General features: G+C 66.9%; 50 protein-coding genes and 1 pseudogene. 47 read left to right on the forward strand and 4 right to left on the reverse strand.

What is annotated here, in order from left to right:
* The 45 genes and pseudogenes from TEP_RS09910 to TEP_RS10135 form a co-directional block, all read left to right on the forward strand.
* Positions 1-861, forward strand: an 861-nt coding sequence (locus TEP_RS09910) for a flagellin (RefSeq protein WP_240790681.1), incomplete at its 5' end; no start/stop codon positions are given.
* Positions 862-1,304: 443 nt separating this feature from the next.
* Positions 1,305-2,723 carry a flagellar filament capping protein FliD gene (gene fliD / locus TEP_RS09915; RefSeq protein WP_080148825.1) on the forward strand — a complete coding sequence of 473 codons (1,419 nt, stop codon included), beginning with the start codon at positions 1,305-1,307 and terminating at the stop codon, positions 2,721-2,723.
* A 129-nt stretch (positions 2,724-2,852) separates the two neighbouring features.
* Positions 2,853-3,269, forward strand: coding sequence for a flagellar export chaperone FliS (gene fliS / locus TEP_RS09920; RefSeq protein ID WP_089241027.1), 417 nt, complete (start codon positions 2,853-2,855; stop codon positions 3,267-3,269).
* Complete coding sequence (locus TEP_RS09925) at positions 3,266-3,559, forward strand: hypothetical protein (RefSeq protein WP_132825173.1); 294 nt, start codon at positions 3,266-3,268, stop codon at positions 3,557-3,559. The genes fliS and TEP_RS09925 overlap by 4 nt, the downstream gene beginning before the upstream one ends.
* Positions 3,556-4,134 (forward strand): PilZ domain-containing protein, encoded by a 579-nt coding sequence (locus tag TEP_RS09930; protein WP_132825174.1) that lies wholly within the window; start codon positions 3,556-3,558, stop codon positions 4,132-4,134. Before TEP_RS09925 ends, TEP_RS09930 begins: the two co-directional genes overlap by 4 nt.
* A gap of 91 nt (positions 4,135-4,225) precedes the next feature.
* Positions 4,226-4,858 (forward strand): response regulator transcription factor, encoded by a 633-nt coding sequence (locus TEP_RS09935; RefSeq protein WP_025879002.1) that lies wholly within the window; start codon positions 4,226-4,228, stop codon positions 4,856-4,858.
* Between the two features lie 300 nt (positions 4,859-5,158).
* Positions 5,159-6,568: an RNA polymerase factor sigma-54 gene (gene rpoN / locus TEP_RS09940; RefSeq protein WP_132825175.1), complete on the forward strand. Its 1,410-nt coding sequence runs from the start codon at positions 5,159-5,161 to the stop codon at positions 6,566-6,568.
* 14 nt (positions 6,569-6,582) lie between these two features.
* Entirely contained in the window at positions 6,583-6,960 is a 378-nt protein-coding gene (locus tag TEP_RS09945; protein WP_025879000.1) for a response regulator transcription factor, read from the forward strand.
* The gene (locus TEP_RS09950; protein WP_132825176.1) at positions 6,957-8,462 is read left to right on the forward strand and encodes a sigma-54 dependent transcriptional regulator; all 1,506 of its coding nucleotides are present in this window, start codon (positions 6,957-6,959) and stop codon (positions 8,460-8,462) included. The genes TEP_RS09945 and TEP_RS09950 overlap by 4 nt, the downstream gene beginning before the upstream one ends.
* A gap of 249 nt (positions 8,463-8,711) precedes the next feature.
* Complete coding sequence (locus TEP_RS09955; protein ID WP_132825177.1) at positions 8,712-9,128, forward strand: hypothetical protein; 417 nt, start codon at positions 8,712-8,714, stop codon at positions 9,126-9,128.
* 529 nt (positions 9,129-9,657) lie between these two features.
* Positions 9,658-10,023 (forward strand): flagellar hook-basal body complex protein FliE, encoded by a 366-nt coding sequence (fliE, locus tag TEP_RS09965; RefSeq protein ID WP_025878997.1) that lies wholly within the window; start codon positions 9,658-9,660, stop codon positions 10,021-10,023.
* A gap of 12 nt (positions 10,024-10,035) precedes the next feature.
* The gene (fliF, locus tag TEP_RS09970) at positions 10,036-11,682 is read left to right on the forward strand and encodes a flagellar basal-body MS-ring/collar protein FliF (protein ID WP_132825179.1); all 1,647 of its coding nucleotides are present in this window, start codon (positions 10,036-10,038) and stop codon (positions 11,680-11,682) included.
* A gap of 10 nt (positions 11,683-11,692) precedes the next feature.
* On the forward strand, positions 11,693-12,679 hold the full coding sequence (fliG, locus tag TEP_RS09975) for a flagellar motor switch protein FliG (protein ID WP_025878995.1): 987 nt from the start codon (positions 11,693-11,695) through the stop codon (positions 12,677-12,679).
* Entirely contained in the window at positions 12,676-13,317 is a 642-nt protein-coding gene (locus TEP_RS09980; RefSeq protein WP_132825180.1) for a FliH/SctL family protein, read from the forward strand. Before fliG ends, TEP_RS09980 begins: the two co-directional genes overlap by 4 nt.
* The gene (fliI, locus tag TEP_RS09985) at positions 13,314-14,714 is read left to right on the forward strand and encodes a flagellar protein export ATPase FliI (protein WP_132825181.1); all 1,401 of its coding nucleotides are present in this window, start codon (positions 13,314-13,316) and stop codon (positions 14,712-14,714) included. Before TEP_RS09980 ends, fliI begins: the two co-directional genes overlap by 4 nt.
* Positions 14,711-15,178 carry a flagellar export protein FliJ gene (gene fliJ, locus TEP_RS09990; RefSeq protein ID WP_025878992.1) on the forward strand — a complete coding sequence of 156 codons (468 nt, stop codon included), beginning with the start codon at positions 14,711-14,713 and terminating at the stop codon, positions 15,176-15,178. The genes fliI and fliJ overlap by 4 nt, the downstream gene beginning before the upstream one ends.
* Complete coding sequence (locus TEP_RS09995) at positions 15,178-16,341, forward strand: flagellar hook-length control protein FliK (RefSeq protein ID WP_132826501.1); 1,164 nt, start codon at positions 15,178-15,180, stop codon at positions 16,339-16,341. The genes fliJ and TEP_RS09995 overlap by 1 nt, the downstream gene beginning before the upstream one ends.
* A gap of 172 nt (positions 16,342-16,513) precedes the next feature.
* Entirely contained in the window at positions 16,514-17,029 is a 516-nt protein-coding gene (locus TEP_RS10000) for a flagellar basal body-associated FliL family protein (protein WP_099818393.1), read from the forward strand.
* 10 nt (positions 17,030-17,039) lie between these two features.
* The gene (fliM, locus tag TEP_RS10005) at positions 17,040-18,044 is read left to right on the forward strand and encodes a flagellar motor switch protein FliM (protein WP_025878989.1); all 1,005 of its coding nucleotides are present in this window, start codon (positions 17,040-17,042) and stop codon (positions 18,042-18,044) included.
* On the forward strand, positions 18,041-18,376 hold the full coding sequence (fliN, locus tag TEP_RS10010) for a flagellar motor switch protein FliN (RefSeq protein ID WP_025878988.1): 336 nt from the start codon (positions 18,041-18,043) through the stop codon (positions 18,374-18,376). The genes fliM and fliN overlap by 4 nt, the downstream gene beginning before the upstream one ends.
* Complete coding sequence (fliO, locus tag TEP_RS10015; RefSeq protein ID WP_033831039.1) at positions 18,373-18,777, forward strand: flagellar biosynthetic protein FliO; 405 nt, start codon at positions 18,373-18,375, stop codon at positions 18,775-18,777. Before fliN ends, fliO begins: the two co-directional genes overlap by 4 nt.
* A gap of 1 nt (position 18,778) precedes the next feature.
* A complete protein-coding gene (gene fliP, locus TEP_RS10020; RefSeq protein ID WP_025878986.1) occupies positions 18,779-19,558 on the forward strand; it encodes a flagellar type III secretion system pore protein FliP in 780 nt (259 codons plus the stop codon).
* Positions 19,559-19,667: 109 nt separating this feature from the next.
* Entirely contained in the window at positions 19,668-19,937 is a 270-nt protein-coding gene (locus TEP_RS10025; protein ID WP_005413254.1) for a flagellar biosynthetic protein FliQ, read from the forward strand.
* 16 nt (positions 19,938-19,953) lie between these two features.
* On the forward strand, positions 19,954-20,745 hold the full coding sequence (fliR, locus tag TEP_RS10030; RefSeq protein WP_105164005.1) for a flagellar biosynthetic protein FliR: 792 nt from the start codon (positions 19,954-19,956) through the stop codon (positions 20,743-20,745).
* 161 nt (positions 20,746-20,906) lie between these two features.
* A complete protein-coding gene (locus TEP_RS10035; protein ID WP_132825182.1) occupies positions 20,907-23,036 on the forward strand; it encodes a bifunctional diguanylate cyclase/phosphodiesterase in 2,130 nt (709 codons plus the stop codon).
* A gap of 166 nt (positions 23,037-23,202) precedes the next feature.
* Positions 23,203-24,333: a flagellar biosynthesis protein FlhB gene (flhB, locus tag TEP_RS10040; RefSeq protein WP_132825183.1), complete on the forward strand. Its 1,131-nt coding sequence runs from the start codon at positions 23,203-23,205 to the stop codon at positions 24,331-24,333.
* Positions 24,330-26,432, forward strand: coding sequence for a flagellar biosynthesis protein FlhA (flhA, locus tag TEP_RS10045; RefSeq protein ID WP_132825184.1), 2,103 nt, complete (start codon positions 24,330-24,332; stop codon positions 26,430-26,432). The genes flhB and flhA overlap by 4 nt, the downstream gene beginning before the upstream one ends.
* Before the next feature lie 145 nt (positions 26,433-26,577).
* Complete coding sequence (flhF, locus tag TEP_RS10050) at positions 26,578-28,197, forward strand: flagellar biosynthesis protein FlhF (protein ID WP_132825185.1); 1,620 nt, start codon at positions 26,578-26,580, stop codon at positions 28,195-28,197.
* Positions 28,184-29,071: a P-loop NTPase gene (locus tag TEP_RS10055; protein WP_132825186.1), complete on the forward strand. Its 888-nt coding sequence runs from the start codon at positions 28,184-28,186 to the stop codon at positions 29,069-29,071. The genes flhF and TEP_RS10055 overlap by 14 nt, the downstream gene beginning before the upstream one ends.
* On the forward strand, positions 29,068-29,811 hold the full coding sequence (locus TEP_RS10060; protein WP_025878979.1) for an RNA polymerase sigma factor FliA: 744 nt from the start codon (positions 29,068-29,070) through the stop codon (positions 29,809-29,811). The genes TEP_RS10055 and TEP_RS10060 overlap by 4 nt, the downstream gene beginning before the upstream one ends.
* A gap of 19 nt (positions 29,812-29,830) precedes the next feature.
* Positions 29,831-30,223 carry a chemotaxis response regulator CheY gene (gene cheY / locus TEP_RS10065; protein ID WP_005413247.1) on the forward strand — a complete coding sequence of 131 codons (393 nt, stop codon included), beginning with the start codon at positions 29,831-29,833 and terminating at the stop codon, positions 30,221-30,223.
* Complete coding sequence (locus tag TEP_RS10070) at positions 30,223-30,828, forward strand: protein phosphatase CheZ (RefSeq protein WP_025878978.1); 606 nt, start codon at positions 30,223-30,225, stop codon at positions 30,826-30,828. The genes cheY and TEP_RS10070 overlap by 1 nt, the downstream gene beginning before the upstream one ends.
* Before the next feature lie 2 nt (positions 30,829-30,830).
* Positions 30,831-32,657 carry a chemotaxis protein CheA gene (locus tag TEP_RS10075; protein WP_132825187.1) on the forward strand — a complete coding sequence of 609 codons (1,827 nt, stop codon included), beginning with the start codon at positions 30,831-30,833 and terminating at the stop codon, positions 32,655-32,657.
* Positions 32,658-32,804: 147 nt separating this feature from the next.
* On the forward strand, positions 32,805-33,545 hold the full coding sequence (locus TEP_RS10080; RefSeq protein WP_049469710.1) for a flagellar motor protein: 741 nt from the start codon (positions 32,805-32,807) through the stop codon (positions 33,543-33,545).
* 1 nt (position 33,546) lies between these two features.
* Positions 33,547-34,392: pseudogene (gene motD, locus TEP_RS10085) on the forward strand (flagellar motor protein MotD); the annotation flags it as partial.
* A 172-nt stretch (positions 34,393-34,564) separates the two neighbouring features.
* Positions 34,565-35,347, forward strand: coding sequence for a ParA family protein (locus tag TEP_RS10090; protein WP_132825188.1), 783 nt, complete (start codon positions 34,565-34,567; stop codon positions 35,345-35,347).
* Positions 35,344-36,573 (forward strand): chemotaxis protein CheW, encoded by a 1,230-nt coding sequence (locus TEP_RS10095; protein ID WP_132825189.1) that lies wholly within the window; start codon positions 35,344-35,346, stop codon positions 36,571-36,573. The genes TEP_RS10090 and TEP_RS10095 overlap by 4 nt, the downstream gene beginning before the upstream one ends.
* A gap of 94 nt (positions 36,574-36,667) precedes the next feature.
* Positions 36,668-36,976: an STAS domain-containing protein gene (locus TEP_RS10100; RefSeq protein WP_059064119.1), complete on the forward strand. Its 309-nt coding sequence runs from the start codon at positions 36,668-36,670 to the stop codon at positions 36,974-36,976.
* A complete protein-coding gene (locus TEP_RS10105; RefSeq protein ID WP_025878971.1) occupies positions 36,973-37,338 on the forward strand; it encodes a response regulator in 366 nt (121 codons plus the stop codon). The genes TEP_RS10100 and TEP_RS10105 overlap by 4 nt, the downstream gene beginning before the upstream one ends.
* Before the next feature lie 45 nt (positions 37,339-37,383).
* On the forward strand, positions 37,384-39,363 hold the full coding sequence (locus TEP_RS10110) for a chemotaxis protein CheA (protein WP_132825190.1): 1,980 nt from the start codon (positions 37,384-37,386) through the stop codon (positions 39,361-39,363).
* A gap of 385 nt (positions 39,364-39,748) precedes the next feature.
* On the forward strand, positions 39,749-41,992 hold the full coding sequence (locus TEP_RS10115) for a methyl-accepting chemotaxis protein (RefSeq protein WP_132825191.1): 2,244 nt from the start codon (positions 39,749-39,751) through the stop codon (positions 41,990-41,992).
* A 32-nt stretch (positions 41,993-42,024) separates the two neighbouring features.
* Positions 42,025-42,894, forward strand: a complete 870-nt coding sequence (locus TEP_RS10120; protein ID WP_132825192.1) for a CheR family methyltransferase — start codon at positions 42,025-42,027, stop codon at positions 42,892-42,894.
* Positions 42,891-43,487 carry a chemoreceptor glutamine deamidase CheD gene (gene cheD, locus TEP_RS10125; protein ID WP_025878962.1) on the forward strand — a complete coding sequence of 199 codons (597 nt, stop codon included), beginning with the start codon at positions 42,891-42,893 and terminating at the stop codon, positions 43,485-43,487. The genes TEP_RS10120 and cheD overlap by 4 nt, the downstream gene beginning before the upstream one ends.
* Entirely contained in the window at positions 43,484-44,557 is a 1,074-nt protein-coding gene (locus TEP_RS10130) for a chemotaxis response regulator protein-glutamate methylesterase (RefSeq protein ID WP_132825193.1), read from the forward strand. The genes cheD and TEP_RS10130 overlap by 4 nt, the downstream gene beginning before the upstream one ends.
* A gap of 238 nt (positions 44,558-44,795) precedes the next feature.
* Positions 44,796-45,167, forward strand: a complete 372-nt coding sequence (locus tag TEP_RS10135; RefSeq protein ID WP_132825194.1) for a hypothetical protein — start codon at positions 44,796-44,798, stop codon at positions 45,165-45,167.
* A gap of 95 nt (positions 45,168-45,262) precedes the next feature.
* Here the strand turns inward: TEP_RS10135 and TEP_RS10140 are convergent, their stop codons facing one another.
* The 4 genes from TEP_RS10140 to TEP_RS10155 form a co-directional block, all read right to left on the reverse strand.
* Positions 45,263-47,032, reverse strand: coding sequence for a WG repeat-containing protein (locus TEP_RS10140; protein WP_165933914.1), 1,770 nt, complete (start codon positions 47,030-47,032; stop codon positions 45,263-45,265).
* A 125-nt stretch (positions 47,033-47,157) separates the two neighbouring features.
* Positions 47,158-49,749 carry a bifunctional aconitate hydratase 2/2-methylisocitrate dehydratase gene (gene acnB / locus TEP_RS10145; protein WP_132825196.1) on the reverse strand — a complete coding sequence of 864 codons (2,592 nt, stop codon included), beginning with the start codon at positions 49,747-49,749 and terminating at the stop codon, positions 47,158-47,160.
* A gap of 41 nt (positions 49,750-49,790) precedes the next feature.
* Positions 49,791-50,192: a type II toxin-antitoxin system VapC family toxin gene (locus TEP_RS10150; RefSeq protein WP_049466025.1), complete on the reverse strand. Its 402-nt coding sequence runs from the start codon at positions 50,190-50,192 to the stop codon at positions 49,791-49,793.
* A 6-nt stretch (positions 50,193-50,198) separates the two neighbouring features.
* The gene (locus TEP_RS10155; RefSeq protein ID WP_025878955.1) at positions 50,199-50,423 is read right to left on the reverse strand and encodes an AbrB/MazE/SpoVT family DNA-binding domain-containing protein; all 225 of its coding nucleotides are present in this window, start codon (positions 50,421-50,423) and stop codon (positions 50,199-50,201) included.
* 191 nt (positions 50,424-50,614) lie between these two features.
* Between TEP_RS10155 and bamE the strand changes: the two genes are divergently transcribed.
* The gene (gene bamE, locus TEP_RS10160) at positions 50,615-50,986 is read left to right on the forward strand and encodes an outer membrane protein assembly factor BamE (RefSeq protein WP_132825197.1); all 372 of its coding nucleotides are present in this window, start codon (positions 50,615-50,617) and stop codon (positions 50,984-50,986) included.
* 257 nt (positions 50,987-51,243) lie between these two features.
* The gene (gene acnA / locus TEP_RS10165) at positions 51,244-53,997 is read left to right on the forward strand and encodes an aconitate hydratase AcnA (RefSeq protein ID WP_132825198.1); all 2,754 of its coding nucleotides are present in this window, start codon (positions 51,244-51,246) and stop codon (positions 53,995-53,997) included.
* Positions 53,998-54,062: the final 65 nt, after the last annotated feature.

Raw genomic sequence — 54,062 nt, forward strand, 5'->3', positions numbered from 1 at the left:
AGCGACCGCAAGGCACTGCAGGCCGAAGTGACCCAGCTGGTTTCGGAAATCGACCGCGTCGCCAAGCAGTCGGACTTCAACGGCACCAAGCTGCTGGACGGTTCGTTCTCCAGCCAGCTGTTCCAGGTCGGCGCCAACGCCGGCCAGGCCATCGCCATCGACAAGACCATCGACGCCAAGGCTGGCTCGCTGGGCACCTCGACCTTCGCCACCGGCGCGACCGCTGCCCTGGCCGCCAGCACCGACGGTGCACGCTTCTCCGGCACGGTGATGGGCGTGGACATCGGCACGGTTGAAGTCAAGGCCGGTGCCACCACCGCTGACGCGTCCAAGGCCGTGGCGACCGCCATCAACGCCAAGCTCGGCGAAGCCGGCATCTACGCCGAAGCCAATGCCGACGGCACGCTGAAGCTGAGCTCGGTGAAGGAAGGCAAGGCCGTTGCCGCTGCCGATATCGCCCTGATGCGCAGCGACTACGATGCCACCGGCAAGACCTGGGGCACCGCGGCTGCCGCTGGCGCCTACACCGCCGGTACCGATACCTCGGCCAACGTGCAGAAGCTGGACGTGAGCACCGTGCTCGGCGCCCAGCAGTCGCTGGAAGTGGTCGACAAGGCCCTGGGTGCGATCAACAGCACCCGCGCCGACCTCGGTGCGATCCAGAACCGCTTCACCTCGGTGGTGGCCAACCTGCAGACCTCGTCGGAAAACCTGTCGGCGTCGCGCAGCCGCATCAAGGACACCGACTTCGCCAAGGAAACCGCTGAGCTGACCCGCACCCAGATCCTGCAGCAGGCCGGTACGGCCATGCTGGCCCAGGCCAACCAGGTGCCGCAGGGCGTACTCAGCCTGCTGCGCTGATCCACGGCAAGAAGGCGCCGCTACCGTCGGGTTGAACCGACGGTAGCGGCAACCCGACAGCCACGGCGTACTCAGGTGCCGGCCATGCCCGGCCCGGGAAGCTTCCCGAACCGGCTTGGCATCGCCCGCCCCTGCGGACCTCTCTTTCAGCGTTGTGCATGTTGACTGTACGTACCGGGCGGCTTCGTCTCCCCCCGATTGTCAGTAGCCTGATCCCTCCCCTGCATTGGGGGAGGGTTTTTTACAGACCCCCGGCAGCCCGCGGTGAACCCACCCGCACCCTGCCCCAGACCTCCTGCAACCAGCGTGCCAGAACCGCCCCAGCGACCGGTGGCACGGCGCATGCATCAACGAAGTCCTCAAGACCCAGCGGCACAGGCCGCTATTTTCGTTGACGACGGGCCGCCGCATGACGGCCAGGCCCGTATACCAGGAGAAACGACGTGGCAGACTTTGGATACGGCGGCATTGGCTCAGGGCTGGACATCTCCAGCATCGTCAACCAGCTGGTCGCAGCGGACCGCAAGCCGGCCGACAATGCGCTGAACCTGCAGCAGTCCAAGACCAAGATGCAGCTGTCGTCGCTCGGCACGGTCACCTCGGCCTTCGACAAGCTGAAGACCGCCCTGACCGCGTTGAAGGCCACCACCGCCTTCGACACCCGTACCGTCAGCGCAACCGGCAAGGCCGGCCCCAACAACGCCGACGATGTGTTGACCGCATCGGTGGCGCTGTATGACCTCGGCACCAGCAAGGCGGCCGCAGCCAACGGTACCCACAAGGTCGAGGTGAAGAACCTGGCGTCGGCGCACAAGCTGATCGCCGACACGTCGGTGCCCAAGACCGATACCTTCGGTGCCGGAACCTTGACGCTGACCGTCGGCGTGGGCGACAAGGCCAAGACGATGAACGTGCAGGTGGAGGAAGGCGACACGCTTACCACCGTCCGCAACAAGATCGACGCCGCCGGCCGCAAGGAAGGCGTGCAGGCCACGCTGATCAGCTCCGGCGACAACCAGTACCTGTCCATCGCGCAGGAGAAAACCGGCGCGGCCAGCGCGATCAAGCTGGAATACGCCGGCAGCGACCCGAAGCTGGGCGCACTGGTCGGCAGCCTGAAGGAAAACAGCCCCGCCAAGGATGCGCTGCTGACCATTGACGGCGTGGAAGTGGTGAGTGCCAGCAACACCGTGACCGACGCGGTGCCAGGCCTGACCCTGAACCTGAAGGTGCCGGGCCTGAGCACGGTCGTCATCAGCACCGACACCACCGCCGCAACCAAGGTGATGCAGGAGTTCGTCACCGCCTACAACGCGGCCGTCGCGGCGATCAACACCGAAACCAAGTACGACCCGAAGACCAAGGAAGCCGCCGCACTGACCGGCGATGCGCAGATGCGGGGTGCGATCGCCCAGCTGCGCTCGACGATGTCCGGCGTGCTCAAGGACCTGGCAGGCGACCAGCTGGACGCCAAGGCACTGGGCCTGCAGACCCGCGGCTACCCCAACGCCGACGGCACCCTGGTGCTGGACAGCACCAAATTCGCCGCAGCCCTCGCCGCCCAACCGGAGAAGATCCGCCAGGCAGTTACCGGCGATACCGGTGGTGCCGGCCGGCTGTACTCGCTGGTGGACGGCTACGTCAGCACCACGGTTGGCAAGGAAGGCGCCTTCGTCGCCCGCACCAAGGGGCTGAACACCACGCTGGACAACATCGACAAGCGCCGCAAGGACCTGGACGCGCGCATGGTCGGCGTCGAGGCCCGTTACAAGAAGCAGTTCGTGGCATTGGACAGCCTGATGGGCAAGCTGCAGCAGAGCAACACCGCCCTGCAGCAGCAGCTGGCCCAGTTGAACCGCTGAGGAAACACGCACGGCGCTCAAGTTTGGCGTCGTACGCACCGATAACGGACGCAACAGCAATCATCGCAGTGCCGGCGTCAACGGTCCCTTCGACCGCACCCCGGCACCCCGCGCAAGGGAGAATCACGAATGTACGGTTCCAGCCGTCAGTACGCCGAGCAGTACCGCCAGGTGGGTGTGACCAGTGCGGTCGCCGATGCCGATCCGCACAAACTGGTGGCGCTGCTGCTGTCTGGCGCACTGGAGCGCGTGCGCCGTGCACAGGCCACCCTCGAGCAAGGCGACCAGGCCGGCAAGGGCAAGGCGATCGGCGAAGCATGCGCCATCGTCGCCCACCTCAACGGCTCGCTGGACCATGAAGCCGGTGGTGAGATCGCCGGCAATCTGTCGGCGCTGTACGACTACCTGCTGCAGCGCCTGACCGAGGCCAACCTGCACAACGACCGCGCTGCACTGGACGAATCGCTGCAGCTGCTGGGCGAGATCGACGGTGCCTGGAATGCCATCCCGCACGAACAGCGCCGTCCCGCGGCGGTGGCGCCATGAGCCTGTTTGAACTCAACGCGCAGTTGGATGCCTTCGAGAAGGCCCTCGACGAAGAGGCCTTCGAACAGGCCGACAGCCTGCTCGATGGCCATGACAGCACCCTGCACGCACTGCTGAGCCAGCCGCTGGGCAGCGCCGACCACGCGCCGCTGTCGGCCCTGCTGGAGCGCCAGCAGAGCCTGCTTGGCCTGCTGCGCCAGCGTCGCGATGCAGTATCCGTGCAGATGCAGGACGGCCGCCGCTCCCTTCGCGCCGCGCATGCTTACCTGCAGGCAGAATCGCTGGCATGACCTTCCTGCCGACCACGTCGCTGCACCACCCGGCCGAAAGCGAGCTGTTCGACGAAACGCTCAGCTGCGAACTGGCGTTGCCCGCCGAGTTCCAGGCCGGCAGTGCAACAGGGCGCACCAGCAGTGCCGAAGGCCTGCTGCGCAGCCTGGCGCTGGTCGAAGACAGTCGCATCGACGAACACGAAGAGCGCAGCGAAGCCAGCCTGCAGCTGCAGCGCCTGGAAGCCAAGGTGGACCTGACCATGGTCCTGCTCGGGCGCCTGATCCGCCAGCAGGGGCATGAGCCAACGCTGCGCCCGGTGCGCTGGTCGCGCCGCGGCATCCGCCTGCAGCTGGGCCCACGCAGCGGCAGCACGCCCGGCCAGGCCGGCGTTGTCCGCCTGCAACCCAGCGACTGGCTGCCCGACCATATCGACCTGCCGGTGGAAGTCATCGCCGAAGCGGCCGATGGCGGTGGTGGTCACTATCTGTGGCTGCGCTTCCATCGCCTCGGCGATGGCCTGGAAATGGCGATGGAACGGCATCTGTTCCGGCTGCACCGCCGGCAGGTGGCCGAGGCCCGCCGCGCACGCTGAAATCTGCCACCATGCAGGCGGACGGACAGCCCTTGGCGTGCCCGTTCAGCTAAGTTAAGGTGGACCCCCCTCCCCAACCTCCAGCGTGCCTGTGCGAGTTCTCATCGTCGACGATCACACCCTGGTTCGCGCCGGCCTGGCGCGGCTGCTGCAGGGGTTTGCCGACGTGCAGCTCGTCGCCGAGGCCAGCAATGCCGAACAGGCACTGCAGATGGCCCTGCAGCACGCACCGGATGTGGTGTTGATGGACCTGTCGCTGCCCGGCCGCACCGGCCTGGAAGCGCTGAGCGACATCCGCCTGCGCGCACCCGGCACGCGCATCGTGATGATGACCATGCACGACGACGCCGCCCACGTGCGTGATGCCCTGGATCGGGGCGCCGTCGGTTTCGTGGTCAAGGATGCCGCACCGCAGGAACTGGAACTGGCGCTGCGTGCCGCGCATGCCGGCCAGGTGTTCCTGAGCCCGCAGATCTCGGCCAAGATGCTGGCACCGATGCTCGGTCGCGAAAAACCGACCGGCATTGCCGCACTGTCGCCGCGCCAGCGCGAGATCCTTCGCCGCATCGGCAAGGGCGAGAGCAACAAGGAAATCGCCGCCGATCTTGGCATCAGCGTCAAGACGGTGGAGACCCATCGCGCACGCATGATGGAATCGCTGGGCTGCCGTCGCGCCAATGATCTGCTGCTGCTGGCCGCGCGCCACCAGCACGAACTGGAATGACGTCCCCGCGTCGGCGCTAGCGCCGCAGCGCCACCGGCAGGGCTGGCGCCGAAATACCGTCACCCGCACGCATCCCGACGGGATTCCGTACAGCACGCATGACCTGCCGCCATGGCCGCTGGCCACGAATCAATGACTTGGCGCGCATGATCGTCAAAATCCCGCGCTTGTGTAAGGATTTTCCCTACGCGGTGTCGGGAACACCACCAACACCCTCAGGAACCCCCCGATTCCGCTCTTGCCGGATCAAAAGCAAGATGTGTTCCACAAGGCGTCGGGGAGCGGCGCCGGGGAACCACGATGAAGGCTGCACTCTCGACCCAGCTGGGCCAACAACTTCACCTCACCCCGCAGTTGCTGCAGTCGATCCGGCTGCTGCAGCTCGACGGCCTGCACCTGGAACAGGAAATCCAGCGCCTGCTGGACTCCAATCCGCTGCTGGAAATCGAAGACGCCGAAGCGCCCGCCGCCGAAGCCACCGATCCGGCCACCACCACGCTGGATACGGCCGCGTTCGACGAACTGCCCGAATCCTCGATGTGGGAGGTGTCCGGCGCCAACTGGCAGGACGGCGACGACGGTCGCATGGCGCGCATCGCCGCGGGCGAGTCGAGCGACCCGCAGCTGCGCGTGCTGCAGCGCCTGGCGCTGGACCTGGACGAGCACGAACTGGCCGTGGCCGCCTTCTGGCTGGAACACTGCGACGATGCCGGTTACCTGCAGGCACCGCTGGCGCAGCTGCAGCTGCTGGCCAGCGCGCAGTTCGACATCGATGCCGACGGCGTTGAAGCCGTCCGCCAGCACCTGCTGCAGGGCGAGCCGGCCGGCATGGCCGCGCAGGACCTGCGCGAATCGCTGCTGGCCCAGCTGTGCAGCCTGCACGGCGTGGTGCCGGCCCGGCATCTGGCCGCACGCATCCTGCAGGGCGCGCTCGACGCCTTGGCTGCGCACGACTACCCCGCCCTCGCCCGCCAGCACGATGCCGAGATCGAGGACGTGCGCGAAGCCGTCCGCCTGATCCTGTCGCTGCAGCCGCGCCCGGGCGACAGCCTGCTGCCCGAGCGCAATGCAGTGGTGGTGCCGGACGTGGTCGCCTGGCACGCCGACGAACAATGGAAGGTGGCGCTGAACCCGGCCACCAGCCGCCGGGTATCGATCAACAGCCAGTACGAGCAGGCCCTGGCCGATAGCGGCGAGGCAGCCCCGGCCCTGCGCGAGATGCTGCAGGAGGCGCGCTGGTTCAGCCGCGGCCTGTCGATGCGTTACGACACCCTGCTGCGCACGGCGCGGGTGATCGTCGAGCGCCAGGCAGCCTTTCTGGTGCGTGGCGAGGAAGCCATGGCACCGCTGACCCTGAAGGAAGTGGCCGAAGAAATCGGCATGCACGAATCCACCGTTTCGCGCATCACCACCGGCAAGTACCTGCAGACCCCGCGCGGCACCTTCGAACTCAAGCACTTCTTCGCCGTGCGCCTGGAAGGGGCCAGTGTGTCCGGCCAGGCGGTCAAGGCCATGGTTCGTCGCCTGATAGACGCCGAGCCGGCCGGGCGCCCGCTGGCGGACGAGGCCATCGCTGGCCTGCTGTCCCGCCAAGGGGTGAACATTGCCCGTCGAACCGTCGCAAAATACCGCGAACAACTGGATATCGCCCCGGCCCGCGAACGGCGCCGGGTCAACGCCAGGCAACCGCAGCTGGCCCGGGTGGGCTGAAAAGGATGTTGGACATGAACAAGCTCACAGTTCTGCTGGTCGATGACCACGAGGGCTTCATCAACGCGGCCATGCGCCACTTCCGCAAGATCGACTGGCTGCAGATCGTCGGCAGCGCCGGCAACGGCCTGGAAGCGATCGAACGCTCGGAAAGCCTGCGCCCGCAGGTGGTATTGATGGATCTGGCGATGCCGGAAATGGGCGGCCTGCAGGCCACCCGCCTGATCAAGTCGCAGGATGATGCCCCGTACATCGTGATTGCCAGCCACTTCGATGACGTCGAGCATCGCGAGCACGCGCTGCGCGCCGGCGCCGACAACTTCGTCAGCAAGCTGTCCTACATCCAGGAAGTCATGCCGATCCTGGAAGGCCTCAGGGAGGAACGGTCGTGAGCGAATCGCGCATCCTGGTACTGGACAACGACGCGGTGCGTGCCGAGCGCACCGTCGCCCTGCTGGAATTCATGGACTTCAACCCGCGCTGGGTTTCCGACGCGGCCGATTTCGACCTGGCGCGCCAGCGCCAGAACGACTGGATGGCGGTGATCGTCGGCAGCCTGGACGACAGTGCCGCCAGCACCGCCCTGTACGCCTGGCTGGGGGGCAGCAGCCTGCCGCCGCCGGTGCTGCTGGCCGACGGTGACGCAACCACGTTCGCGCAGCGGCATGGCCTGCACGAAGCCAACATCTGGCCGCTGGAAGCGCCGCTGCGTCACGCACAGATGGAAGCCCTGCTGCGCCGCGCCAGCCTCAAGCGCCTGGATGCCGAACACCTGGCCGGAGCCGTGCAGGACCAGGGCCCGACCGGCAACGGTCCGGCGGTCAGTGCACTGCGCACGATGATCGAACAGGTCGCCGCGTTCGACACCACCGTGCTGGTGCTGGGCGAATCGGGCACGGGCAAGGAAGTGGTATCGCGCAGCATCCACCAGCGCTCGCCGCGCCGCGATGGCCCGTTCGTGGCGATCAACTGCGGCGCGATTCCGGCCGAACTGCTGGAAAGCGAGCTGTTCGGCCACGAAAAAGGCGCCTTCACCGGCGCGCTGACCGCACGCAAGGGCCGTTTCGAAATGGCCGAGGGCGGCACCCTGCTGCTCGATGAGATCGGCGACATGAGCCTGCCGATGCAGGTCAAGCTGCTGCGCGTGCTGCAGGAGCGCAGCTTCGAGCGCGTCGGCGGCAACCAGACCATCCGCTGCAACGTGCGGGTGATCGCCGCAACCCATCGTGACCTGGAAAGCCGCATTGCCGATGGCAAGTTCCGCGAGGACCTGTTCTATCGCCTCAACGTGTTCCCGATCGATGTGCCGGCCCTGCGCGAGCGTCGCGAAGACCTGCCGGCGCTGGTAGAAACCATCGCCACCCAGCTGGCGCGCACCGGTCGCGGCGAAGTGCGCTTCACCCCGGAAGCGCTGCAGGCGCTGGCCGGCTACGAATGGCCGGGCAACGTGCGCGAACTGACCAATCTGGTCGAGCGCCTGGCCGTGCTGCACCCCGGTGGTTCGGTACGCGTGCAGGACCTGCCGGCACGCTACCGCGGCGACGCCGCGCTGGCCGTACCCGCTGTGGTCGCGGCAGTTCCGGTGGTCGCCAGCGAAGAACGCCTGGACCTGCGCAGCTTCTCGTTCCACACCCCGGGCAGCGGCAACCAGCCGTCGCTCGAGCATGGCATCGCCGTCAACCGCGCCGCAGCGCCAGCCGCGTTGCCGGACGACGGCCTGGACCTGCGCAACCACATGGCCAACATCGAACTGGGCCTGATCAACGAAGCACTGGAACGCACCCAGGGCGTGGTTGCCCACGCCGCCCAGCTGCTCGGCCTGCGCCGCACCACCCTGGTGGAAAAGCTGCGCAAGTACGGCATCGAACGCGAAGCGGCCGAACTGGCCAGCTGACACGCGTTGCCAGCATGAAGGGGGCACGAACGCCTGGGCTTGCCCGGGCGTTGGTGTTTGTGCGGGTCCGCCTGATGCGCGGGCGCGTCCGGCGGTTCCATGGCAGCGGCCGGATTGCTCAGTAGATCCACGCCATGCGTGGATGGCGGGCGACGGTACCGAGAACATTTCGCTGCATTTGCACGTTTTCCTACAGACAACGCAACCGCACCGCGGAGCATGGCAAGGACATCCCAACGAGGTTCCGCCATGCACCGCCTGACTCTGCTTGCCGCCCTGCTCTGTCCGGCCTTGGCCGCAGCATCCAACTGCACACTGCCCACCACCCTCGACCAGCGCCAGTTCACCAACCTCAGCGATCCGCTGTACCAGCCAGATAATCCGAATGCCGGACGCATGGTGCAGGTCAGCTTCGGCAGCAATCAGTACGTGCTGCACATCCTCGGCACCGACCTCCGCATCGGCGGCAGCTACCGTTACCAGCAACTGGCTCCGCACATTGCGGAAATCCAGATGACAGAAGCCCACCCCGCCGGCCCTGCCCGCTACACCCTGCTGCTGACCTGCCTGACCGACCGCCAGGGTCGCTTCATCTACACCCAGCACGACGGCCCCATCGCCCCACGCCAGCGCCAGAATTCCGGCCGCTGGACGCTGCAGCCATAGGCCAAAAAACCGACGCCGGTGAAATGACGCGTCACGCGCCTCGAGAGCAGCATCCACGCATGGCGTGGATCAAGCGTGTCGACCAAGGTCGACACCCACCAACAGCAGCGTGCCGACCAACGGTCAGCACCCACCAACAGCAGCGTGTCGACCAACGGTCAGCACCCACCAACAGCAGCGGGAACCTGTCGAAGGCGGGGTGGGTCCGGTTGCGGGGGCGTGAGCCGCATGGATGCGGCGACCGAGCTTACATGGACGTACTTGCAGCGGATGCGGCGACCGAGCTTACATGGACGTACTTGCAGCGGCCCCCGCAACCGGACCCACCCTGCCATCCCACAGGAACCCCGCTTTTGCTTCGGCTGTTGCTGTTGAGGTTGCCGGCCAGTGGCCGGCACTACCGCGGAGCGCGGGGTGCAACCCCGCAAAGCAATACCCCCTCACTTCACTGAACCGATCAGCCATTTCGGCACGGCACTTGCACTAGCTCCAGCAGACACCCCCATCCCTGTTTCTGGAACCGTTGCAGATGTCCCACTCCGTCACTTCGATCCTTTCCCAGATCCGCTCCTACCAGACCCAGGTGGGACAGCCCGCGCTCAACCCGCTGGCCGAAGCGCCGCGTAGCAATGCCCTGCCGGGCACGGTGCTGGATGCGCCGCAGGTCCAGCCTGCCAGCTTCACTGAAACCCTGCGCGGCGCCATCGCCGGCGTCAACGATGCGCAACAGAAATCCGGCGCGCTGGCCAAGGCCTTCGAGCTGGGTGAACCCGGCGCCGACCTGGCCAAGGTGATGGTCGCCTCGCAGCAGTCCCAGATCGCCTTCCGCGCCACCGTGGAAGTCCGCAACCGTCTCGTCCAGGCCTACCAGGACGTGATGAACATGCCGCTGTAAGGATAGAACCGCATGGCCCTGTCGCTCTCCAAGGAATCCCTGAACGCCGAAAAGGCGGGCCAGTGGTTCGATCGGCTGCAAAGCCTGCAGATCACCCGTCGGCTCGGACTGATGGCGATGATCGCCGTGGCCGTCGCGGCCGGGCTGTTCGTGTTCTTCTGGTCACAGAAGCCGGGCATGGTGCCGCTGTACACCGGCCTGGACCAGAAGGCCACCGCTGAAGCGACCGATCTGCTGCGTGCCGCACAGATTCCGTTCCAGCTGGACCCGGCCACCGGTGGCATCACCGTGCCGGAGAAGAACCTGCATGATGCCCGCCTGAAACTGGCGGGCTCGGGCCTGACCGACAGCGGCAAGCTCGGCTTCGAGCTGATGGAGCGCGACCCCGGTTTTGGTGTCAGCCAGTTCGTGGAAAGTGCGCGCTACCAGCACGCGCTGGAAACCGAGCTGTCGCGCACCATCAACACGCTGCGCCCGGTGCGCGATTCGCGCGTGCACCTGGCCATTCCCAAACCCAGTGCGTTCACCCGCCAGCGTGATGTGGCCAGTGCCTCGGTCACCCTTGAGCTGCGTGGCGGCCAGCAGCTGGAACGCAGCCAGGTTGATGCGATCGTGCACATGGTTGCTGCAGCCATTCCCGATCTCGCGCCGGAACGCGTCACCGTGGTCGACCAGAGCGGTCGCATGCTCAGCGTCAGCGACCCCAACAGCGAAGCGGCCGTCAACGCTGCCCAGTTCGAACAGGTGCGCCGCCAGGAAACCTCGTTCAACCAGCGTATCCGCGAGCTGCTGGAACCGATGACCGGCCCCGGCCGGGTCAACCCCGAAGTCAGTGTCGACATGGACTTCTCGGTGACCGAGGAAGCGCGCGAGCTGTACAACGGCGAGCCGCAGAAGCTGCGCAGCGAGCAGATGAGCGAGAACACCAGCAGCACGCCGGGCCCGCAGGGCGTACCGGGTGCCACCAGCAACAGCCCGCCGGGCCAGGCCGCCGCACCGGCCACCGCGCAGGCACCGACCGAAAGCAGCAAGAACGCGACCCGCAACTACGAGCTGGACCGTACCCTGCAGCACACCCGCCAGCCGGCCGGCCGCATCAAGCGCGTGTCGGTGGCGGTGCTGGTGGACAACGTGCCGCGCGCCGGCGCCAACGGCAAGGTTGCGCCGCAGCCGCTGTCGGCGGCCGAACTGACCCGGGTCGAGGCGCTGGTCAAGCAGGCCGTCGGTTTCAGTGCCGAGCGCGGCGACACCGTGTCGGTGATGAATGCCCCGTTCGTGCGTGACACCACGCCGGTGGAAGGCCCGGCCTGGTGGGAACTGCCGTGGGTGCACGATGCCGGCCGCATGCTGCTGGGTGCGCTGGTGGTGATGGCGTTGCTGTTCGGGGTGCTGCGCCCGGCACTGCGCGGCATCACCGGGCAGAACCGCAAGAACGAAGAACTGGCGCTGGAACCGCACACCGCGGACGTGCAGCTGGTCGATGACGATGGCGCCCCGCTGCCGGCGCTGGGCGCCGACCGGGTCAGCCTGGGCGGGCCGGAAGCGCTGGCCCTGCCGGTGGATTCTTATGAGGAACGATTGCGGATGGCCCGTGAAGCCGTGAAGACCGACTCCAAGCGCGTGGCCCAGGTGGTCAAGGGCTGGGTGGCCAATGACTGAGGTCGCGCCCCTGACCGGCGTGCAGCGCGCCGCCGTCCTGCTGCTGTCGCTGGGTGAACTGGACGCGGCCGAAGTGCTGCGCCACATGGAGCCGAAGGAGGTGCAGAAGATCGGCATCGCCATGGCCACCATGTCCGACATCACCCGCGAACAGGTGGAACGGGTGATGGACCAGTTCAGCCAGGAACTGGGCTCGAAGACCTCGCTGGGCGTGGGCTCGGACGACTACATCCGCAACATGCTGGTGCAGGCGCTGGGCAGCGAGAAGGCCGGCAACCTGATCGACCGCATCCTGCTGGGCCGCAACACCACCGGCCTGGACGCACTGAAGTGGATGGACCCGCGTGCGGTGGCCGACCTGGTGCGCAACGAGCACCCGCAGATCATCGCCATCGTGATGGCGCACCTGGAAACCGACCAGGCTGCCGACGCGCTGAAGCTGCTGCCCGAACGCACCCGCGTGGACGTGCTGCTGCGTATCGCCACCCTCGACGGCATTCCGCCCAATGCGCTGAACGAACTCAACGAGATCATGGAACGCCAGTTTGCCGGCAACCAGAACCTGAAGTCGTCCAACATCGGCGGCGTGCAGTGCGCGGCCAACATCCTCAACTTCATGGACAGCGGCCAGGACCAGGCGATCCTGGGCGAGATCGCGCGCATCGACGCACCGCTGAGTGGCCGCATCCAGGACCTGATGTTCGTGTTCGACGACCTGGTGGACCTGGACGACCGCGAGATGCAGCTGGTGCTGCGCGAAGTCAGCGGCGAGCGACTGGGCCTGGCCCTGCGCGGTGCCGACATCAAGGTGCGCGACAAGATCACCCGCAACATGTCCCAGCGTGCAGCCGAGATCCTGCTGGAAGACATGGAAGCGCGCGGCCCGGTCCGCCTGTCCGACGTGGAAGTGGCGCAGCGCGAGATCCTGGCCATCGTCAAGCGCATGGCCGATGAGGGCACTGTCACCATCGGCGGCAGCGCGGAGGCGATGCTGTGAGCAACGTCGTGCGCTGGCTTGCCCCGGACCTGCTGGCCCAGCCCGAACCGGTGCTGGACCACGACGAGGCCTTCGAACTCACCGAGCCGGACCCGGAGCATGAGCCCGAGCCGCCGTTGCAGCTGCCGACCCTGGAGGAAATCCAGGCGATCCAGGACAGCGCCGAGAAGGAAGGTTTCGACCAGGGCCATGCCGATGGCTTCAGCCAGGGCCAGGCCGAGGTGCGCCGCTTGGTCGCGCAGATCGAGGGCATCCTCGACAACTTCGGCCGGCCGCTGGCACGCCTGGAAAATGAAGTGGTCGGCGCCCTCGGCGAACTGGCGGTACGCATCGCCGGTGCGCTGGTAGGCCGTGCCTACGAGGCCGATCCGGCGCTGCTGGGGCAGCTGGTCGGCGAGGCGATTGACGCCGTCGGCGGCAGCAACCGCGAGGTGGAAGTACGCCTGCACCCCGATGACATCACCGCCCTCGCCCCGTTGCTGACCCTGTCGCCGCAGCAGCGCCTGGTGCCTGACACCAGCCTGGGCCGTGGCGACCTGCGCGTGCATGCCGAAGCGGTACGCATCGACGGCACCCTGGAAGCCCGCCTGCGCGGCGCGCTGGACGCCGTGATCCGCCAGACCGGAGCCATCGCATGAGCACCAATACCGCATCGCAGCCGTCGCCGCCGGCCGACTGGGCCGTTGCCCGCAACCTGCGCCTGGCCAACCGCCTCGACGGCCTGAAAGTCGACACCGCGCACGGTCGCGGGCTGATCCGCGAAGGCGTGCTGCGGCGGGCGGTCGGCCTGACCCTGGAAGCGGTCGGCTGCGAAGCGCCGCTCGGCGCCAGCTGCAAGGTGGAAGTGGTTGACGGCGGCTGGGTCGATGCCGAAGTGGTCGGCTTCGCCGGCGAACGCACCTACCTGATGCCCAGTGCCGAACTGCACGGGCTGCTGCCGAATGCGCGGGTGGTGCCCTCGGCACGTCGTGGCGGCGTGGAAGTGGGCGAAGGCCTGCTCGGCCGTGTCATCGACAGTGATGGCGTACCGCTGGATGGCAAGGGCCCGATCCGCGCCGAAGGCCACGTCGGCATGGCCGGCGTGTCGATCAATCCGCTGGCGCGCGAACCGATCACCCAGCCGCTGGACGTGGGCGTGCGCGCGATCAACGCGCTGCTGCCGATCGGCCGCGGCCAGCGTGTGGGCCTGTTCGCCGGCTCCGGCGTCGGCAAGTCGACGCTGCTGGGCATGATGACCCGCTACACCGCCGCCGACGTGATCGTGGTCGGCCTGATCGGCGAGCGTGGCCGCGAAGTACGCGATTTCGTTGAAAGCACGCTGGGCGAGGAAGGCCTGCGCCGCGCGGTGGTGGTGGCCAGCCCGGCCGACCGGCCGCCGCTGGCCCGCCTGCATGGCGCCTACCGCGCCACGGCCATCGCCGAGTGGTTCCGCGACCAGGGCCTGAACGTCCTGCTGCTGATGGATTCGCTGACCCGCTTCGCGCAGGCGCAGCGCGAGATCGGCCTGTCGGTGGGCGAGCCGCCCACCACGCGCGGCTATCCGCCATCGGTGTTCGCCAAGCTGCCGGCACTGGTGGAACGTGCAGGCAACGGCGCCAAGGGGCGCGGTTCAATCACCGCCTTCTACACCGTGCTGACCGAAGGCGACGATCCGCAGGATCCGATCGCCGATGCAGCGCGCGCGATTCTTGACGGCCACATCCTGCTCTCGCGCCGCGTGGCCGACAGCGGCCTGTACCCGGCCATCGACGTGGAATCGTCGGTCAGCCGCGTGGTCACGGAAATCGCCGACGAAGCGTGGCGCCTGCGCATCCGCAAGTTGAAACGGCTGGTCTCGGCCTACTCGGCCAACCGCGACCTGATCGCCATCGGCGCCTATCAGCGCGGCAACGACGCGGCGACCGATGAAGCCCTTGAGCGCTGGCCGGAAATCATGGAATTCCTCGGCCAGGATGTGGCCAAGGCCGCAGATCTACCGCACAGCCAGGCGGCGTTGCAGCGCCTGGTGGAACAAGAGAACGAGAGGCTGACATGATCCAGTCCAAGCGCATCGACCCCCTGCTGAAGCGGGCCCAGGAACACGAGGACGCGGTCGCCCGCGACCTGGCCGAACGCCAGAACGTGCTCGACACCCATCTGTCGCGCCTGGACGAACTGCGACGCTACGCCGAGGAGTACGCCAACGCGCAGATGGCCGCGACCAGCCCGGCGCAGTTGTTGAACCGGCGCGCATTCCTGGACCGGCTGGACAGCGCGGTGGAACAGCAGCAGCAGACCGTCAACGGCAACCTCGAAAAAGTGGAGGCCGAACGCGCGCGCCTGATCCTGGCCAGCCGTGACAAGGCCGTGCTGGAGCAGCTGGCCGCCAGCTACCGCGCGCAGGAAAAAGTGGTGACCGACCGCCGCGACCAGCGCGAGATGGATGACATCGGCGCACGCCGCGCGCGCCTGGCGCAGACCGAAGACCAGGACGATGGCGAGCAGGGAGGCCGGTCGTGATGCCCTCCCCGTTGAGCAGCAACGCCAGCGCGCCGACGCCCGGCGGCAGTGGCAATGCCGGCAGCGCACGCGCCTCGCGCAGCGATTCCGGCAAGGATTTCGGCCAGATGCTGCAGGGCGGCGGGGCCTCGACCGGCACTCCCGGTACCGCGACAACCGCCAGCAATCCGGCAACACCGGCCAACGCTGCAACACCAGCCGAGGGCAACCCGGGCAAGGCGACGCCGCGGCCGACCGACGGCGAAGCAGCCGCCACCGACGCCAGCACATCGACACCTGCTGTACCGGCGACGTCGGCAGCCAGCGACGACAAGGACACCCCGGCCAACGCGGACGACGCGCCCTGGCCGCCACTCGGATTGGCCGGCCTGATGCTGGCCGTGCCCACCGGCGTCGATCCGGCGCCCGTGCTGCCGCCGCCAGCGGCCAGCGATGCCGAAGGCGGCGCGCTGCCCTCCGCTGCACTGGCACCCGCGGCCGCCGCAGTGGCGACCAACGCGAGCCAGGGCGCGACAGCGCCGACCGCCAGCGCCCCGGCATCCGCTGCCGGCGATGATGAGGCCAGTGGCCTGCCGTTGCCGGAGCTGGTGATGGGGGGCAAGGCATTGGATCGTGCCGACGACGGTGACAGCCTGCAGATCGGCGACCGCGCACCTCCGGCGCCGCTGCAGCTCCCTCTGCCCGCCGCCCTGCAGGACCTGAAGGCCGCACTGGCCAGCAATGCCGTCTTCAATGGCGAACCGACTCCGAAGCCGGTGCTGGGCGATGATGGTTTCGACCAGGCCATCGGCGCGCGCATCGGCTGGCTGGCCGACCAGAAGATCGGCCATGCCCACATCCGCCTCAACCCGGAAGACCTGGGGCCGGTGGACGTGCGCCTGCAGATGAACGGTGACAAGGTCCATGCCAGCTTCAGCAGCCCGCATGTGGATGTACGCCAGGCGCTGGAAAGCAGCCTGCCGCGCCTGCGTGAACTGCTCGGCGAGCAGGGCTTCCAGCTGGCCCATGCCGATGTCGGCCAGCAGCACAGTGGCGACGGCACTCCGGGCAGCCCGGCGGGCGGCGGCGGTCGTGGTGGTGACGGAGAACCGTCACTGGGCGACACCACGGTGTCGGCGTCGCAGCTGATCCGCCAGCGCGGGTTGTTTGACGCGTACGCCTGACAGGCGTGCCAACCTACCAAGAGAGGGAGGGTTGGTAGATCCACGCCATGCGTGGATGCGGCCCACCGCCACGGAAAACCGCCAATGACGGAATTCCGTCACCGTCCTCCCCGACCGCTCCGGCACACCCCTTGCATATCCCGGTGAAGCAACCCCTCAGGAGCTTCACCCCGTGGCCGCAGCCGCTGACAAAACCAAGAAGACCGCCGACAAGGACAAGACCGCCAAGCCGCGCAGTCCGATCCTGATCACCGCCCTGGTCGCCGTGCTCGCTGCCGGTGCCGCCGGTGGCGGCGTCTGGTTCTTCACCCAGTCCAAGCACGAAGACAAGACCGCGCAGGCGCCGAAGAAGACCGCCACTCCGGCCCCGGCCCAGTACTTCGCGCTGGAACCGGCATTCGTGGTCAACCTCAACGGCTCGATCGACGGCCCGCGCTACCTGCAGGTGGAAGTGCAGCTGATGACCCGCGATCCGGCCGCGCTGGAAGCGATCAAGACCCATGCCCCGGCCATCCGCGCGCGCCTGCTGATGCTGTTCTCGCAGGTCAGCCCGCAGCAGATCGCCGACATCGCCGGCAAGCAGAAGCTGCAGGCCGATTCGTTGGCCGAAGTGCAGAAAGTGCTGAAGGCCGAGACCGGCAGCAACGGTGCCGATGACCTGCTGTTCACCAGCTTCGTGACCCAGTAAGGGCTCCCTGATGAATGACCTGCTGTCCCAGGATGAGATCGATGCCCTGTTGCATGGCGTGGACAGTGGCGCGGTCGAAACCGAGCCGGACGCCCCCAGTGGCGAAGCACGCTCCTACGATTTCGCCAGCCAGGACCGCATCATCCGCGGTCGCATGCCGACCCTGGAAATGGTCCACGAGCGCTTTGCGCGCCTGTGGCGGATCGGCCTGTTCAACCTGATCCGGCGTTCGGCCGAACTGTCCGTGCGCGGCATCGAGCTGATCAAGTTCAACGACTACATGCACTCGCTGTATGTGCCGACCAACCTGAACCTGATCCGCTTCAAGCCACTGCGCGGTACCGGCCTGATCGTGTTCGAACCGACCCTGGTGTTTGCCATCGTCGACAACTTCTTCGGCGGCGACGGGCGCTACCCGACGCGCATCGAAGGCCGCGAGTTCACCGCCACCGAAATGCGGGTGATCCACCTGCTGCTGAAGCAGACCTTCGCCGACCTGCGTGAAGCGTGGGCACCGGTGATGGACGTGGAATTCGAGTACATCAACTCGGAGATCAACCCGCACTTCGCCAACATCGTGACGCCGCGCGAATACGTAGTGGTGTGCCGCCTGCATGTCGAACTCGACGGCGGTGGCGGTGACATCCACGTGACCCTGCCCTACTCGATGCTGGAGCCGATCCGCGAACTGCTCGACGCCGGCATCCAGAGCGACCGCAACGACCGCGACGAGAGCTGGGGCCGCACCCTGCGCGAGCAGCTCAACGTGGCCGAAGTGACCCTGTCCAGCGTATTGGCCAGCAAGCGCATGACCCTGCGCGACCTGACCCGGCTGAAGGTCGGCGACATCCTGCCGATTGACCTGAGCCCGCAGGTGCCGCTGTGCGTGGAGAACATCCCGGTGTTCACCGGTGAGTTCGGCGTCGCCAACGGCATGAACGCCGTAAAGATCACCGCTACCCATCCGCCGGGCACCCGTCCGCGCGTACCCGTCATCCAGGAAGACCCGCAATGAACGATATCGACGCCCTCGAACCGACCCCGGCCCAGTTCAGCAACCTGCAGGCCGATGAAGCGACCGGCCCGGATTTGAACCTGGACGTGATCCTCGATGTGCCGGTGACGCTGTCGCTGGAAGTCGGCCGCGCCCGCCTGCCGATCCGCAACCTGCTGCAGCTCAACCAGGGTTCGGTGGTCGAGCTGGAACGGGGTGCCGGCGAATCGCTGGACGTGTTCGTCAACGGCACGCTGATCGCCCATGGCGAAGTGGTGGTGATCAACGACCGCTTCGGCGTGCGCCTGACCGATGTGGTCAGCCCCAGCGAGCGGATCCGGAGACTGCGTTGAGCCTGCTCGCCACCACCCTGGCCGTCGCCAAGACGGCCCCGCAGATCGGCCAGCATGCGCCGGCCGCACCGAGCCTGTTCGGTGCGGTACTGGCCCTGCTGGCAGTGCTGGCCCTGGTCATCGGCCTGGGCTGGCTGCTCAAGCGCCTGCCCGGCAGCGGCTTCCGCCCGGCCGAGGGCATGAAGCTGGTGGCGAGCCTGAATGTCGGCGCCAAGGAACGCGTGGTGGTGGTCGAGGTCAATGGCCAGCAACTGCTGCTGGGCGTCACCGCCGGTGGCATCAACGCTCTGCACACCCTGCCCGAACCGCTGCCACCGCCTGCGCCGGTACGCGTACCGGACCTGAAGAACCTGCCGAATTTCGCCCAGCTGCTGCAACAGCGGCTGCGCAAGGACCCCTGACATGCGTGTGACCCGTTCCCGTCTTGCCACCCTGCTGCCGTGGCTGAGCCTGATCGCCCTGTGCCTGCTGCCTGCGTTGGCGTTCGCCGCCCCGGGCGCGCCGACCACGCCGCTGCCGGACATCAACGTCGGCAAGATCGGCGGTGCGCCGGTCAGCCTGCCGTTGCAGACACTGCTGTTGATGACGGCGATCACCCTGATCCCGTCGATGCTGCTGGTACTGACCTCCTTCACCCGCATCATCATCGTGCTGGGCCTGCTGCGGCAGGCGCTGGGCACCGGCCAGACGCCGTCCAACCAGGTCCTGCTGGGCCTGGCCCTGTTCCTCACCGCAATGATCATGCTGCCGACCTGGGACAAGGCCTGGAGCACCGGCATGGCGCCGTACCTCAATGGCGAGATCGACTTCCAGACTGCCTGGACGCTGACCACCACGCCGCTGCGCGCCTTCATGCTGGCGCAGATCCGCGAGACCGACCTGATGACCTTCGCCGGCATCGCCGGTCACGGCACCTACGCCAGCCCTGATGCGATTCCGTTCCCGGTGCTGGTCGCGTCGTTCGTCACCAGCGAACTGAAGACCGCCTTCGAGATCGGCTTCCTGATCTTCATCCCGTTCGTGATCATCGACCTGGTCGTGGCCAGCGTGCTGATGTCGATGGGCATGATGATGCTGTCGCCGATGCTGGTCTCTGCGCCGTTCAAGATCCTGCTGTTCGTGCTGGTCGATGGTTGGGTGCTGACCGTCGGCACGCTGGCGGCCAGCTTCAATCCGGCCTGATCCGAAGGTCAGCCGAGCATGGCTCGGCTCTACAGAGGCGACGCCGGGCAGTGCCGGCCGCCGCATTGACCACCGCCGGGCATGGCCCGGCGCTACCGATGGAACCATGATGTCTCCCGAACTTGCCTTGACCGAACTGCGTGGCGGCCTGATCACCGTGCTCTGGGTGGCCGGCCCGCTGCTGCTGACCGTACTGGTGGTGGGCGTGGTGGTGGGTGTGGTGCAGGCGGCGACCCAGCTCAACGAGCCGACCATCGCCTTCGTTGCCAAGGCCGCCGCCCTCACCGCCGTGCTGTTCGCACTGGGCAGCCTGCTGATCGGCCATCTGGTCGAATTCACCACGCTGCTGTTCCAGCGCATCCCGCACCTGATCGGCTAGACGGACGCGCACGCAGATGGACGCCGCCACCCAGATGGCTGCCGACGGCCTGAACGCCTTCGGCATGATCGGCACCGTGCTGTGGACCATGCTGCGCATCGGCGCAGTGGCCATGGCAATGCCGATGATCGGTACCCGCGCGGTCCCCGGCCGGGTGCGGGTGATGCTGGCCGGCACCCTGGCCATCGCGTTGGCGCCGCTGCTGCCGCCGGTACCGGACTGGACCGGTTTCGACGCCGCTACCGTGCTGACCATCGCCCGCGAGCTGGCGATCGGCGTGGCCATCGGTTTCATGCTGCGGCTGGTGTTCGAGGCTGGCGCCATGGCCGGCGAACTGGTCGCCCAGGGCACCGGTCTTGCATTTGCGCAGATGAGCGACCCGCTGCGCGGCGGCACCTCCGGTGTCATCGGCCAGTGGTTCTACCTGCTGTTCGGCCTGCTGTTCTTCACCGCCAACGGCCACCTGGCACTGATCTCGCTGGTGGTGGACAGCTATCGCGCCCTGCCCATCGGCGCGCCCCTGCCGGACCCGCATGCCTTCTTCAGCATCGCCCCGACCTTCCTGCTGACCGTGCTGCGTGGCGCGCTGACCCTGGCCATCCCGCTGACCGTGGCGATGCTGGCGGTCAACCTGGCCTTCGGCGTGCTGGCCCGCGCCGCGCCGGCGCTGAATCCGATCCAGCTGGGCCTGCCGGTCTCGCTGCTGCTGGGCTTGTTCCTGCTGACCCTGCTGGTCGGCGAAATGGGTCCACCGGTGCAGCGCCTGTTCGACGCCGCCTTCCAGGCCGCCGATGCAGTGACCCGCTGACGCGGTCGTCACGTTCTGCTGCTTGCCGTCCCCCCCGGTGCCCGCGTTAGAGTGAATGCGCAGCGACCGGGGGGACGCTGCAACCGGCGACTCTGGTCGCCCGCCTTGCGCATGCCCCACCGTAGTTTTTCCGTTGACAGGCAGGTCCGGGAGACTGACGAATGCTGGTAGGCACGTACAACCCATGGCTGGTGGCGACCTCATTGCTGGTTGCAGTGATGGCGTCCTACACCGCACTGGCGATGGCCGGGCGCACCGTCACCGCGCCCGGCAAGGGCGCGACCTGGTGGTGGCGCCTGGGCGGCGGTTTTGCGATGGGGCTGGGCATCTGGTCGATGCACTTCATCGGCATGCTCGCCTTCGACCTGCCCATTCCCTTGGGCTACGACCTGCCCATCACCCTGCTGTCGCTGGCACTGGCAATCGGCTCGTCGGTGTTCGCGCTCTGGCTGGTATCGCTGCGCACCCTGCCCCATCCCCGCCTGGCCGGCGGTGCGCTGCTGATGGGCAGCGGCATCGCCAGCATGCACTACGTGGGCATGGCCGCGATGCGCATGCAACCGGGCATCGACTACCAGCCGGTGTGGCTGCTGCTGTCGCTGCTGGTCGCGGTGGCCGCGTCGTGGACTGCCTTGTACGTGGCCTTCCGCCTGCGCGCGCAGCACACCCGCATCGGCGACCGCCTGGCCGCCGCCGGCCTGCTTGGCCTGGCCATCGTCGGCATGCACTACACCGGCATGGCTGCCGCCCGTTTCCCCGAGGGCAGCGTCTGCGGCGCAGCGGTGGGCGATGGCCTGCAGAACAACTGGCTGGCGATGCTGGTGGTGGTGCTGACCGTGGCGATCCTGGCGGTGGTGCTGGTGGTGTCCTGGCTGGACCAGCGGGTGGAGGCGCAGCTGTTGCGCCTGCGCAATTCGCTGCTCAGCACCTCGTTGACCGACGCCCAGCAGGAACTGACCCAGGCCGCGCTGCACGACCCGCTCACCCGCCTGCCGAACCGGCTGCTGCTGCAGCGGCGCATCCTGCAGGCGCTGGCCGAGGCCGAACAGGGCGGCAGCCGCTTCGCGGTGATGTTCATGGACCTGGATGGCTTCAAGCAGGTCAACGATGCCTATGGCCACCAGGCCGGCGATGCGCTGCTGGTGGCCGTGGCAGAACGTACCCGCCAGCTGCTGCGGCCGCACGACATGCTGGCACGGCTGGGCGGCGACGAATTCGTGCTGGTGGTGCGCGTCGAGCAGGACGAGGACCTGCCGACCCTGGCCCGGCGCATCCTGCAGGCGGTGGGCAGCGGCCCGCTGCTGCCGGACCACGAACTGCAGGTGAGCGCCAGCATCGGCATCGCGATCTGCCCCGATCATGCCGCCAGCGAACGCCAGTTGATGGCCTTCGCCGATGCCGCGATGTACCAGGCCAAGGAGTCGGGCCGCAATGCGTTCGTGCTGTTCGCCGACTGGATGAACGACAGCGCCGAGCAGCAGTTCCGCCTGCTGGCCGACCTGCGCCGCGCGATCGGCAGCGAGCAGCTGTTCCTGCATTACCAGCCGAAGATCCGCGTGGCTACGCAGAAGGTGGCTGGCGCCGAAGCACTCATCCGCTGGCGTCACCCGGAACAGGGCCTGATTCCGCCGGACCGCTTCATCCGCCTGGCAGAGCGCAGTGGCGCGATCAACGAGATCGGCCGCTGGGCACTGGACCAGGCCTGCCGGCAGCTGCGACGGTGGCACGATGCCGGCCACGAAAGCTGGACGATGTCGGTGAACCTGTCACCGGTGCAGTTCAGTTCGCCGCACCTGCTGCAGGACGTGTGCGAGGTGATCGAACGCTACGCGATCGCCCCGCGCAACCTGGTGCTGGAGATCACCGAAAGCACGGTGATGCGCGATACCGATACCAGCCTGCGCCTGCTGCAGAGCTTCTCCGCCCTGGGCGTGGGCATCTCGATCGATGATTTCGGCACCGGCTACTCCAGCCTGCTGTACCTCAAGCGCCTGCCGGCCACCGAAATCAAGATCGACCACGCGTTCGTGCGCGACCTGGAACACAGCGCCGAAGACGTGGTGATCGTGTCGGCCATCGTTGCGCTGGGCCATGCGCTGGACATGGACATCGTGGCCGAGGGCGTGGAGACCGCCGCGCAGCGCGCCTACCTGGAGCGGCTGGGCTGCGACTACCTGCAGGGCTTCCTGCTGGGCCGGCCAGTGGATGCGGCCCGCTTCATGCAGCTGCACGACCTGCCGCGGCCACGGGTGGAATTGGCGCAGAGCCCGCAGGACCGGCCCCCGGGGTAGCGACGGGCCATGCCCGGCGGATGCAATGATCCAGGCTGCCCGCTCGCCGGGCATGGCCCGGCGCTACCGGTACCTGCTCCGGCAGGCGCCAACTTCGGTTGTCACATGCACCCGTAACGGAACGATTCTTGCACGCACCCCGGCATCCCCTGCTGCAGTGCCTGTGATGTCCGAGAACGAATCCGCCGGCGAAAAAACCGAACAACCGACAGAAAAACGCCTGCGCGACGCCCGCGAACAGGGCAACCTGCCGCGCTCGCGTGAACTGGGCACGGCCGCCGTGTTCGGCGCCGGGGTAATCGCGGTGATGGCCATGAGCGGCTCGATGGCCGCCGGCGCCAGCGCCTGGATGCGCCATGCGCTCAGCCCCGAACAGAGCTTGCGCCAGCACCCGAAGGCGCTGTTCGGCCACTTCGGCGACCTGCTGCTGCAGCTGATGTGGGTGATCGCCCCGCTGGTGCTGGTCTGCCTGCTGGCCAGTTTCCTGGCGCCGGTGGTGATGGGCGGCCTGCGCTGGTCGGCCAAGGCGATGATGCCCGACATCAACCGCATGAACCCGATGAGCGGGCTCAAGCGCCTGTACGGCCCCGAAGCCATCGCCGAGTTCATCAAGTCGCTGCTGCGGGTGGCCTTCGTCGGCGTCGCCGCCGGCATGGTCGTATGGACCAGCTTCAACACCCTGCGCGGGCTGATCCACCAGCCGCTGGAAACGGCCATCGGCGACGGACTGGGCTTCACCCTTCGCCTGTTGCTGGCCACCGCCGGGGCGATGATGGTGCTGGCCGCCATCGACGCGCCGTACCAGCGCTGGAACTGGATGCGCAAGCTGAAGATGACACGCGAGGAGCTGCGCCGGGAGATGAAGGAAAGCGAAGGCAGCCCGGAGGTGAAGGGCCGCATCCGCCAGCTGCAGCAGCAGATGGCCAACCGCCGGATGATGGAGGCGGTCCCCACCGCCGACGTGGTGGTGGTCAACCCCACCCACTACGCGGTGGCCCTGAAGTACGAAGGCGGGGCCATGAACGCCCCCACCGTGGTCGCCCTGGGCGTGGATGAAACCGCCCTGCGCATCCGTGAAGTGGCCGACGGCAACAAGGTCGCCATCGTCTCTGCCCCGCCTTTGGCACGCGCCTTGTATCGGGAAGGCCAACTCGGCAAGGAAATCCCCGTGAGACTGTATTCAGCCGTCGCCCAGGTCCTCTCTTACGTCTACCAGCTGCGCAGCTGGCGGACCGGCCCGATGCCGTCCACGCCGCACATCCAGGTTGATGAGTTCGGCAACGGGGGCCGTCCATGAGCGCTCAGGCATCCAGCTTCAATACCCGCCGTGCGCTTGAAATGATCCGCCAGGGCCTTGGCGCGCCGCTGATCGTGCTGGCCCTGCTGGCCATGGTCGTGGTGCCGCTGGCCGCGCCGGTGCTCGATGCGCTGTTCACCTTCAACATCGCCATCTCGCTGATGGTGCTGCTGGCGGTGGTGTACGTGAAGCGCCCGCTGGATTTCACCATCTTCCCGATCGTGCTGCTGATCACCACCATGCTGCGGCTGGCGCTGAACGTGGCCTCCACCCGCGTGATCCTGCTCAACGGCCAGAACGGCCACGAAGCGGCCGGCAAGGTGATCGCCGCATTCGGTGAGTTCGTGATCGGCGGCAACTACGCCGTCGGCATCGTGGTGTTCGCGATCCTGACCATCATCAATTTCGTGGTCATCACCAAAGGCGCCGGCCGCGTTTCGGAAGTGACCGCGCGCTTCATCCTTGACGCCATGCCCGGCAAGCAGATGGCGATCGACGCCGACCTCAACGCCGGTTTGCTGACGCGCGAGGAAGCCAAGCTGCGCCGCGAGGAAGTACGCGAGGAAGCCGACTTCTACGGTGCGATGGACGGTGCCAGCAAGTTCATCCGCGGCGACGCGATCGCCGGCATCCTGATCCTGTTCATCAACATGCTGGGCGGCCTGGCCGTGGGCGTGCTGCAGCATGGCATGCCGTTCGGCGATGCCGCGGCCACCTATACCCTGCTGTCGATCGGTGACGGCCTGGTGGCGCAGCTGCCGGCGCTGCTGGTCTCCAGCGCGGTAGCGATGCTGGTTACCCGTGCCTCGCGCTCGCAGGACATGGCGCAGGCGATGACCGGCCAGGTGTTCGGCCAGTACCGTGCGCTGGCCATCACCGCCGGCATCCTCGGCGTGGTCGGCCTGGTGCCGGGCATGCCCAACGTCGCTTTCCTGACGCTGGCGGCGATCCTCGGCTTCATCGCCTGGAAGGTCTACCGCAAGGGCCTGGTGCCGGCGCAGGCCGACACCGCTGCAGGCGAAGCCAACGCATTGAACGCGCTGGGCCGCCCGGCTGCCCCCGCACCCACCGCGGAACTGAGCTGGGACGAGCTGCGCCCGGTCGATCCGCTGGGCCTGGAAGTGGGCTATCGATTGATTTCGCTGGTGGACAGCAACCAGGGCGGCGAGCTGATGCCGCGCATCAAGGGCGTGCGCCGCAAGCTGACCCAGGACGTCGGCTTCCTGATTCCCTCGGTGCACATCCGCGACAACCTGGAACTGCCTGCCAACGGCTACCGGGTACTGGTGCATGGCGTGCCGGTGGCCACTGCCGAGATCCATCCCGACCGCGAACTGGCGCTGGACCCGGGCAGTGCCCTCGGTCCGCTGGAAGGCATCGCCGGCAAGGACCCGGCCTTCGGCCTGGACGCGACCTGGATCCAGCCACACCAGCGCGCCCAGGCCGAAACCCTGGGCTATACCGTGGTCGACCCGGCCACGGTGGTGGCCACCCACCTTTCGCACCTGATCCGCGAGCACGCACCGGAACTGCTCGGCCACGAGGAAGTTCAGCACCTGCTGGCCAACCTGGCCAAGAGCGCGCCCAAGCTCGTCGAAGATCTGACGCCGAAGGCGCTGCCGCTGTCGGCGGTGGTGCGCGTGCTGCAGAACCTGCTGGTCGAGCGCATTCCGATCCGCCAGCTGCGCAAGATTGCCGAAGCACTGGTCGAACACGCCCCGCACAGCCAGGACCCGGCCACGCTGACCGCCGCCGTGCGCACCGCACTGGGCCGCTTCATCGTGCAGGAGATCGCCGGAATGTCGGCGGAGCTGCCGGTGTTCACCCTCAACCCGCAATTGGAACGTGTCTTGCAGGAGTCCACGCAGGGCAACGGCGCCGCGCTGGAACCCGGACTCGCTGAGCGACTGCACCAGAGCCTGGCCGAATGTGTCAGCAAGCAGGAAGCCCGCAACGAGCCCGCGGTGGTGCTGGTACCTGGCCCGGTGCGAGCCGCGCTGGCCCGCCTGGTCCGCCACAGCGTTCCGTCGCTGTCGGTCCTGGCCTACAGCGAGGTGCCGGAGGACAAGCGCCTGAAGCTGGTCGGAACGATCAGCTGACGCCGCCCTGCAACGCGCCAGAAAACAGACACCACTTTCAAACACCCGCAACAGACAGATTCCAAGGGGAACCCGAACCGTGCAGACCACCGACCATCCGCGTTCTCCGACCGCCACTCCGCCGACTTCGTCCCGTGACCACAGCATGAAAATCAAACGATTCGTCGCCGCCGACATGCGCTCGGCCATGAACCTGGTGCGCAAGGAACATGGTCCTGATGCCGTGATCCTGTCCAACCGCCGGATCGAGGAAGGCATCGAGATCGTGGCCGCCGCCAACTACGATGAGAGCGCCGTGCAGCGCGCCCTGGAAGCGTCGCGCCGCGACGTGGCACCGCCGCCCGCGCCGAAGCCGCGCAGCGCCGCCGACGCAGTGATCGCCGCGGTCACCCGCCGTCGCAGCGGCACCCCGGCACCGGAGCCGGTGGCCGCCACCACCTCGGCCGTCGCCGCCCTCGCCCGCGCCGCCGTCGGCGCTACCGGCCGCACCCTCGACAGCGCCGACGAGATCGTGCCGACGCGTGGCAGCACCGGCTTCGCCGCCACCCTGGCGCGTGCCGCCGTCAATGAATCGACGCTGCCGGAACAGATCTTCGCCCCGTTCGCCGACGCCATCGTGGCGCCCTCGCCTGCGGCAGCCGCGCCGGTGAACCGCGCCCGCTTCCAGATCGACCCGCCGCTGGAAGACAGCGCGCAGCTGCCGGCAGTGACGCCGCCGCCGTTGCCGGTTGCCCTCCAGGCCACCACGTCAGCCGAAGACCAAGCCTCGCACGCGCCGGTTGCCGTGCAGCCGACCGGGGCTGCACCGGCACCGATGCCGGCGCTGGCGCCCGCACCCACGCTGACCCTGGTCGCCGATGACGCCGAGATCCGCCACCTGCGCCAAGAAGTGGCCGGCATGCGCCAGGTGATCGAGCGCGAGATGAACCGCTTCACCGACGAGCGCCTGCGCGGCAGCCCGGTACGTGCCACCGCGCTGGACCTGATGGACGAGTACGGCTTCGACGCCGGCATCGCCCGCGACGTGGCCATGCAGATCCCGCTGGAAACCGAAGCGCATCGCGGCCGCGGCCTGATGCTGGGGCTGATCTCGCGCAAGCTGCCGATCGCCCCGGTCGATCCGATGGAAGAAGGCGGTGTGATCGCCCTGGTCGGCCCGACCGGCGCCGGCAAGACCACCACCATCGCCAAGCTGGCGTCGCGCTTCGCCGAAGCCCATGCCGCCCGCGACGTCGCCCTGGTCACCACCGATACGATGCGCATCGGTGCCCGCGAACAGCTGTACGGCTACGGCCGCCAGCTCGGCATCGCCGTGCACGAGGCCAACAGCGGCACCGACCTGGACCAGCTGCTGGAACGCCTGAAGGACTACAAGCTGGTGCTGATCGACACCGCCGGCCTGGGCCCGCGCGACCGTGCGCTGGCCGCCCAGCTGCAGTGGCTGCGCGCCGCCCGCCAGGTCCGCACCCTGCTGGTACTGCCGGCCAACACCAGCTTCGGCGACATGGACGAGGTGGTCCGCCGCTTCGGCGCGGCCAACCTGCAGGGCCTGGTGCTGAGCAAGCTGGACGAGACCGGCCGCTTCGGCAACGCCCTGTCGGTGGCGGTGGACCACAAGCTGCCGATCACCTGGGTGACCGATGGCCAGGACGTCCCGGACGACCTGCACCGGGCCAGTGCAGCCAATCTTGTACTTCGCCTTGAAGATTTGCGCCGCGCGGCCGATATGCCCTGCAACCCGGAGTTGAACCATGCCGTCGCGTGAGTACGCCAAGCTGACCACCACCTTCCCGCTGACGGCGACCCGCAGCGCGCCGCTCGGCCCTGTGCGCACGATTGCCGTGACCGGCGGCAAGGGCGGCGTCGGCAAGACCAACGTATCGGCCAACCTGGCCGTGGCGCTTGCGGGAATGGGCAAACGCACCCTGTTGCTGGACGCCGACCTGGGCCTGGCCAACATCGACGTGATCCTGGGCCTGAGCCCCACCAACACCCTGGCCGACCTGGTCGCCGGCCGCTGCAGCCTGGATGACGTGATCATCGAAGGCCCGAACGGCGTGCTGGTGGTACCGGCCGCGTCCGGCCGACGGCACATGGCCGAGCTGGCCCCGGCCGAGCATGTCGGCCTGGTCAACGTGTTTTCCGAACTGGAGCGCGAGCTGGACATCATGGTGGTGGACACCGCCGCCGGCATCACCGATGGCGTGCTGACCTTCTGCCAGGCCGCGCAGGACACCGTGGTGGTGGTCTGTGATGAACCGGCCTCGATCACCGACGCCTATGCGCTGATCAAGGTGCTGTCGCGCGAACGTGGCGTGGACCGCATCCAGGTGGTGGCCAACATGGTGCGCGACCCCAACGAAGGCCGCGTGCTGTACGAGAAGCTGACCCGCGTCTGCGAGAAATTCCTCGCCGATGTCTCGTTGAACTACCTCGGCTGCGTGCCGCAGGACGACTGGCTGCGCCTGTCGGTGCAGCGCCAGCAGCCGGTGGTGAAGGCCTATCCGTCCAGCCCGTCGGCACTGGCGATCACCGAGATCGCCCGCCGCACCGCCCGCTGGCAGGCACCGACCGAGCCGCGCGGCGGCGTCGAGTTCTTCCTCGAACGCATCATCAAGCAGCGTGGGGTGGCCGCATGAAAGGCGCCGCCCAGTACAGAGAGGTCCAGCGCACGGCGGCCAACGAGGTCATCGCCCAGCACTCGGACCTGGTGCGGCGCATCGCCCACCATCTGGCCGCACGCCTGCCGGCCAGCGTTGAGGTGGACGACCTGATCCAGGCCGGCATGATGGGCCTGATCGAAGCCTCGCGCAGCTACGACGCCGACCAGGGCGCCTCGTTCGAGACCTACGCTTCGATCCGCATACGCGGTTCGATGATCGATGAGATCCGTCGTGGCGACTGGGTACCGCGTTCGGTGCACCGGCGTGCACGTGACGCTGCGGCCACCATCCGCCGCCTGGAGCAGAGCACCGGCCGCGCCGCCAGTGCCACCGAAGTGGCCGCCGCGATGGAGATGCCGCTGCCCGAGTACCTGCGCCTGATGGAGGACGCCTCGCGCGGGCAGGTGCTGAGCCTGGAGTCGCGCATTGAAGACCAGGGCGAGCTGGACACCGTCGCCCAGGGCGGACCGACCCCGCAGCAGGTGCTGGAGCGCGGTGAATTCGGCCGCGAGCTGGGCAATGCCATCGGCCACCTGCCCGAGCGCGAACAGCTGGTGCTGTCGCTCTACTACGAGCAGGAACTGAACCTGAAAGAGATCGGCGCAGTGCTCGGCGTGAGCGAGTCGCGGGTCTGCCAGATCCACGGCCAGGCGGTGCTGCGCCTGCGTGGCCGACTGAAGATTTTCGAGGCGGCCGACGCCGGCCTCGAGAGCTGATCAACAAAGGAACTCTGCTTTGAACAAGAACATGCGCATCCTGATCGTTGACGATTTCTCGACCATGCGTCGTATCGTCAAGAACCTGCTGGGCGATCTGGGCTTCACCAATACCGCCGAAGCCGAGGACGGGCATGCCGCGCTGTCGCTGCTGCAGAGCCAGCCGTTTGACTTCGTGGTCACCGACTGGAACATGCCGGTCATGACCGGCATCGAACTGCTCAAGGCCATCCGTGCCGATGCCAAGCTGAAGACCCTGCCGGTGCTGATGGTGACGGCCGAAGCCAAGCGCGAGCAGATCATCGAAGCGGCGCAGAACGGCGTGAACGGTTACATCATCAAGCCGTTCACCGCACAGACGCTGGAAGAGAAGCTCGGCAAGATCTTCGAACGCCTGGCGGCCAGCGCTTGATGGATACCACGGTCGACAAGAGCGCCCTCGCCCTGCGCCTGCAGGAAGCCCTGGATGCACTGGAATCCGGCGACGAGGCGGCGTGGCGCCAGCGCATCGACGGCCTGGTCGCGCTGCGCACCCAGCCGATGATGAGCGGCCTTTCGCGGCTGGCCCGCGAGCTGGGGCAGGCGCTGGGCGAACTGCCGACCGTGCCCGATGAAGCCGGCGAGCTGGACGATGCCTGCGCGCGCCTGGACCACGTGGTGGCGATGACCGAACAGGCCACCCACCGCACCCTGGACCTGGCCGAAGAGTGCCGGAGCCTGACCGAACAGCTGCGCGCCGACGGCCTGCAGCCGGGCCAGGACGTGCAGCTCGACCGCATCCGCCACAACCTCACCGAGATCGCCCTGACCCAGAGCTACCAGGACCTGACCGGGCAGATCATCCGTCGCGTGGTGGGCATCGTCCGCCGCGTGCACGAAGGCTTCGGCGCGCTCGGCCTGCCACCTGAACAGCATCGCACCGATCCGGAACTGGCCGGGCCGGCACTGAAGGGGCTGGACCGCCATGCGGTCTCGCAGAACGACGCCGACGACCTGTTGTCGGATCTGGGGCTGTAACCATGGGCGCAGTAACCGACGACATCACTGCCGATTTCATCATCGAGGCCCAGGAGATCCTGGATCGCCTCGGCGAACAGCTGGTGTCGCTGGAACAGGCACCGCAGGACAATGAACAGCTCAACGCGGTGTTCCGCGGCTACCATACGCTGAAGGGCGGCGCAGGTTTCCTCGGCATCACCGCGATGGTCGAGCTGTGCCACGCCGCCGAGGAAGCATTGGGCGCTGCGCGTGCCGGCCAGGCCGTCCTGCAGGCGCATCACTTCGATGCCGCCCAGCAGTCACTGGACTACCTGCAGTCGATGCTTGACGCGGTGTCTTCCGGAACCGAGCCGGGCTTTGCCCCACCCGAACTGGTCGCCCAGTTCGACGTGCATGGCGGTGGCGCTGCCGCACCTGCGGCCGCGACGCCGGGTACGGGCGGTGGCGAACTGATCACCGACGACGAATTCGAGGCCCTGCTCGACCAGCTGCATGGCGGCAAGGCGCCGACAACCGTGGCGGCGGCGAAGAAGGCCGACGACATGATCAGCGAGGACGAGTTCGAGGCATTGCTCGACCAGCTGCATGGCGGCGCCGCCCCGGGCAGCAACACCATCGCAGCGCCCGTTGCCGCACCAGCACCGCGACCGGCGCCCTCGCCGGCACCGCCCGCTGCCAAGCCCGCACCCAACAAGCCTGTCGCCGAAGCCGAACACACCGTGCGTGTGGACACCAAGCGCCTGGACGCCATCGTCAACCTGATCGGCGAACTGGTGCTGTCACGAAACCGGTTGAAGACGCTGCGCACACGCCTGCGCGATGAAGAGCTGGACCGCGCCGTGTCCACGCTGGATATCGCCACCGCGCGCCTGCAGTCGGCGGTGATGCGCACCCGCATGCAGCCGGTCGGCAAGGTGTTCTCGCGCTTCCCGAAGGTGGCGCGCGACGTTGCGCGTTCGCTGAAGAAAGAAGTGGACCTGGAACTGATCGGCGCCGAAACCGAGCTCGACCGCAACCTGGTAGAAGCGTTGGCCGACCCGCTGGTGCACCTGGTCCGCAACGCCATCGACCATGGCGTGGAAATGCCTGACCTGCGCGAAGCACAGGGCAAGCCACGGATGGGCCACGTGCGCCTGTCGGCACAGCAGGAAGGCGACTACGTCAGCATTGAAGTGCAGGACGATGGCGCCGGCATCGATCCGGAAAAGCTGCGTGCCAAGGCGCGCGAGAAGGGCCTGATCGATCCGGAAGCCGCCGCCCGCCTGAGCAGCGAGGAATGCCTGCACCTGGTGTTCCTGCCGGGGTTCTCGACCAAGCAGCAGGTCACCGATATTTCCGGCCGCGGCGTCGGCATGGACGTGGTGCAGTCGCGCATCCGCGAGCTGAGCGGGCAGATCCAGATCCAGTCGGAACTGGGCCGCGGCAGCCGCTTCATGATCCGCGTACCGCTGACCCTGGCGATCCTGCCGACCCTGCTGGTGCAGGCCGGCGAAGACGTCTATGCACTGCCGCTGGCCCGTGTGATGGAAGTGCTGCATGCGCCGCGCACCTCGCTGGGCTGGTTCGACGGCCGCGCCGTGCTTGACCGTCGCTCGCACACGCTGCCGCTGGTGGACCTGCGGCAATGGCTGGATGTGACGCCGGCCGCCTCGTCCCTGCTGACCATCGTCGTGCTGCAGGCCGGTGAGGCACGCTTCGGGCTGGTAGTGGACCAGGTGCGCGGGCGCGAGGAAGTGGTCATCAAGCCACTGCCCAAGGCCCTGCGCGGCCTGCGTGGTTATGCAGGTGCAACCTTGATCGGCGATGGTCGCATGGCCCTGATCCTGGACGTGGATGGGCTGCGCTGAACACCCGCCGGGCATGGCCCGGCGCTACCGGATACGGCCCTGCGCGGTAGCGCCGGGCCATGCCCGAAGAACCTGAAACTGTGACCACCGTCTGTACACGATCCACCGGTGTCTCAAGTCCCATTCATACAAGCCGATACCGGACCCATGGATAGACTCAGCCTCATTGGACTTTTCCTCGCCCTGGCCTCGCTGGTCGGTGGCAGCATCCTCAAGGGCGCCGGCCTGGCGTCGCTGTGGTCGCCTGCGGCATTCGTGATCGTCATCGTCGGCACCATCGCCGCCATCCTGCTGCACACCTCGCCAGCGGTGTTCAAGCACGCCTTCAGGATCGTGCGCTGGGTCGTGCGGCCGCCGCACAGCGACCGTCGTGAACTGATCCAGCAGATCGTGGAGTGGAGCAACATCGCCCGCCGCCAGGGCCTGCTCGGCCTGGAATCGCAGGTGGAAGCACAGCAGGACCCGTTCCTGCGCAAGGGCCTGCAGCTGCTGGTGGACGGCGTTGAACCCGAATCGATCCGGCACATGCTGGAGATCGAACTGGGCAGCCAGGAGCACCAGGACCAGGCCGCTGCCAAGGTGTTTGAAAGCATGGGCATCTATGCGCCCACGCTGGGCATCATCGGCGCCGTGCTCGGCCTGATCGCGGTAATGAAGAACCTCGCCGACCCGAGCAAGCTCGGCCATGGCATCGCCGCCGCGTTCACCGCCACCATCTACGGCATCGCCTCGGCCAACCTGCTGTTCCTGCCCATCGCCGCCAAGCTGAAGGGCGTCATCGCCCATTCCAGCCGCGACCGCGAAATGGTCATCGAAGGCCTGATCTCGATTGCCCAGGGCGAGAACCCGCGCAACATCGAAACCAACCTCTCCGGCTTCCTGCACTGACATGGCCCGCCGCAAGCACCACGAAGAGCACGCCAATCACGAGGCATGGGCCATCCCCTATGCCGACCTGATGACGCTGCTGCTCGCCTTCTTCGTGGTCATGTACGCGATCTCCTCGGTCAACGAGGGCAAGTACCGGATCATGGCCGACGCCCTCACCGATGCCTTTGGTGGTGCGCCGCGCACCATCAATCCGGTGCAGGTGGGCAACAAGCAGGTGCAGGGCGGCGGCTGGGACAGCCCGTCGGTGATCAAGTCCGGTACCAGGATCGGGCCATCCGCTCCCGCGCCCTCGCACGACCCCACCCTGCTGCCGGCGATGGCCTCGCAGATGCGCATGCCGGTATCGGTGCACAACCAGGAGCAGATCGCGCGTGCCGAGCGCCAGCTCAACAGCATCGCCGACCGCCTGACCGCCGCGCTGGCGCCACTGATCGACCGCGGCATGATCAGCGTGCGCCGTACCGAACTGTGGATCGAAGTGGAGATCAACAGCGACATCCTGTTCCCGACCGGCTCGGCGGCGCTGGACGTGCATGCGCGCGACACCCTGGCCAGCCTGGCCGGCGTGCTGCGCGACGTGCCCAACAGCGTGCGCGTGGAAGGCCACACCGACAACGTGCCGATCGCCACCGCCACCTTCCCGTCCAACTGGGAACTGTCGGCCGGGCGCGCGGCCAGCGTGGTGCATCTGTTTGCCGACCAGGGGCTGCAGCCATCGCGGCTGGCGATGGTCGGTTACGGCCAGTTCCGCCCGCGCGAAGCCAACGACAGCGCACAGGGCCGCAATCGCAACCGGCGGGTGATGGTCATCATCCTGGCCGACACCAGTCATTCGGTGGACCCGCTCGGCGAACGCCTGAATGCCGCTACTGGCGCTGCCCGCGGCGCCAGCGAACAGGCCGCCACCGCACCGGCCACCACCCCCACTTCCCCCATCGCACCGGTGCAGTTGCCACCGGTGCCGGCTGGCAGCCGTGTCGGCGCCGCCGTTCCCCCGGCAATGAAGGAGTAATCCGATGCGCATCTGGGCAGTCGCCAACCAGAAGGGCGGAGTCGGCAAGACCACCACCACCCTCGCCCTCGGTCGCGGCCTGGCCGCGCTCGGCCACCGCGTGCTGCTGATCGATCTCGATCCGCATGCCTCGCTGACCCGCGCCTTCGGCGTGCCGATCGAGCCGGCACCGGCCGGCGTGCTGGAACTGTTCGGCGCACCGCCGGCCGACCTGTCCGCGCTCAGCCATGCCAGCAACATCGGCGGACTCGATTACGTGTGCGCACAGGCCTCGCTGGCCACGCTGGAACGACGCAGCGCCAACCAGCCCGGGCTCGGCCTGGCCCTGCAGAACGCGCTCGCCCGCCACCAGGGCCAGCACGACTACATCCTGCTGGACTGCGCACCGACCCTGGGCCTGCTGATGATCAACGCACTGGCTGCGGCCGATCGGCTGATCATTCCCACCCAGGCCGAACCGTTGGCCCTGCACGGCCTGGATGGCATGGTCCGCACCGGCGAGATGGTCGAACGTTCGCGTCGCCGCCCGCTGCCGATCTCGATCCTGCCGACCCTGTTCGACCGTCGCACCCGCGCCGGCAACGAGTCGCTGCGCACCATGCAGGACCGCCATGGCAGCCGCGTGTGGGAAGACGCGATTCCGATCGATACCCGCATCAGCAACGCCGCCGGCCTGACCCTGCCGAGCGTCGGCGAGGACTACCCCGGCCGTGGCCTGGCCGCCTATCGACGCGCGTTGAACTGGATCCTCGGTGAGGACGCACGTGCCCTGGAGCAGGCGGCATGAACACCACCGGCATGCTGGACGACTATCTGGACGAGCTGCTCGGCGACATTGCCGCCGCACCGGTCGCCGCCGATGCCGCGCCACGCCCGACGAGCGCAGCGGCCGACGGCGAGCGCGAGCCGACCTGGGANGATCTGCCGGCCGAAGTGATCTACGAAACCGACGCCGTCGCAGCCGCTCCGGCCAACGATGATGCGGCGCTGGAAGCCGCCTTCGACGCCGCTGCCACGCCTGCCGCCGATACCGNNCGCGAGCCGACCTGGGACGATCTGCCGGCNGAAGTGATCTACGAAACCGACGCTGTCGCAGCCGCTCCGGCCAGCGACGATGCTTCGCTCGAAGCCGCCTTCGACGCCGCTGCCACGCCTGCGGCCGACACCGGGCGCGAGCCGACCTGGGACGATCTGCCGGCCGAGGTCGTCCATGAAACTGCGCCCGTGGCCAGTGCCGTTGTCGTACCGCCCGCACCGGAACCCACCTGGGATGACCTGCCGGACGAAGTGATCTACGAAACCGACGCCACCAACAGCCTGGCACACACCGACAGCCCTGGATTGCAGGCCGCGTTCGAAGCCGCCGTCGACGGCGAGGTGGTTGCTGCCGTCGCTGCGCCGGCCGTTGCCAAGGCCGCCGCGCGCCCCGCACCGTCACCGATGCCATCGATGACCCGCGCCGCTGTCGCACCGCCGCCAAGGCTCGCGGTGGATACCCCCTCCAGCAACCGTCCCGGCTCCTGGCAGGAGCTGCAGGCCCAGGCGCACCAACCCGCCAGCAGCCCGCATCCGCAGAGCCGCCGCGCCGGCGAACGCACGTCGCGTTGGCTGCGCCTGCGCTGCGGTGCTCAGGCCTACGCGCTGGAACTTCTGAAGGTGCAGGAAGTGGTGCTGCCGGTGCCGTTGCTGCCATTGCGCGGCACTGCCCCGGAAATGCTCGGCATCATGAACCTGCGCGGCCAGGTGGTGCCGGTGATGGATCTCGGCCTGCATCTGGGCGCAGCCTCCGCCGAGGATGACGCGCAGACCCGCATTGTCGTGCTTGAAGAGAACGGCGAGACCCTCGGCCTGCGTGTGTCGGCCGTGGAGGACGTGGCCAACCTGACCGACTCGCAGATCGAGCCACCCGATACCGCCCGCATCTGCCAGATCTCCAATGAACTGTTCCGCGGCGTAGCCCGTATCAGCCAGCGGCCGATGATCCTGCTCGACGCCTCGCAGCTGCTGGGGTGAATCCGTGCCGGGAATCGGCGCTCAGCACCGATTCCCCTAAAGAACCGCCGCCGGGTGCCGTTATGAATGCTGGAACCGTTTGTCCGGAGCAACGATGAGCACTGTCGAACTGGGTGAGGATCTCGGCATCGAGAGCAGCACCGAGCTCAAGAACCGCCTTTCGCCCTTGGTGGCGGAAGCAGGCGAGCTGACCCTGGATGCAAGCCAGGTCGGCCGCATCCACACCGCCAGCGTGCAGGTGCTGTGCGCCTTCGTGCAGGCCCGCCGCGAGGCAGGCCTGGGCACCGGCTTCCACGGTTGCACTGCAACCTTCCGTGACGCTGCACGCCTGTTGGGCGTCACCCAGGCTCTGGGCCTGGACGTACCCCATGACAACCTGAAATCTGTGGAGAACGCTGCATGAGCGCACGTATCTTGGTGGTGGACGATTCGGCGTCGATGCGCCAGATGGTTTCCTTCGCCCTCACCTCGGCCGGTTTTGCCGTCGAAGAAGCTGAAGACGGCGCGGTCGCGCTCGGACGTGCCAAGGGCCAGCGCTTCAATGCGGTGGTCACCGACGTCAACATGCCGAACATGGACGGCATCGCGCTGATCCGCGAACTGCGCCAGTTGCCGGACTACAAGTTCACGCCGATGCTGATGCTGACCACCGAGTCGGCAGCGGACAAGAAGTCCGAAGGCAAGGCCGCCGGTGCCACCGGCTGGCTGGTCAAGCCGTTCAATCCCGAACAGCTGGTCGCCACCGTGCAGAAAGTGCTGGGCTGATCGCCCCGCACTGCTCCCCCTCTTCGCTTCCGGATCGCCACTGCCATGAGCATGGACCTGCAACGCTTCCACGCCACCTTCTTCGAGGAGAGCCGCGAAGGCCTCGACGCCATGGAGGCTGGCCTGCTGGCCCTGGAATCGGGACAACAGGACCCGGAGATCATCAACTCGGTGTTCCGTGCCGCCCACTCCATCAAGGGTGGCGCAGGCACGTTCGGCTTCGATGCCATCGCCGGGCTGACCCACGTGCTGGAGACGCTGCTCGATGAGCTGCGCGCCGGCAAGCGCGCACTGGAAGGCAACGCCGTCGATGCAATGCTGTCGTCGGTGGACGTACTGCGCGCCCTGTTGCGCGAGGCCGAGCACGGCCAGCCCGCCGATCCTGCAGCGGTCGCTGCGGTGAAGGCGCGCCTGGAAGCGGTGCTGTCCGGCCAGGCGCCCGCCGCCGCTGCACCCGCTGCCGCCAGCAAGGTGGACGACACGCCGGAAGCCTGGCAGATCGGCTTCACCCCGGCGCCGTCACTGTTCATGAGTGGCAACGACCCGTTGCGCATCATCCGCGAACTGGAACACCTGGGTTCGCTGCAGGTGGCCGCGCGCATGGATCGCCTGCCCGGCTTCGCCCAGCTCGACCCGCTTGAAGCCCACCTGGCGTGGGACCTGGGCCTGGTCGGCAAGGTGCCGCGCAGCAAGATCGAAGATACCTTCGCCTGGGTGCTGGACGACTGCGAACTGGACATCCGTCCGGCCGCACCGCCAAGCCTGGCCACCCAGGCACCGGCCGCCGCGGCGGTCGCTGCTCCTGCGCCCACCGCTGCCGTACCGGCTGCAAATGGCGGCGGCACCCAGGAAGCGGAAACCTCCATCCGTGTCAGCGTCGACAAGGTCGATGCGCTGATCAACCTGGTCGGTGAGCTGGTCATCACCCAGGCCATGCTCAAGCAGGTCTCGCACGCGCTGGACCCGGTGCATGCCGAGAGCCTGTTCGCCGGCTTGGACCTGCTTGAACGCAATACCCGCGACCTGCAGGAGGCCGTGATAGGCGTGCGCATGCTGCCGGTCGACGCAGTGTTCCGCCGCTTCCCGCGCCTGGTCCGCGACCTGTCCGGCCGCCTGGGCAAGCAGGTGCGCCTGCGCACCATCGGCGAAGGCACCGAGCTGGACAAGGGCCTGATCGAGAAGATCGCCGACCCGCTGGTGCATCTGGTCCGCAACTCCATCGACCACGGCCTGGAGATGCCCGACGTGCGTCGCGACGCCGGCAAGGACGAGACCGGCACGATCACCCTGGCCGCTTCGCACCAGGGCGGTCATATCGTCATCGAAGTCAGCGACGACGGCCGCGGCCTGAACCGCGAGAAGATCCTGGCCAAGGCGCAGGAACGCGGCCTGGCCGTACCGGACAACCCCACCGACTCGCAGGTCTGGGACCTGATCTTCCAGCCCGGCTTCTCCACCGCCGATGCGGTCACCGATCTGTCCGGCCGCGGCGTGGGCATGGACGTGGTCCGCCGCAACATCCAGGCGCTCGGTGGCGAGGTGCAGATTGAAAGCGGCCTCGGCACCGGCACCCGTACGCTGATCCGGCTGCCGTTGACCCTGGCCATCCTCGACGGCATGACCGTGGCAGTGGCCGGCGAAACCCTGATCCTGCCGCTGGCCTACGTGCTTGAAGCACTGCAGCCGCAGCCTGACGACATCCGCAGCATGGCCGGCGAAGGCCGCGTGCTGCGCGTGCGCGGCGAATACCTGCCGATCCTGTCGCTGAGCGAATACTACGGCTATGGCCAGCGTGCACCCGGCAGTGAATCGCTGGTGGTGGTGGTTGAAGGCGATGGCCAGAAGATCGCGCTGGAAGTGGACGAACTGGTCGGCCAGCAGCAGGTCGTGGTGAAGAACATCGAGAACAACTACCGCCGCATCGGCGGGGTTTCCGGTGCCACCATCCTCGGCGATGGCCGCGTCGCCCTGATCGTCGACATCGGCGGCCTGGTGCGTTCGCTGCGGGTGCCGCAGGCCGCCTGAGCTGGCCTACACGTTGTACCTGACCGCCGCCCTCCGGGGCGGCGGTTTTCGTTTGCGCGCGGCCGCAGGCAGCCATCGTACCCACGCGCAACGCGGCGGCTCCCACAACTGTGAACCCGGCCGTTCTGCGTCGTGACCCTGGTCGGGCGCATGGTTTCGCATGAAACCGCGCCGCCGCGGTGAAAGCCCCGCCACTACATGCTTTCCGTTGGTTTCCCCTACGCCAGCGAATGTGACATCGGTCCATAAAGTACGGCGCAGCTGCGCCGCTATCTCGGGTTGACGGCAGTCACCAATCCTTCACCCGGCACCACCGTTCCCTCCTGCAACGACCTTTTGCCCGCGGCGCCGCCGCCGGTATTCTGCCCACCTTGGAGCACCCCGCATGAAGTGGTTCCACGATCTGCCCATCGCCCGCAAGCTGGCTGTGGGATTCACCCTGACCACCCTGATGACCGTCGTGCTGGGTGCGTTCGCCCTGGTCCGCCTGTCTGAAGCCAACGCCAAGCTGACCTCGATGGCGACCAACGACATTCCATCGGTGCAGTACCTCGGTGAAGTGCGCTCGCAGCTGGGTGAGTTCCGCACCTACGAACTGGCCCAGATCAGCATGCTGGACCAGCCGGAGAAAGTGGCCGACTACGACAAGCGCATGAACGACACCGCTGCAGTGGTGCGCGAGCAGCTGGCGGCCTATGCCAAGCTGCCGGCCGGCGACAAGGAGCGCGCGCTGTACCAGACCGTGCAGGCCGACGTCGATGGCTACTTCGCCGCCAATGCCAAGCTGCGCGAAGCGGCCACCGCTGGTGATGGCGAAGCGGCCCGGCAGATTTCCGATGAGCAGTCGCGCCCGCTGCGCCGCAAGGCCTTTGAAGACCTGAAGGCGCTGAGTGCGCTGCTGGGAACCCAGATGCAGGGCAAGATCGACGACGCCAACGCGACCCACCGCAACAGCGTGCTGGCCATCATCGCCGCCATCGTGCTGCTGGTCGTGGTCGCCGCCACCCTGGCCGTGATCATCTCGCGCGCCGTGGTCGGCCCGCTGGGCAAGGCAGTGCATGCCATCCAGGCCGTCGCCCGCGGCGATCTCAGCGTCACCACCCAGGCCACCGGCAAGGATGAGGCGGGTCGCATGCTGGCGGCTACCGCGGAGATGACCGCGATGCTGCGTCGCTTCTCCGAGCAGACCCAGCTGATGGCGCAGATGCATGCCGGCCCCGATATCAGCCACCGCATACCGGAAGACTTCCCGGGCGTCTATGGCCAGCTCGCCGGCGGCATCAACACGGTGATCTTCGAACACCTCGATGCGATCCGTGATGCCATCGATGTGCTCAACCAGTACGCCACCGGCAACCTCGCCCCCGATGCGCGCCGGTTGCCGGGCAGCCGCGCGATCCTGCACGAATCGATGGATGCGGCCAAGGCCAGCCTGCTGGCCATCAACACGCAGATTCAGCAGCTGGCATCGGCCGCCGCCGCCGGCGACTTCAGGCAGCGCGGCGATGCGCAGCGCTTCGATCACGATTTCCGCGTGATGATCGAGCAGCTCAACAGCATGATGGAGGTCGCCGACGGCAATCTTGGCCAGCTGTCACAGCTGCTGCAGGCCATCGCCGCGGGCGACCTGACCGCACGCATGGACGGCCAGTTCCACGGCGTGTTCGCCCGCATGCGTGACGATGCCAACACCACCGTCGCCCAGTTGACCCAGATCGTCAGCCAGATCCAGGCCAGCACCTCCAGCATCACCCTGGCCTCGGGCGAAATCGCCTCGGGCAACAGCGACCTGTCGCGCCGTACCGAACAGCAGGCGGCCAACCTGGAAGAAACCGCCGCCTCGATGGAGGAACTGACCTCCACCGTGCGCCAGAACGCCGAACATGCGCGCCAGGCCAACCAGCTCGCCATCGGTGCGCACGGNGTGGCCTCGCAGGGNGGNGAAGTGGTCGGCCAGGTGGTCACCACCATGTCGGCCATCGAAGCGTCCTCGAAGAANATCGCCGAGATCATCTCGGTCATCGACGGCATCGCCTTCCAGACCAACATCCTGGCGCTNAANGCCGCNGTNGAAGCGGCCCGTGCCGGNGAACAGGGCCGTGGCTTTGCCGTGGTCGCCAGCGAAGTGCGTACCCTCGCCCAGCGCTCGGCCGCCGCCGCCAAGGAGATCAAGGGGCTGATCGACGANTCGGTCGGCAAGGTCGCCGANGGNTCCAGCCTGGTCCACCAGGCCGGCAGCACCATGGGCGAGATCGTCGCGTCGGTGCAGCGCGTGACCGACATCATGGCCGAGATCTCTGCTGCCTCGCAGGAGCAGAGCGCCGGCATCGAGCAGGTCAACCAGACCGTGGTGCAGATGGACGAAACCACCCAGCAGAATGCCGCGCTGGTGGAAGAAGCCACCGCCGCAGCACGGGCGATGGAAGAGCAGGCCGCACAGCTGGCCGATGCCGTGGCGATCTTTCGCCTCGACAACCAGGTCGCTGTCGCAGTGAAGGCGGTGACCGCCAAGGTCGCGCCGAAGGCTGCCAGCGCTGCGCCTTCGCGACCGTTGTCGACGCCCGCACCGATCCGCCGTACCCACTCCAGCACCGTCGTCTCCAACGACGGCGACTGGCAGGAATTCTGATCCTCGCGGCGGCTCCGGCCGCCGCCCCGCCGATGGACACGTCACCCGTGCAGAGCCCTACCCCCATCGTCAGCGGTACGCGCGAATTCGAGTTCGCCGACCGTGATTTCCGCCGCGTCTGCGACCTGATCTACCAGCGCGTGGGCATCGCCCTCGCCCCGGCCAAGCGCGACATGGTGTACGGACGCCTGTCGCGCCGCCTGCGCACGCTGGGCATGCGCAGCTTCCAGCAGTACCTGGACCACCTGGAACAGGGTGATGGTGACGAGTGGCAGGCATTCACCAATGCCCTTACCACCAACCTCACCGCGTTCTTCCGCGAGCCGCACCATTTCGACAAGCTGCGCGAAGAGCTGCAGCAGCGCAACGGGCGCGGTCCGCTGCTGCTGTGGTCGTGCGCGGCGTCCACCGGTGAAGAACCCTACTCGATGGCGATCACCGCCTGCGAAGCGTTCGGCACCCTGAAGCCGCCGGTACGCATCGTCGCCACCGACGTCGACACCCAGGTGCTGGCCACCGCCGGGCGCGGCGTCTACAACATCGACCGTGTCGCCGGCCTCGATCCGGACCTGCGTCGCCGCTATTTCCAGCGTGGCAGTGGTCCCAACGAAGGCCAGTGCCGCGTGCTGCCGGCGCTGCGCGAGCTGATCGAATTCCGCCCCTTGAACCTGCTGGCACCGCGTTACGACGTCGGCGGCCCGTTCGATGCGCTGTTCTGCCGCAACGTGATGATCTACTTCGACAAGCCGACCCAGCGCGCGATTCTTGGCCGCCTGGTCAACCACCTGGCTGACGACGGCCTGCTCTATACCGGCCACTCGGAGAACTACCTGCACGCTGCCGACCTGATCCAGCCCTGCGGCCGTACCCTGTATCGTCGTGCGCAGGGAGCCGGCGCATGAATGCTTCGCTGCGCACCGACGATGTGATGCGCTACCAGGACGCACGCTTCAAGACCATCGCCGCCAAGCTGCTGCCAACCCAGTACCTGGTGGTGGATGACACCACCGCGCTGACCACAACGCTTGGCTCCTGCGTGGCGGCGTGCCTGCGCGACCCGGTGCTGAAGATCGGCGGCATGAACCATTTCCTGCTGCCCGAGGGCAACGCCGGCGACGGCGCGCCCGCGCGCTATGGCAGCTATGCGATGGAGCTGCTGATCAACGACATGCTCAAGCGCGGTGCCCACCGCAAGCGCATCGAGGCAAAGGTGTTCGGCGGGGCCAACGTGCTGAAGGGCTTCACCAGCAATCCGGTAGGCACGCGCAACGCCGAGTTCGTGCGCCAGTACCTGCAGGCCGAACACATCCCGATCCTCGCCGAGGACCTGTGCGGCATCCATCCGCGCAAGATCTGGTTCTTCGCCGATACCGGCCGCGTGGTGGTGCAGCGCCTGCCACACGCCCACGAAGCCGAAGTCGCCGCGACCGAATCGGCCGTACGCGCACGCCTGTCCAAGGCCCCGGTCACCGGTGGCGTGGAGCTGTTCGAATGACCCTGACCGGCAACGCCCCCTGCCGGGTCCTGATCGTCGACGACTCCGCCGTCGTGCGGCAGATGCTTACCGAGATCCTGTCCAGCGATCCAGCCATCGATGTGGTCGGTACCGCCGCCGACCCGTTGCTGGCCCGCGAGAAGATCAAGCGCCTGGCCCCGGACGTGATCACCCTGGACGTGGAAATGCCACGCATGGATGGCCTGGCGTTCCTGGAAAACCTGATGCGCCTGCACCCGCTGCCGGTGGTGATGATCTCTTCGCTGACCGAACGCGGCGCCGATACCACCCTGCAGGCGCTGGGCCTGGGCGCGGTGGACTTCGTGTCCAAGCCCAAGCTCGACGTGGCCCGCGGCCTGCAGGGCTATGCCGATGAAATCATCGCCAAGGTGAAGATGGCTGCGCGTTCCCGGGTGCGCCCGCTGGTACGCGTGGCCACGCCGAAACTGACGCTGGACGCAGCACCTGCCGCGCGCCCGGCAGCAACGCAGTTCCGCACCACCGACCGCCTGATCGCCATCGGCTCGTCGGCTGGCGGTACCGAAGCATTGCGCGTGGTGCTGGAAGGCATGCCTGCGGACGGCCCGGCCGTGGTGATGACCCAGCATCTGCCCGCCAGCTTCAGCACTGCCTTCGCCGAACGACTGGACCGTCATTCGGCGATGGCCGTGCGCGAAGCCAGCGACGGTGAAGCGGTACTGCCCGGCCATGCCTACCTGCCTCCGGGCGGCAAGCACCTGCGGATCATCCGCGACGGCGCCCGCTGGCGTTGCCGTGTCGACGATGGTCCTGCGGTGAACCGGCACAAGCCTGCGGTGGACGTGCTGTTCCGTTCGGTCGCGCAGAGCGCGGGCGGCAACGCCATCGGTGCCATCCTGACCGGCATGGGCGATGACGGTGCCCGTGGCCTGCTGGAGATGCGCCAGGCCGGCGCGCCGACGCTGGTACAGGACGAGGCGACCAGCGTGGTCTGGGGCATGCCCGGTGCCGCCTTCAAGCTTGGCGCGGCCGAGGAACAGGTGCCGCTGGAACGGATTGCCGAGCGGTTGCTCGCCCTCGCCCGCAGCTGATTGCGCGCCGCAGCTCAAGGACTCGGCGGGCAGTAGATCCACGCCATGCGTGGATGCCGTTGTAGAGTCGAGCCACGCTCGACTCATCGCGCATGGCGCGAACAGCAGCCACGCGTGGATTCGGCATTACAGGCCATCAGGCAACAAAAAAAACCCCGGCTTTCACCGGGGGGTCTTCGTTTCAACGCGCTACCCGCATGTGTGCTTTGATAGCGGTATTGCACAAGGAACGCTGCACATGATCAAAGGCATATGGAAGGCCGCCCTGGCGGCCGTACTGCTTTCATTGCCACTGGCACCCGCCGGCGCCAGTGGCGATCTGTTCTACTTCGAGGCCAAGCAAGGTGATGTGTTCTTCATGCTGATGCTGGTGGGTCGCGAAGACCCCGGCGCGGTAAGCGTCAGCTGGAAAGGCGCGTCGATCCCGCCGTACCCCAACGTGCATCGCCGCTACTACATCGAATTCAACCGCGCAAAGCACCAGGCCTATGTGCGTCCACATAGCCGTGATGGATTGCCCTGGTTCGAGATGGATGTTTCCGGTGAGCGCGGCAACGTGCTGATCGGCGGCCGTCGGCTGGAAGGCAGCGCGGACTGGACCATTCAGTAGCGCCGCAAGCCTAACCGTTCCGTTGTTGCCCAAACGCCAAAATCTGCCATTTGGATCGCGCCAGGCTCCAGCGATCCCGCCAGTCACTGCTCCGGCTATCGGTTGGGACGGGGATGCAGACGCCCCAGAACGGTCCCGTCAAGCTTGATCAGCTCCAAGGTCTGGTCTGTCTTCAATGTCTCAAACAGACCATCCGTACGAGAATGAACCGATAGAAATCCCTGTTCGAACAGCGTCGTTCCTGTGTCTGGGTCAAGAAAGTTAACCGTAACATCACCGGCGCTGTTTCGCTCACGCACGAAAACCAAGCCATTCGAAACACTCACGTAGCCGTAGCGTGGCGCAAGCCTCCATCGTCCCGACTCATCCAGAAGCCCCCAGCGACCATGCAGTGAGAGGGCGTAGGCCCTCGTTCCATCCGCCAAGAGGGCCGGTGAGGGATCATTCGGCGTGAAATCAGCTAGCGCATTACCGCGCAGATCGAGTATGTGATACCCCGGGTCATACCCCGGCTGTTCGAATGCCGCGATCAGATTCGCACCCAGCGGCTCGATCCGTGGGTAGCGAGGAGGAATCAGCCAAGCGCCCCTGGCATCTATTACACCCCATCCTCCATCGGCTTGGGCCAACAGCAGTTGGTCATCCAGTCCTGCCGCGGTTTGAAAAGGCGCAAGTCGGTAGTACAGGGAAGACGAGATGCTGCCATCATCCAGCATCATGAAACGCACCCCCGCTTCGCCGGGCTTTTGATACTGGACCATCCTGCGGTTCAACGGATACAGGCCTGCAGTGTGTTGCGCAGAGCGCAGCGATCCATCCAGGCCTACAACGTATTCATCATCTTCCGAACTGAAGATTACATAGCCCACGCGTTCGGCGAACTCATCGGTCTTCATACAGTTGCCTGCAGGCGTCGGAAATATCGAACCCGCGCGCGTGAAGTGCAGGCACTCGCCGTCCTCGGTGACCGCCGAAAGCAGGTACCCACCTATTCCAAACTTGAACCGATATCGCCCCATCGGCGCCACTTGCACCCCGTGGGGATCCAACACGGTGTCGTTCCCGGCTTGGGTGGCGAGCGCGAAACCCGACCTGTTGAAGGTCATCCGGTCGTAGTCCTGGCGGCCTACGCCTGCAAGTGATCGATCGACCAGGCCGAAGTGCACACCATCCCGCGAAGCGATGGCAACTTCCGCATCATCATCAATGGCAATAAAGTCATTGAAGACTGGACCGGACTTGCCCTTCGCATCAAGGAAACTGGTCCTGCAACGTCGCCTTTCCTCGCTGCAGATTTCGACAGCCGGACTTCCAGCCCAGGCCGTCGAGCGCAGAAGATCCTTTTCTACCACTACCGTAAAGCGCCGAACCAAGCGGCCCCGTCCATCAAAGAAATCTATGCGTTTACGTACATCGGGCTCGTTCTGCAGCAACACCTCAGCCTCAATCAGCCCGTTGCCATGCATCTGTACATGATCGTAGTGTCCTTTCACGACGACGCGTCCTGCTGAATTGATGACTCCCCAGTTCGTGCCACTTTTGAAGACCGCTGCCCCATTCTCGAACCCACGGATGTACTCCATTCCCCGATGCTCGGCCAGTCGTCGGCCCGTGCCATCCAGCACCACGCAGCGACCCTCATGACAGAGGCCGTGGCGTGTAGTGCTATCGAAACGTGGCGGCGGTTCGATGGGCTGTGGCATTGCGGGCGCCGGCGTCGCGCCTGCCGATGGCGCAATGGTCAAAAGTACAGAAGCCAATAGAATGCCCAGAGCCTGGGTGGTGACGGTACGGCGATGCGTAGGGCAGGAAGTCAGCAGAAATGAGCGGCGCATCTCAGTCGAGACCGAAGAGGGGGCATCCACGGTAGGCGCCATGCATCTCCACAGAAATACAACTTCTACGAAAGTGCTCCGTCCACAAAAAACCCCCGGCTCTCACCGGGGGTTCTTCGTTTCAACGGGCTGCCGGCCAACGGCCGGCACTACCCTCAGGCAGCGACCGTGTTGGCCACGCCCTGGTATTCCTCGATCTGGTCGAAGTTCATGTAACGGTAGATCTCGCTGCCGCTGGCGGCGATCACACCGATATCGGCCATGTACTCTTCCTTGGTCGGGATGCGGCCCAGGCGCGAGCAGATCGCGGCCAGTTCCGCCGAACCCAGGTACACGTTGGTGTTGCGGCCCAGGCGGTTCGGGAAGTTGCGGGTCGAGGTCGACATCGCGGTGGAGCCTTCGCGGATCTGCGCCTGGTTGCCCATGCACAGCGAGCAGCCCGGCATTTCCATGCGTGCGCCGGTCGCGCCGAAGGTGCCGTACACGCCTTCCTTGGTCAGCTCGGACGCATCCATCTTGGTCGGCGGGGCCACCCACAGGCGGGTCGGCAGGTCACGCTTGCCTTCCAGCAGCTTCGCAGCCGCACGGAAGTGACCGATGTTGGTCATGCACGAACCGATGAACACTTCGTCGATCTTGGCGCCAGCGACTTCGGACAGGGTCTTCACGTCGTCCGGGTCGTTCGGGCAGGCCACGATCGGCTCGTGGATGTCGGCCAGGTCGATCTCGATGACGGCGGCGTACTCGGCGTCGGCATCCGGCTCCAGCAGCTCCGGGTTGGCCAGCCACGCTTCCATCTTCTCGATACGGCGCTGCAGCGAGCGCGGATCCTGGTAACCCTCGGCAATCATCCACTTCAGCAGCGTGATGTTGCTGGTCAGGTACTCGATGATCGGTTCCTTGTTCAGGCGCACCGAGCAGCCGGCCGCCGAACGCTCGGCCGAGGCATCGGACAGTTCGAAAGCCTGTTCGACCTTCAGTTCCGGCAGGCCTTCGATTTCCAGGATGCGGCCGGAGAAGATGTTCTTCTTGCCAGCCTTGGCCACGGTCAGCAGGCCCGACTTGATCGCGTACAGCGGGATCGCGTTGACCAGGTCACGCAGGGTCACGCCCGGCTGCATCTTGCCCTTGAAGCGCACCAGCACCGACTCCGGCATGTCCAGCGGCATCACGCCGGTAGCAGCGGCAAAGGCGACCAGGCCCGAACCGGCCGGGAACGAAATGCCCACCGGGAAACGGGTGTGCGAGTCGCCGCCGGTGCCGACGGTGTCCGGCAGCAGCATGCGGTTGAGCCAGCTGTGGATCACGCCATCGCCCGGACGCAGCGAGATGCCGCCGCGGGTGGAGATGAATTCCGGCAGGGTGTGGTGGGTCTTGACGTCCACCGGCTTCGGGTAGGCCGCGGTGTGGCAGAACGACTGCATCACCAGGTCGGCCGAGAAGCCCAGGCAGGCCAGGTCCTTCAGCTCGTCGCGGGTCATCGGGCCGGTGGTGTCCTGCGAGCCCACCGAGGTCATCTTCGGTTCGCAGTAGGTGCCCGGGCGCATGCCCTGGCCTTCCGGCAGGCCACAGGCGCGGCCGACCATCTTCTGCGCCAGCGAGAAGCCCTTGCCGGTGTCGGCCGGCTGCACCGGCAGGCGGAACAGGTCGGTCGGGGCCAGACCCAGCGCTTCACGTGCCTTGCCGGTCAGGCCACGGCCGATGATCAGCGGGATGCGGCCACCGGCACGCACTTCGTCGAACAGCACGTCGGACTTGACCTGGAACTCGGCGATCACTTCGCCGTTCTTCAGCGCCTTGCCTTCGTACGGACGCAGCTCGACCACATCGCCGTGCTCCATCTTCGACACGTCCAGCTCGATCGGCAGCGCGCCGGCATCTTCCATGGTGTTGTAGAAGATCGGGGCGATCTTCGAACCCAGGCAGACGCCACCAGCGCGCTTGTTCGGGATGTACGGAATGTCATCGCCGGTCCACCACAGCACGCTGTTGGTGGCCGACTTGCGCGAGGAACCGGTGCCGACCACGTCGCCGACATAGGCGACCAGATGGCCCTTGTCCTTCAGCGACAGGATCTGCTGGATCGGGCCGCGCTTGCCATCTTCTTCCGGGGTGAACGGCGCGTCGTCGCGCTTGTTCTTCAGCATCGCCAGGGCGTGCATCGGAATGTCCGGGCGGGTGGTCGCGTCCGGTGCCGGCGACAGGTCGTCGGTGTTGGTCTCGCCCGGCACCTTGAACACGGTGACGGTCAGGCTCTGCGGCACTTCCGGGTTGCTGGTGAACCACTCGGCATCGGCCCAGCTCTGCAGCACGGCCTGGGCGTTGGCATTGCCGGCCTTGGCCTTTTCCTGCACGTCGTGGAAGGCATCGAACACCAGCAGGGTCTTCTTCAGCGCGTCGGCAGCGATGGCGCCAACGCTGGCATCGTCCAGCAGCTGCACCAGCGGCGCGACGTTGTAACCGCCCAGCATGGTGCCCAGCAGTTCGGTGGCGCGCTCGCGGCTGATCAGCGGGTTCTGCTCGCTGCCCAGTGCGATCGCGGCCAGGTACGAGGCCTTGACCTTGGCAGCGTCATCGACGCCGGCCGGCACGCGGTGGGTCAGCAGGTCGAGCAGGAACTCGGCCTCGCCCTGCGGCGGGTTCTTCAGCAGTTCGATGACATCGGCCGTCTGCTGCGCGGTCAGCGGCAGGGGCGGGATGCCAAGCGCAGCGCGCTCGGCGACGTGGTGGCGGTAGGCTTCCAACATGACAACTCCCGGGTAATGCGTGAGGTGAATAAAAAGTGGGCTCAGGCTTGCGGCACGATCAGCTTCAGGCCCTTGAAGTAGTCGCGATAAAACGTGTCGTTCCAGGTGATCAGGCCATCGCACTGCAGCAGGGCGTGCGCGCCGATCATGAATTCGTCCAGGCCACGGCGCTGGCTGCCGCCGCGCTGGCGATGGCGGCGGTGCATCTCACCCGCGCGCAGTGCCGACTTGGCTTCCAGCGCGTTGAAGTGCACGCCCATTTCTTCCAGCGCTTCCAGCACCTCGGCACCGCCGCGCAGGGCGGCGCAGATCTCGGCCAGGGTCGCGCCGCAGACCACCACGCGGCCACCGACCAGGCTCTGCCGCAGGCAGGCTTCCACCGCATCGGCCTGCGGGCCGTTGCTGAGCAGTTCGACCAGTACCGGTGAATCGACGGCGATCATCACCGCTTACTCCTCGTCGCGCAGGTCGCGCACGGCCGCATCGGCCGATTCGAAGCCGTCCAGCGAGAACTTTCCGCGGGCGCGGGAGATCGCATCGTCCACGCTCTTGCGCAGGATGATCCGGCTGCCTTCCAGCTCCACCTTCAGCAAGGTGCCCTTGGTCAGGCCCAGCGCATCGCGCACTGCCTTGGGCAGGGTGATCTGTCCGCGTTCAGCAACGGTGGCTTCCATGGGGGTACGCCTCAAAAAGTATGTATGAATTATACATACCCGTCGCATCCGGAACAAACCTCCCGATATGTGACCCTGATCCCGCGTCAGTCGCAGCCGGGGGTTAGACTCGTCCAGCAGCCCTGCTGCGCCCCGGCTGGACGCCCCGGCGCTCCAACCGCACCTATCCGCTCCATAAATAAGGAAGTTTCATGCGCGCGCTCGCCCTTGCCCTGATCCTCGCAGCCCCGCTGGCCGTTTCGACAACCTCCGCCCATGCCAACCCGTTCGGCGCCTACACCACCGGCATCGAAATCACCCAGCAGCAGATGGACACCCTGGAAGTGGGCAGGACCACCCAGGACAACATCCGTGAGAAGTTCGGCGCCCCCGGCCGCCGCGAACAGCTGGGCGACACCCAGGTCTGGTACTACGACTTCGTGAAGATCAAGAGCTTCGGCAAGAACATCCAGGAAGCGACGGTACTGGAGTTCAACAAGCAGGGCGTGCTCACGGCCAAGTCCAAGAGCAACGCTGTCGGCAAGACCGGCAATCCGCTGATCGATGCCGCCAACGGCAAGTAATTCCTGCAGCCGATGCATTCCTGGACGGGGCGCCCATGAGCGCCCCGTCTGCGTGCGGGCCAGCGCAAAAGCGATGCACACGCTGACACGAAGGCTACACACACCGCTGTAACCTTGCGTTCCAAGCCTGCCGGGTCATTGCCGGGCGCTGGATCGCCGATACTGGGCAGGATCCGGGGCCGGAGTGCCACCGGCAAACGCAAGCAGGCCCGCCCATGCGGGCCACTGCAAGCCATCCGCAAGAGGAGTCATCCCGCATGAGCGATTCGTTCTCCACCCGCAGCCAGCTGGACGTCGGCGGCAAGACCTACGACTACTTCAGCCTGCCCAAGCTGGGCCAGCGCTTCGACATCTCCCACCTGCCCTACTCGATGAAGATCCTGCTGGAGAACCTGCTCCGGCACGAGGATGGCGGCGTCACCGTCGGCAAGGATCACATCGAGGCAGTCGCCCGCTGGCAGCCCAGCGCCGAACCGGATACCGAAATCGCCTTCATGCCGGCGCGCGTCGTCCTGCAGGACTTCACCGGCGTGCCCTGCGTGGTCGACCTGGCCGCGATGCGCGATGCGGTGGTCAAGCTCGGCGGCCGCCCCGAACAGATCAATCCGCTGATTCCCTCCGAACTGGTCATCGACCACTCGGTGCAGGTGGATGTGTTCGGCAAGCCCGACGCACTGGACCTCAACGGCAAGATCGAATTCCAGCGCAACCAGGAACGCTACGGCTTCCTGCGCTGGGGCCAGAAGGCCTTCGACAACTTCAAGGTGGTGCCGCCCAACACCGGCATCGTCCACCAGGTGAACCTGGAAAACCTGGCCCGCGTGGTGATGACCGCGGACAAGGACGGCAAGGCCGTTGCGTATCCGGATACCGTGTTCGGCACCGACAGCCACACCACGATGATCAACGGCATCGGCGTGCTTGGCTGGGGCGTGGGCGGCATCGAAGCCGAAGCCGCCATGCTCGGCCAGCCTTCGTCGATGCTGATTCCGCAGGTGGTTGGCTTCAAGCTGACCGGCAAGCTGCCCGAAGGCGCCACCGCCACCGACCTGGTGCTGACCGTCACCCAGATGCTGCGCAAGCTCGGCGTGGTCGGCAAGTTCGTCGAATTCTACGGCGACGGCCTGCAGCACCTGCCACTGGCCGACCGCGCGACCATCGGCAACATGGCCCCCGAATACGGCGCCACCTGCGGCATCTTCCCGATCGACAACGAATCGCTGACCTACCTGCGCCTGTCCGGCCGCAGCGAAGAGCAGATCGCCCTGGTCGAAGCCTATGCCAAGGCGCAGGGCCTGTGGCACGACGCCAACAGCCCGCATGCGCAGTACAGCACCACGCTGGAACTGGACATGGGTACGGTGAAGCCCTCGCTGGCCGGCCCCAAGCGCCCGCAGGACCGCGTGCTGCTGGAAGACGTGCAGAAGAACTACCGCGACGCGCTGGTCGGCATGACCGCCAACCGCGACAAGCGCAGCGAGGATGTCTCCACCTTCGTCAATGAAGGCGGCGGCGCCGCAGTGGGCAACGAGCAGCTGGCCAAGGGCCATGCCGACATCGAGATGGACGGCAGGAAGGTGCGGCTGAAGGATGGTGCGGTGGTCATCGCCGCCATCACCTCGTGCACCAACACCTCCAACCCGGCGGTGATGATCGGCGCCGGCCTGCTGGCCCGCAACGCGGCCGCCAAGGGGCTGGACCGCAAGCCATGGGTCAAGACCTCGCTCGGCCCAGGCTCGCGCGTGGTCACCGACTATCTTGAAAAGGCCGGCGTTCTCACCGAGCTGGAGAAGATCGGCTTCTACGTGGTGGGCTATGGCTGCACCACCTGCATCGGCAACTCCGGCCCGCTGCCGACCGAAGTCAGTGCCGGCATCGCCAGTGGCGACCTGGTGGTGACCTCGGTGCTGTCGGGCAACCGCAACTTCGAGGGTCGCGTGCACCCCGAAGTGAAGATGAACTACCTGGCCAGCCCGCCGCTGGTGGTGGCCTACGCCATCGCAGGCACCACCGACATCGACCTGACCACCGAACCGCTGGGCACCGGCAGCGATGGCCAGCCGGTGTACCTGCGTGACATCTGGCCGAGCAACAAGGAGATCGGCGACGTCATCGCCGCCACCGTCGGCCCGGAGATGTTCAAGCAGAACTACGCCGACGTGTTCAAGGGCGATACACGCTGGAACACCATCGCCTCGCCGGACGGTGACCTGTACGAATGGAGCGATGCGTCCACCTACATCAAGAATCCGCCCTACTTCGATGGCATGACCATGCAGGTCGGCAGCATCGATGATGTGCACGGCGCGCGGGTGATGGGCCTGTTCGGCGATTCGATCACCACCGACCACATCTCCCCGGCCGGCAACATCAAGAAGGATTCGCCGGCAGGCCGCTTCCTGCAGGAGCGCGGCGTGCAGCCGGCCGACTTCAACAGCTACGGCAGCCGCCGCGGCAACGATGACGTGATGGTCCGCGGCACCTTCGCCAACATCCGCATCAAGAACCTGATGTTCGGTGGCGAAGAAGGCGGCAACACCCTGTACTACCCCGCCAACGGCGGCCAGCCGGAAAAGCTGGCGATCTACGATGCGGCGATGAAGTACAAGGCCGACAAGGTGCCGCTGGTGGTGCTGGCCGGCAAGGAGTACGGCACCGGCTCGTCGCGTGACTGGGCCGCCAAGGGCACCCTGCTGCTGGGGGTGAAGGCGGTCATCGCCGAAAGCTTCGAACGCATCCACCGCTCCAACCTGGTCGGCATGGGCGTGCTGCCGCTGCAGTTCCGCAACGGCGAAAACGCACAGTCGCTGGGCCTGGATGGCTCGGAAGTGATCGATGTCACCGGCCTGCAGGACGGCGCCAGCAAGCGCGCCACGGTCACCGCGACCAAGGCCGATGGCACGAAGAAGACCTTCGAAGTCTCGGTGATGCTGCTGACCCCGAAGGAAGTGGAGTACTTCCGTCATGGCGGCCTGCTGCAGTACGTGCTGCGCCAGCTGGCTGCCAGATAGCGGGCAGCGCCGGGCCATGCCCGGCGGATCCTTGAAACAAACGAAAAGGGCCGGCCCCTCACGGA

The organism is Stenotrophomonas sp. TEPEL (assembly GCF_004348785.1).
Taxonomy (GTDB): Bacteria; Pseudomonadota; Gammaproteobacteria; order Xanthomonadales; family Xanthomonadaceae; genus Stenotrophomonas; species Stenotrophomonas indicatrix.

Coding starts and splice junctions, on each gene's coding strand:
- acnB (WP_132825196.1), bottom strand. CDS start 49,749: ATGTTGGAAGCCTACCGCCACCACGTCGCCGAGCGCGCTGCGCTTGGC.
- fliM (WP_025878989.1), top strand. CDS start 17,040: ATGAATGACCTGCTGTCCCAGGATGAGATCGATGCCCTGTTGCATGGC.
- TEP_RS10100 (WP_059064119.1), top strand. CDS start 36,668: ATGAGCACTGTCGAACTGGGTGAGGATCTCGGCATCGAGAGCAGCACC.
- TEP_RS10110 (WP_132825190.1), top strand. CDS start 37,384: ATGAGCATGGACCTGCAACGCTTCCACGCCACCTTCTTCGAGGAGAGC.
- TEP_RS09930 (WP_132825174.1), top strand. CDS start 3,556: ATGACCTTCCTGCCGACCACGTCGCTGCACCACCCGGCCGAAAGCGAG.
- fliE (WP_025878997.1), top strand. CDS start 9,658: ATGTCCCACTCCGTCACTTCGATCCTTTCCCAGATCCGCTCCTACCAG.
- fliF (WP_132825179.1), top strand. CDS start 10,036: ATGGCCCTGTCGCTCTCCAAGGAATCCCTGAACGCCGAAAAGGCGGGC.
- flhB (WP_132825183.1), top strand. CDS start 23,203: ATGTCCGAGAACGAATCCGCCGGCGAAAAAACCGAACAACCGACAGAA.
- TEP_RS10120 (WP_132825192.1), top strand. CDS start 42,025: ATGGACACGTCACCCGTGCAGAGCCCTACCCCCATCGTCAGCGGTACG.
- fliN (WP_025878988.1), top strand. CDS start 18,041: ATGAACGATATCGACGCCCTCGAACCGACCCCGGCCCAGTTCAGCAAC.
- TEP_RS09995 (WP_132826501.1), top strand. CDS start 15,178: ATGCCCTCCCCGTTGAGCAGCAACGCCAGCGCGCCGACGCCCGGCGGC.
- fliJ (WP_025878992.1), top strand. CDS start 14,711: ATGATCCAGTCCAAGCGCATCGACCCCCTGCTGAAGCGGGCCCAGGAA.
- TEP_RS10080 (WP_049469710.1), top strand. CDS start 32,805: ATGGATAGACTCAGCCTCATTGGACTTTTCCTCGCCCTGGCCTCGCTG.
- TEP_RS09945 (WP_025879000.1), top strand. CDS start 6,583: ATGAACAAGCTCACAGTTCTGCTGGTCGATGACCACGAGGGCTTCATC.
- TEP_RS10075 (WP_132825187.1), top strand. CDS start 30,831: ATGGGCGCAGTAACCGACGACATCACTGCCGATTTCATCATCGAGGCC.
- TEP_RS10130 (WP_132825193.1), top strand. CDS start 43,484: ATGACCCTGACCGGCAACGCCCCCTGCCGGGTCCTGATCGTCGACGAC.
- TEP_RS10135 (WP_132825194.1), top strand. CDS start 44,796: ATGATCAAAGGCATATGGAAGGCCGCCCTGGCGGCCGTACTGCTTTCA.
- rpoN (WP_132825175.1), top strand. CDS start 5,159: ATGAAGGCTGCACTCTCGACCCAGCTGGGCCAACAACTTCACCTCACC.
- fliR (WP_105164005.1), top strand. CDS start 19,954: ATGGACGCCGCCACCCAGATGGCTGCCGACGGCCTGAACGCCTTCGGC.
- TEP_RS10035 (WP_132825182.1), top strand. CDS start 20,907: ATGCTGGTAGGCACGTACAACCCATGGCTGGTGGCGACCTCATTGCTG.
- TEP_RS09955 (WP_132825177.1), top strand. CDS start 8,712: ATGCACCGCCTGACTCTGCTTGCCGCCCTGCTCTGTCCGGCCTTGGCC.
- cheD (WP_025878962.1), top strand. CDS start 42,891: ATGAATGCTTCGCTGCGCACCGACGATGTGATGCGCTACCAGGACGCA.
- fliP (WP_025878986.1), top strand. CDS start 18,779: ATGCGTGTGACCCGTTCCCGTCTTGCCACCCTGCTGCCGTGGCTGAGC.
- acnA (WP_132825198.1), top strand. CDS start 51,244: ATGAGCGATTCGTTCTCCACCCGCAGCCAGCTGGACGTCGGCGGCAAG.
- TEP_RS10055 (WP_132825186.1), top strand. CDS start 28,184: ATGCCGTCGCGTGAGTACGCCAAGCTGACCACCACCTTCCCGCTGACG.
- flhA (WP_132825184.1), top strand. CDS start 24,330: ATGAGCGCTCAGGCATCCAGCTTCAATACCCGCCGTGCGCTTGAAATG.
- fliS (WP_089241027.1), top strand. CDS start 2,853: ATGTACGGTTCCAGCCGTCAGTACGCCGAGCAGTACCGCCAGGTGGGT.
- TEP_RS10025 (WP_005413254.1), top strand. CDS start 19,668: ATGTCTCCCGAACTTGCCTTGACCGAACTGCGTGGCGGCCTGATCACC.
- TEP_RS10155 (WP_025878955.1), bottom strand. CDS start 50,423: ATGGAAGCCACCGTTGCTGAACGCGGACAGATCACCCTGCCCAAGGCA.
- TEP_RS10070 (WP_025878978.1), top strand. CDS start 30,223: ATGGATACCACGGTCGACAAGAGCGCCCTCGCCCTGCGCCTGCAGGAA.
- TEP_RS10090 (WP_132825188.1), top strand. CDS start 34,565: ATGCGCATCTGGGCAGTCGCCAACCAGAAGGGCGGAGTCGGCAAGACC.
- flhF (WP_132825185.1), top strand. CDS start 26,578: ATGAAAATCAAACGATTCGTCGCCGCCGACATGCGCTCGGCCATGAAC.
- TEP_RS09925 (WP_132825173.1), top strand. CDS start 3,266: ATGAGCCTGTTTGAACTCAACGCGCAGTTGGATGCCTTCGAGAAGGCC.
- fliI (WP_132825181.1), top strand. CDS start 13,314: ATGAGCACCAATACCGCATCGCAGCCGTCGCCGCCGGCCGACTGGGCC.
- TEP_RS10150 (WP_049466025.1), bottom strand. CDS start 50,192: ATGATCGCCGTCGATTCACCGGTACTGGTCGAACTGCTCAGCAACGGC.
- TEP_RS10105 (WP_025878971.1), top strand. CDS start 36,973: ATGAGCGCACGTATCTTGGTGGTGGACGATTCGGCGTCGATGCGCCAG.
- TEP_RS10060 (WP_025878979.1), top strand. CDS start 29,068: ATGAAAGGCGCCGCCCAGTACAGAGAGGTCCAGCGCACGGCGGCCAAC.
- bamE (WP_132825197.1), top strand. CDS start 50,615: ATGCGCGCGCTCGCCCTTGCCCTGATCCTCGCAGCCCCGCTGGCCGTT.